The 57,671-nt window shown below is 68.2% G+C and carries 36 protein-coding genes (2 of these 36 cut by a window edge); 15 read left to right on the top strand and 21 right to left on the bottom strand.

Annotated features, from left to right (window positions below; genetic code table 11):
* The 7 genes from VGI12_19245 to VGI12_19215 form a co-directional block, all read left to right on the top strand.
* A protein-coding gene (locus tag VGI12_19245; GenBank protein ID HEY2434817.1) for a M14 family zinc carboxypeptidase crosses the window boundary here: on the top strand, positions 1-1,898 show its 3' portion. It extends 1,270 nt beyond the left edge of the window; only the last 1,898 of its 3,168 coding nucleotides appear in the window; its start codon lies off the left edge, out of view; its stop codon occupies positions 1,896-1,898.
* Positions 1,899-2,137: 239 nt separating this feature from the next.
* The gene (locus tag VGI12_19240) at positions 2,138-4,438 is read left to right on the top strand and encodes an aminotransferase class III-fold pyridoxal phosphate-dependent enzyme (GenBank protein ID HEY2434816.1); all 2,301 of its coding nucleotides are present in this window, start codon (positions 2,138-2,140) and stop codon (positions 4,436-4,438) included.
* The gene (locus VGI12_19235) at positions 4,438-5,139 is read left to right on the top strand and encodes a glycosyltransferase (protein ID HEY2434815.1); all 702 of its coding nucleotides are present in this window, start codon (positions 4,438-4,440) and stop codon (positions 5,137-5,139) included. The genes VGI12_19240 and VGI12_19235 overlap by 1 nt, the downstream gene beginning before the upstream one ends.
* Positions 5,136-6,785, top strand: coding sequence for a hypothetical protein (locus tag VGI12_19230; protein ID HEY2434814.1), 1,650 nt, complete (start codon positions 5,136-5,138; stop codon positions 6,783-6,785). Before VGI12_19235 ends, VGI12_19230 begins: the two co-directional genes overlap by 4 nt.
* The gene (locus VGI12_19225) at positions 6,782-7,975 is read left to right on the top strand and encodes a hypothetical protein (protein ID HEY2434813.1); all 1,194 of its coding nucleotides are present in this window, start codon (positions 6,782-6,784) and stop codon (positions 7,973-7,975) included. The genes VGI12_19230 and VGI12_19225 overlap by 4 nt, the downstream gene beginning before the upstream one ends.
* A 163-nt stretch (positions 7,976-8,138) precedes the next feature.
* A complete protein-coding gene (locus VGI12_19220) occupies positions 8,139-10,241 on the top strand; it encodes an NPCBM/NEW2 domain-containing protein (protein HEY2434812.1) in 2,103 nt (700 codons plus the stop codon).
* A 70-nt stretch (positions 10,242-10,311) separates the two neighbouring features.
* Positions 10,312-10,584 (top strand): hypothetical protein, encoded by a 273-nt coding sequence (locus tag VGI12_19215; protein ID HEY2434811.1) that lies wholly within the window; start codon positions 10,312-10,314, stop codon positions 10,582-10,584.
* Positions 10,585-10,595: 11 nt separating this feature from the next.
* On the opposite strand, the gene VGI12_19210 is transcribed toward VGI12_19215, so the two are convergent.
* From VGI12_19210 to VGI12_19150, 13 genes are all read right to left on the bottom strand, one after another.
* Positions 10,596-13,019 carry a beta-L-arabinofuranosidase domain-containing protein gene (locus VGI12_19210; GenBank protein ID HEY2434810.1) on the bottom strand — a complete coding sequence of 808 codons (2,424 nt, stop codon included), beginning with the start codon at positions 13,017-13,019 and terminating at the stop codon, positions 10,596-10,598.
* Positions 13,020-13,203: 184 nt separating this feature from the next.
* Positions 13,204-16,479 (bottom strand): hypothetical protein, encoded by a 3,276-nt coding sequence (locus VGI12_19205; GenBank protein ID HEY2434809.1) that lies wholly within the window; start codon positions 16,477-16,479, stop codon positions 13,204-13,206.
* A gap of 122 nt (positions 16,480-16,601) precedes the next feature.
* Positions 16,602-18,119, bottom strand: a complete 1,518-nt coding sequence (locus VGI12_19200; protein ID HEY2434808.1) for an efflux transporter outer membrane subunit — start codon at positions 18,117-18,119, stop codon at positions 16,602-16,604.
* Complete coding sequence (locus VGI12_19195) at positions 18,116-21,223, bottom strand: efflux RND transporter permease subunit (protein ID HEY2434807.1); 3,108 nt, start codon at positions 21,221-21,223, stop codon at positions 18,116-18,118. Before VGI12_19195 ends, VGI12_19200 begins: the two co-directional genes overlap by 4 nt.
* Positions 21,220-24,603: an efflux RND transporter permease subunit gene (locus tag VGI12_19190; protein ID HEY2434806.1), complete on the bottom strand. Its 3,384-nt coding sequence runs from the start codon at positions 24,601-24,603 to the stop codon at positions 21,220-21,222. Before VGI12_19190 ends, VGI12_19195 begins: the two co-directional genes overlap by 4 nt.
* Positions 24,600-25,766, bottom strand: a complete 1,167-nt coding sequence (locus VGI12_19185; GenBank protein ID HEY2434805.1) for an efflux RND transporter periplasmic adaptor subunit — start codon at positions 25,764-25,766, stop codon at positions 24,600-24,602. Before VGI12_19185 ends, VGI12_19190 begins: the two co-directional genes overlap by 4 nt.
* A 299-nt stretch (positions 25,767-26,065) precedes the next feature.
* Positions 26,066-26,479 (bottom strand): hypothetical protein, encoded by a 414-nt coding sequence (locus VGI12_19180; protein HEY2434804.1) that lies wholly within the window; start codon positions 26,477-26,479, stop codon positions 26,066-26,068.
* A gap of 36 nt (positions 26,480-26,515) precedes the next feature.
* Positions 26,516-27,148 carry a hypothetical protein gene (locus tag VGI12_19175; GenBank protein HEY2434803.1) on the bottom strand — a complete coding sequence of 211 codons (633 nt, stop codon included), beginning with the start codon at positions 27,146-27,148 and terminating at the stop codon, positions 26,516-26,518.
* A 73-nt stretch (positions 27,149-27,221) separates the two neighbouring features.
* Positions 27,222-27,707: a hypothetical protein gene (locus VGI12_19170; protein HEY2434802.1), complete on the bottom strand. Its 486-nt coding sequence runs from the start codon at positions 27,705-27,707 to the stop codon at positions 27,222-27,224.
* A gap of 105 nt (positions 27,708-27,812) precedes the next feature.
* Positions 27,813-31,298 carry a hypothetical protein gene (locus VGI12_19165; GenBank protein ID HEY2434801.1) on the bottom strand — a complete coding sequence of 1,162 codons (3,486 nt, stop codon included), beginning with the start codon at positions 31,296-31,298 and terminating at the stop codon, positions 27,813-27,815.
* 101 nt (positions 31,299-31,399) lie between these two features.
* Positions 31,400-32,947, bottom strand: a complete 1,548-nt coding sequence (locus VGI12_19160; GenBank protein ID HEY2434800.1) for an RDD family protein — start codon at positions 32,945-32,947, stop codon at positions 31,400-31,402.
* Positions 32,947-33,312, bottom strand: a complete 366-nt coding sequence (locus tag VGI12_19155) for a hypothetical protein (GenBank protein HEY2434799.1) — start codon at positions 33,310-33,312, stop codon at positions 32,947-32,949. The genes VGI12_19160 and VGI12_19155 overlap by 1 nt, the downstream gene beginning before the upstream one ends.
* A 13-nt stretch (positions 33,313-33,325) precedes the next feature.
* On the bottom strand, positions 33,326-33,862 hold the full coding sequence (locus tag VGI12_19150; GenBank protein ID HEY2434798.1) for a sigma-70 family RNA polymerase sigma factor: 537 nt from the start codon (positions 33,860-33,862) through the stop codon (positions 33,326-33,328).
* 65 nt (positions 33,863-33,927) lie between these two features.
* On the opposite strand from VGI12_19150, the gene VGI12_19145 reads away from it, so the two are divergent.
* Positions 33,928-34,338: an NIPSNAP family protein gene (locus VGI12_19145; GenBank protein ID HEY2434797.1), complete on the top strand. Its 411-nt coding sequence runs from the start codon at positions 33,928-33,930 to the stop codon at positions 34,336-34,338.
* Positions 34,339-34,379: 41 nt separating this feature from the next.
* Here the strand turns inward: VGI12_19145 and VGI12_19140 are convergent, their stop codons facing one another.
* The 6 genes from VGI12_19140 to VGI12_19115 are packed head-to-tail and all read right to left on the bottom strand — an operon-like array spanning position 34,380 to position 41,801.
* Positions 34,380-36,155, bottom strand: coding sequence for a tetratricopeptide repeat protein (locus VGI12_19140; GenBank protein ID HEY2434796.1), 1,776 nt, complete (start codon positions 36,153-36,155; stop codon positions 34,380-34,382).
* Positions 36,152-36,523: a VOC family protein gene (locus tag VGI12_19135; GenBank protein ID HEY2434795.1), complete on the bottom strand. Its 372-nt coding sequence runs from the start codon at positions 36,521-36,523 to the stop codon at positions 36,152-36,154. The genes VGI12_19140 and VGI12_19135 overlap by 4 nt, the downstream gene beginning before the upstream one ends.
* Entirely contained in the window at positions 36,523-37,821 is a 1,299-nt protein-coding gene (locus VGI12_19130) for an MFS transporter (GenBank protein ID HEY2434794.1), read from the bottom strand. The genes VGI12_19135 and VGI12_19130 overlap by 1 nt, the downstream gene beginning before the upstream one ends.
* A 14-nt stretch (positions 37,822-37,835) precedes the next feature.
* The gene (locus tag VGI12_19125) at positions 37,836-39,605 is read right to left on the bottom strand and encodes a thiamine pyrophosphate-binding protein (GenBank protein HEY2434793.1); all 1,770 of its coding nucleotides are present in this window, start codon (positions 39,603-39,605) and stop codon (positions 37,836-37,838) included.
* Between the two features lie 20 nt (positions 39,606-39,625).
* On the bottom strand, positions 39,626-41,026 hold the full coding sequence (locus VGI12_19120; protein HEY2434792.1) for an aldehyde dehydrogenase family protein: 1,401 nt from the start codon (positions 41,024-41,026) through the stop codon (positions 39,626-39,628).
* A 13-nt stretch (positions 41,027-41,039) separates the two neighbouring features.
* A complete protein-coding gene (locus tag VGI12_19115) occupies positions 41,040-41,801 on the bottom strand; it encodes a citryl-CoA lyase (protein HEY2434791.1) in 762 nt (253 codons plus the stop codon).
* Positions 41,802-41,957: 156 nt separating this feature from the next.
* Here VGI12_19115 and VGI12_19110 point away from each other — a divergent pair, with 156 nt between their 5' ends.
* The 5 genes from VGI12_19110 to VGI12_19090 are packed head-to-tail and all read left to right on the top strand — an operon-like array spanning position 41,958 to position 49,082.
* Positions 41,958-45,176: a carboxypeptidase regulatory-like domain-containing protein gene (locus VGI12_19110; protein ID HEY2434790.1), complete on the top strand. Its 3,219-nt coding sequence runs from the start codon at positions 41,958-41,960 to the stop codon at positions 45,174-45,176.
* Positions 45,177-45,183: 7 nt separating this feature from the next.
* A complete protein-coding gene (locus tag VGI12_19105) occupies positions 45,184-47,058 on the top strand; it encodes a PQQ-binding-like beta-propeller repeat protein (GenBank protein HEY2434789.1) in 1,875 nt (624 codons plus the stop codon).
* Positions 47,045-47,920: a ThuA domain-containing protein gene (locus tag VGI12_19100; protein ID HEY2434788.1), complete on the top strand. Its 876-nt coding sequence runs from the start codon at positions 47,045-47,047 to the stop codon at positions 47,918-47,920. Before VGI12_19105 ends, VGI12_19100 begins: the two co-directional genes overlap by 14 nt.
* Complete coding sequence (locus VGI12_19095; GenBank protein HEY2434787.1) at positions 47,917-48,408, top strand: helix-hairpin-helix domain-containing protein; 492 nt, start codon at positions 47,917-47,919, stop codon at positions 48,406-48,408. Before VGI12_19100 ends, VGI12_19095 begins: the two co-directional genes overlap by 4 nt.
* A 29-nt stretch (positions 48,409-48,437) precedes the next feature.
* Positions 48,438-49,082, top strand: a complete 645-nt coding sequence (locus VGI12_19090) for an adenylate kinase (protein HEY2434786.1) — start codon at positions 48,438-48,440, stop codon at positions 49,080-49,082.
* Here the strand turns inward: VGI12_19090 and VGI12_19085 are convergent.
* Both VGI12_19085 and VGI12_19080 read right to left on the bottom strand, forming a co-directional pair.
* Complete coding sequence (locus VGI12_19085) at positions 49,065-50,834, bottom strand: hypothetical protein (protein ID HEY2434785.1); 1,770 nt, start codon at positions 50,832-50,834, stop codon at positions 49,065-49,067. The two genes, VGI12_19090 and VGI12_19085, sit on opposite strands and share 18 nt — an antisense overlap.
* Positions 50,835-50,903: 69 nt before the next feature.
* Positions 50,904-53,399, bottom strand: coding sequence for an ABC transporter permease (locus VGI12_19080; protein ID HEY2434784.1), 2,496 nt, complete (start codon positions 53,397-53,399; stop codon positions 50,904-50,906).
* A gap of 250 nt (positions 53,400-53,649) precedes the next feature.
* Here VGI12_19080 and VGI12_19075 point away from each other — a divergent pair, with 250 nt between their 5' ends.
* Both VGI12_19075 and VGI12_19070 read left to right on the top strand, forming a co-directional pair.
* Positions 53,650-54,939 carry an efflux RND transporter periplasmic adaptor subunit gene (locus VGI12_19075; GenBank protein ID HEY2434783.1) on the top strand — a complete coding sequence of 430 codons (1,290 nt, stop codon included), beginning with the start codon at positions 53,650-53,652 and terminating at the stop codon, positions 54,937-54,939.
* Positions 54,936-57,671 carry the 5' portion of an efflux RND transporter permease subunit gene (locus tag VGI12_19070; GenBank protein ID HEY2434782.1) on the top strand. The gene runs 372 nt beyond the window's last position, so 2,736 of the gene's 3,108 nt are visible here — the first part of the coding sequence; its start codon is at positions 54,936-54,938; the stop codon falls past the right edge of the window. The genes VGI12_19075 and VGI12_19070 overlap by 4 nt, the downstream gene beginning before the upstream one ends.

The following is a 57,671-nucleotide window of genomic DNA, read 5'->3' as shown; positions in this document are numbered from 1 at the left end:
CGGGTGCCGGTGGTGCTGCAGGCGCGGGTGCTGCAGGCGCGGGTGCAGCGGGTGCGGGTGCTGCAGGTGCTACCGCTCCAGCGGCGGCCGACGCTGGCGGTGGACGCGGCCAGGGCCGTGGCGGACGGGGAGGCGGGGGACGCGGCGCGGCGGCTGCTGGCGAGAACGCGCCGGCGGGACGGGCCGCCGAGATTCCCGGCCAGGTGTTCAACGGTGGACGTGCCGGCGCAGCGCCGACCGGGCGCGGCGGCGGACAGCCGCGTGAGTGGTACCGCGGACTCCCGATTCCGCCGGAAGCGCTGACCAACTTCTCGCGCCGTGACAACACCAACTACATGGAAACCGGCGTCCTGTCCGGCCTCCAGCTCACCTCGATGATCCCCAACATCGTCATCGAGAACTTCTACCGGAAGACGCAGCACTCCATCGACGACGGCAAGACCAACGCGCCGTACGGGTACGTCATCCCGGCGGGGACGAAGGACATGACGCGCGCCGTGGCGCTGGTCAACGTGTTGCGCGCGCAGGCGATTGAAGTCGGGGAGGCCAAGGCGGAGATCAAGATCGGCGACGCCACGTATCCGGCCGGCTCCTACGTGATCAAGCGCGACCAGCCGTACGGCCGCCTGGCGAAGAACCTTCTCGAGCGCCAGAGCTATCCCGATCCGAACCTCACGACCTACGACGACAGCGGCTGGACGATGGGGCTGGCGATGGGCGTCGAGGTGAAGGAAATCAAGGAGAAAGCAATTCTCGACGTGGCGGTGACGCCAGTGAAGGAAGCGGCCGTGAAAGGCAGGACTGCCGGCAGCGGCACCGCCGGCATCGCGGTCGCGCACTACGGCTCCAACAACATGATCGCCTTCCGCTACAAGCTGAAGAGCGTGCCGATGAAGATCGCCGAGAAGACCTTTACGGCCGATGGCGTCGAGTTCCCGGCCGGGTCGTTCGTGATTGGGCCCGGTGCAGACGTGGCCGCTGTGAAGGCGGCGGTCGAGCAGTTCGGCCTGACGGCCGCCGCGCTGTCGCAGGCGCCGTCGGTCGCGACGCACGACGCCGACCTGCCGCGCGTGGCGATCTACTCGTCGTGGAACAACACACAGGAGATCGGCTGGTACCGGCTGACCTTCGATCGTTTCGGCGTGCCCTACGACCTGATCTTCAAGGAGCGCGTCAAGAAAGGCAACCTGCGAGCCGACTACGACGTGATCGTGATGCCGGCGCAGCAGGCGAATCGCGCCGCGGTCTTCGCGCCGCCGGCCGCGCGTCCCGTGCCGTACATGAAGACCGACAAGTACAAGTTCCTCGGGATGTACGGCGAGTCGTCCGACATCACCGGCGGCATGGGCGGCGAAGGGGTCGACGCCTTCGCCAGGTTTCTCGACGGCGGCGGCACGCTGATCTGCACCAGCCAGGCGGTCCAGTTCCCGACCGAGCTCGGCTTCGCCCGTACCGTCGACGCCTCGGGTCAGACGTCTGCGAACTTCTACGCGCCGCGTCCGCTCGTCAACGCCGAGATCGTCAGGCCCGAGCACCCGGTCTTCTACGGCTACACAGAGAAGGTCATCCCCATCAAGTATCTCGGCGGCCCGCTGATGTCGGTCGGCCAGCCGGATCAGAACGCGGTGCTGGCGCGCTACGCGGGCGGCGAGTCCAACGTGCTGAGCGGCCTGATGCGTGGCGCCGACGAGATCACCAACCGGCCGTTCGCGGTCGACGTGCCCGGCGGCTACACCGGCAAGGGGCGCGTCGTGCTGTTCTCGAACAACCCGATCTATCGCTGGCAGAACCAGGCGGAATTCAACATGGTGTTCAACGCCCTGCTGAACTGGAACGACCTTGCCGGCGCCTCCACGCCGGCGGTCCGCACGACGACGGCGTCGGGAGGCGGCCGCTAGGCGATCGCCGCCGCGAACCCTGAACCTGCACGGGCCGGTCGTCGATCCAAGATCTGTCGATCGCGTGGGCCGGCTCATTCCCGACGAACCAACGCGTCGGTTTCGAACATCCATTTCCTCGTAACCCTCCGCGCCGCGTGAGCGTCCTCGCGCAGATTACCGTCAGTTTCCGCTATCAGCGGCGCTGGCCGTCGCGCGCCGGGCCTGTTAGTCTTGCTGTCGCGACACCGAGACGTGCAGTGACGACACCCGCGCGCGACATCCTGCGCACCGCTCCCTCGTTCAGTGCCGCCGACGCGGCGGCGCTGGCGCGGCGCCTCTATGGCCTCGACGCCGAGGCCGCGCCGCTGCCGAGCGAGCGCGATCAGAACTTTCGGCTGCAGACCGCCGCCGGCGACCTGTTCGTCCTCAAGATCGCCAACGCCGCCGACGACCGCGCTCTGCTCGAGGCGCAGAATGCTGCGCTGGCGCACGTGGCGCGGCGAACGACGCTCGTTCCGTCAGTCGTGCCGGCGCTCGACGGACGTTTCCTGGCGGAGGTCGCCGGGGAGGCGACGCACCTCGTACGCCTGTTGACTTGGCTGCCTGGTGTGCCGCTGGCCGAGGCGGCGCCCCTCCCGCTCGACGCCCTCGAGGATCTCGGGGCGCGTCTCGCCGAGCTCGACGCCGCTCTGGACGGCTTCGACGACCCGGCCGTGCATCGCGACTTCTACTGGGATCTGGCCCAGGCAGGCGCGGTGATCGACCAGGGGCTGCCGCTCGTCGGCGATGACACACTTCGCGCGCTCGTCGGCGATCTCGCCGCCCGCATCCAGGCCCGCGACGGCGAACGCCACGCGCGTCTGCGCCGTGCCGTCGTCCACAACGATCCGAACGATTACAACGTACTGGTGGAGGCGCCGCCAGCCAGGACGGTCAGCGGCTTCCTCGATTTCGGCGACATCGTCTACTCCTACGCCGTCGCCGATCTCGCCATCGCGATCGCCTATGCGGTGCTCGACCGATCCGATCCGCTCGACGCCGTCGTCTCGGTGTTCCGCGGCTACGCGCGCTGGCGCGCGGTCGACGACGAGGAGATCGCGGCGCTGTTCGGGCTCGTGCTGCTGCGGCTGTGCGCGAGTGTCTGCATTGCGGCGCGGCAGCAGCGCGAGCGGCCCGGCGATCCCTACCTGGCGATCAGCCAGGCGCCAATCGCGCGGACGCTGCCGCAGCTCGCGGCGATCGCCTTCGACGAGGCGGAGGAAGTCATCCGGCAGGCGCGCGGACGGACGGCGGAGGAAACCCTTGCGGCCCGCCGGCGGGTCATCGGCGCCAACGTCTCGGTCGCCTACCGCCGGCCCGTGAAGGTGGTGCGCGGCTGGATGCAGCATCTCTACGACCACGCCGGCCGCCGCTATCTCGACGCCTACAACAACGTTCCGCACGTCGGTCACAGCCACCCGCGCGTCGTCGGCGCCGCGACCGAGCAGATGCTCGTGCTCAACACCAACACGCGCTACCTGCACGACAAGCTGGCCTCGTTCGCCGAGCGCCTCGTCGCGACGCTGCCGCCGCCGCTCGCGATCTGCTATTTCGTCAACTCCGGCAGCGAAGCCAACGAGCTGGCGCTGCGCCTGGCGCGTGCGCACACGCGCCGCCGCAACGTGCTCGTGCTCGACGCGGCGTATCACGGTCATACCTCGACGCTCGTCGACATCAGTCCCTACAAGTTCAACGGCCCCGGCGGGGAAGGGGCGCCGCCGTGGGTGCACGTGCTGCCGCTGCCCGACACCTACCGCGGCAAGTACCGCCGCGACGACCCGCGCGCAGGGGAGAAGTACGCCGAGTTCGCGCGCTACGCCCCCAATCCCGGCGCCTTCATCGCCGAGAGCGCGCCGAGCGTTGGCGGCCAGATTCTGCTTCCGGACAGCTACCTCGCGTCGGTCTACGCCATCGTCCGCGGCGCCGGCGGCGTCTGCATCGCCGACGAGGTCCAGACGGCCTACGGGCGGATGGGCACGCATTTCTATGCGTTTGAAGCGCACGGCGTCGTTCCCGACATTGTCGTACTCGGCAAGCCGATCGGCAACGGCTATCCGCTTGGCGTGGTGGTGACGAGGCCGGAGATCGCGGCGTCGTTCGACAACGGGATGGAGTTTTTCAGCACGTTCGGCGGCAGCACCGTGGCGTGCGCGGTCGGCCTCGCGGTGCTCGACGTGGTGCAGGAGGAGCGGCTGCAGGAGCACGCGCGTGCCGTGGGGGCGTCGTTGCTGTGCCGCCTGCGGGCGGCGATCGGCGATCACCCGCTCGTCGGCGACATCCGCGGCAGCGGGCTCTTCCTCGGTGTCGAGCTGGTGAACGATCACGCGACGCAGGAGCCGGCGGCGGCCGCGGCGTCCGACGTCGTCAACTTGATGCGCGAGCGCGGCATCCTCCTCGGCACCGACGGACCGTTTCACAACGTGATCAAGATCCGTCCGCCGATGCCGTTCACCGAAGCGGACGGAGCGTTCTTGACCGACGTCCTGGCCGACGTGCTCGGCCGTGCCAGGCCAGCCTGATGTCCGATTCGCCGATCGTCTCCCTGATCGTCCCCGCGCACAACGAAGAGGCCCTGCTGGGCGCGACGCTCGACGCGCTGGGCGTGGCGGCGCGCGGCCTCGACGCGGAGATCATCGTCGTCGACGACGGGTCGACCGACCGCACGGCGGCGATCGCGCGTGCCCGCGGCGCCGGCGTCGTCGAGGTGCAGATGCGGCAGATCGCGGCGGCGCGCAACGCCGGCGCACGCGTGGCGCGCGGACAGCTGCTGGTGTTCGTCGACGCCGACACGAGCGTGCCGGCAGCCGTGCTGCACGACGCGGTCGCGGCGTGGCGGGAGGGAGCGGTCGGCGGCGGTGCCGGTGCGGTGTTCGAGCCGGACGCGCCGCGCTGGGCGCACCGCAGCATCGCCTTCGCCACGTGGGTCCTGCGGAAGGCGCGGTGGGCCGCCGGCTGCTTTCTCTTCGCCGACCGCGCCGCGTTCGAGCGGGCAGGAGGCTTCGACGAGCGCTATTTCGCCAGCGAAGAGATCCATCTGAGCCGCGCGATGAAGCGGCTCGGGCGATTCGTCATTCTTCCGGGCGACGTGCTGACCTCGGCCCGCAAGGCGGATCACTATTCGCTTGGACACAGCCTGTGGCTCATCGTCCGCTTGGCGCGGCCGGGCTCGCTGCGCAGCCGCGAGGGGCTCGACTTCTGGTATACACGACACCACAAATGAGAATTCGACTGGCCACGATCGCCGCCCTGCTCGCCGTGGTGCCGCCCGCCGGCACGACCATCGAGCAGACGACTGAAGGGACCAGGCCCGCGGCGCGCCTCGTCGCGCAGTTCGACGGCCTGGGCGTCGGCTTCGAGGGGCCGCAAGGCAAGTACGAAGGGCGCAACCCGTCCGACAACAGTCTCGCCGTCGGCCCCGATCACATCGTCCAGACGGTCAACACGCGCCTCGCGATCTTCACCAAGAAGGGCAGGCGTTTCGCCGACACGGGCCGAGCGCTCTACGGTCCGGTCGAGACCAACGTCGTGTTCGCGGGTCTCGGCGGTCCGTGCGCGTCACGCAACAACGGCGACGCCGTCGTTCGCTACGACCAACTCGCGAACCGCTGGCTGGTGACGATGCCGATCTTCTCGCGGATCCCGTTGACCGATGTCGGCGAACGGCCGCCGATCGGCACGCCCGCGCCGCCGGGACAACTCGCGGCGCCCGGACAGGCGTCCTCGCCCGGCGCTGCGGCTGCGCTGCCGGCGAATCCGCCGATCCCGCCGGCCCCGGCGCAGGGACGCGGTCAGCGGGCGCAGGGGGCACCGCCGCCGCCTCCGCCGCCCGGTACGTACGCCATGTGTTACGCCATCAGCACCGGCCCGGATCCGATGGGCCCCTACTATCGCTACGCCTTCGAGCGGCCGCTGTTTCCCGACTATCCGCGGCCGGCAGTGTGGATCGACGGTTACTACGTGCCGACCAGCTCCAGCGACAATCGCATCTCGGAGACGATCGCCACGCAGAAGCATGCCTGCGTTGTCGACCGCGCGCGGATGCTGAAGGGGGAGCCGGCGAGCGAGCAGTGCCAGGTGGTGCTCAACGTCAACTTCCTCAACAATGCCGATATTGACGGCACGTCGCCGCCGCCGGCGGGCGCGCCCAACGTGATGATCGCCGCCGGCGGTACGCAGCTCGACAAGATCCTCGAGGCCGATACCATCGACACCTGGCAGTTCCACGTCGACTGGAACACCCCGGCGAACACGCGGCTCGTCGGGCCCGTGAAGATCGCCGTCGCTCCCTATCAATATCTGTGCGGCGGCCAGCTGACTAACTGCGTGCCGCAGCCCGGCACCGATCGCGGCCTCGACGCGCAGGGCGACAAGATCATGTCGCGTGTGGTTTACCGCCGCATCGGCAACCGCGAGGCGATCGTGGCCCTCCATTCCGTCAACACCGCAGCCGGCGGCGGCGGCGTCCGCTGGTACGAGCTCCTCGTCGACAAGGCGCGAACGCTGTCGCTGGCGCAGCAGGGGACCTATGCGCCCGGCGGCCTGTATCGCTGGATGGCGAGCCCGGCGATCGATCGCTTCGGCAACATCGGCATCGGCTACTCGTTTGGCGGCACCCCGCACTTCGCCGGCCAGCGGTTTGCGGGGCGGGAGAAGCGCGATCCCCCCGGCGTCCTGTCGATGAAGGAGACCGTACTCGCCGAGGGGGCCGCGTCGCAGACGACGACGCTGCGCTGGGAGGACTACACGACGACGGCGATCGACCCGTCAGACGATTGCACCGTGTGGTATGGCGGTGACTATCTCGCCAAGGACGCGACGGCGTACTCGAGCCGAATCGGCGCCTTTCGCATGCCGGGCTGCCGATGAGCGACGGACTGCTCGACGCCATCCGGAGCGACGATCCACAGGCCGTGGCGCGCGTGCTGGAGGCCGATCCGGCGCTCGCCGCGACGCTCGACGAGCCGCTGGCCGGCTACAGTTTCGGACAGACGGCGCTGATGGCGGCGGCGACCCGCGCCAACCCCGACGTGATCGACGTACTGCTGCGAGCCGGCGCCAGCATCAATCAAAAGAGCCATTGGTGGGCGGGGCCGTTTCACGTGCTCGACGGAGCGATGCGCAAGCCGTGGCTCCCGGCGTTCCTCATCAGCCGTGGCGCCGTCCCGGAGATTCATCACCTCGTCCAGTTCGGCGCCCTGGAGGAAGTGCGGCAGATGCTGGCGGCGGAGCCGGCGCTCGTACACGCGCGCGGCGGCGACGGACAATTGCCGCTGCACTTCGCGCAGACCGTCGAGATGGCCGAGTTTCTGCTCGGCCATGGCGCCGACCCTGACGCCCGTGACGTCGACCATGAGTCGACGGCGGCCCAGTACATGGTCTCCGATCGGCCGGCCGTGGCGCGATATCTGGTCGGACGCGGCGCCCGAGCCGACGTGCTGCTGCTGGCAGCGGTCGGCGATGTCGATCGCCTGCGCGAACGTCTCGACCGGGATCCGGCGGCGATCCGGACGCGTGTCTCGCCCGCCTGGTTTCCCATGCGCGACCCGAGGGCCGGCGGGACGATCTACATCTGGACGCTTGGCGGCGAAAAAGGCGCGCACGAGATCGCGCGCCAGTTCGGGCACGACGACGCGCATCGCGAGCTGATGGCGCGGACGCCGCCGTCGCTGGCCCTCGCGCTCGCCTGTCAGGCGGGCGACGAGGCGCGGATCGCCGACCTGCGCGGCCGTGTGGCGTCGATCGACCCCGAGGACTACGGGTGGCTCTTCGCGGCAGCGAGCCGCGATCGCGGCGACGTCGCGCGCCGGTTGCTCGCGGTCGGCTGGCCCGGCGACGTCGTCGAGCGAGGGGTCTCGACGCTGCACTGGGCGGCGTGGCACGGCGACGCCGCGCTCGTGAGCGCGCTGCTGCAGCGCGGCGCGCGGCGCGACCTGAAGGATCCGCAGTTCGCGGGTACGCCGCTCGACTGGGCCGAGCACGCCATCGGCAGTCGATCGGACGCGAACGGCCGCGACTATTCCGCGACGCTGGATCTGTTGCGCGGCGGGTCGCGCTAAGAAACCGCGTCACAGTCGCCGTTCTCCCGATCGTAGCGTCGGTGCCGCGAATCGTCATCGGCCTGCTCTGGTTTGTATTTGGCGTGCTGGGGACGCGACCGTTCTGATTGCGGGCGCGCGCTGCGTGTGCCGTGTTCGGTGTCGCGGGAGTAGAATGCGCCGCATGGCCCACTCCTTCGTTCGCGTGTCATTGGCCGCGGCGGCTGCCGTGTCGTTGTCGACTCCGCTGGTCGGCTTCCGTCAGGACGCCGCGGCGATTCAAGGGCCGACGCCGCCAGCCAACGGTGTGTGGATCGACGCCCTCGACCTGTCGGCTGCGGCGATCCGTCGTCCACGTCCGCCGCGCGGGCAGACGACTGCGCCGCCGCTGACCTTCACGCTTGGCGGCATCACCTACGCGCACGCGCTGCCGCTGCTCTCTGACGGCGACATCGTCATCGATCTCGGCGGCGCCGCGACGAAGCTCGTGGCGATGGTCGGCATCGACGACGGACAGCCGGCTGCCGGCGGCGCGCCCGGGGGGGCGGCGTCGCCGCCACCGCCACCGCCAGGGAGCGTGATATTCGGCGCGTGGGTCGACGGCAAGAAGGTCTTCGAATCGGACGTGATGCATCGCGGCGACACGCCCCGGGCCGTGTCGCTGGATCTCGCCGGTGCCCGACGGCTCGTGCTCGCGGTCGTGGATGCCAACGACGGCACCGCAGGTGACACGGCGGAGTGGGCAGGGGCTGCAATCGTCGCGCAGCCCGGACAGGAGGCGCACATCCAGGTAGCCGCCGCCGCGACGGAAGCCGCACCGTCGATCGCGCCGAGCCGGACCTCGGCGCCGATGATCAACTATCCGCGCATCACGGGGGCGACGCCGGGACGCCCCTTCCTCTTCCGAGTGCCTGCCTCCGGGGATGCGCCTCTGACCTTCACCGCCAGCAACCTTCCCTCCGGACTGACGCTCGATCCAACCAGCGGCGTCATCACCGGCTCGCTCCGGAAGGAAGGGCGATCCGAGGTCGCGGTCTCGGTCAAGGGCAAGGACGGCAGGACGTCGAACGCCGTCATCACGATCGTCGGCGGCAAGGACCCCCTGGCGCTGACGCCGCCGCTCGGCTGGAACTCGTGGAACGTGTGGGGCGGCAACGTGACCGCCGAGCACGTGCGCGCCGCCGCTGACGGAATGGTCGCGAGCGGCCTCGCCGCGCAGGGCTTCACCTACGTCAACATCGACGACGCGTGGGAGGCCGGCTGGCACAAGGGACCCAACGGCGGCAACGACGCCAAGGCGGGGCGCGACGCGAACGGCGAGATTTTGACCAACGAGAAGTTTCCCGACATGAAGGCGCTCGTGGACTACATCCACGGCAAGGGGCTCAAGGCCGGCATCTATTCCGGCCCCGGCACCGCGACGTGCCAGGGACTCGCGGCGAGCTACGAACACGAGGCGCAGGACGCGCGCACCTGGGCGAAATGGGGCATCGACTATCTCAAGTACGACTGGTGCGGGTACCCGGTGCGCGCAGATACGAACAGTCCGCTCGATGTGCTCCAGAAGCCCTACACGCTGATGCGCGGCGTGCTCGATTCGCTCGATCGCGACATCGTGTTCTCGCTCTGCCAGTACGGATGGGGCAGAGTGTGGGAATGGGGTGACGCGGTCGGCGGCAATCTCTGGCGGGTCACCGGCGACATCACCGATACGTGGATCTCGATGTCGGCGATCGGCTTTCAGCAGACCGGCCACGAGAAGTTCGCCGGTCCGGGACACTGGAACGATACCGACATGCTCGTGGTCGGCCGTCTCGGCTGGGGACGCATCGATCCGCCGCGGCCGACCAACCTGTCGCCGAACGAGCAGTTGACGCACATCTCCCTGTGGGCGCTGCAGGCGGCGCCGCTGCTCATCGGGGCCGACATGGCTCACCTCGACGACTGGACGATCGATCTGCTCGGCAACCGCGAGGTGCTTGCGATCAACCAGGATCCGCTGGGCAAGGCGGCCGGCCGCGTGTGGAGCGACAACTGGACGCAGATCTGGGCGCGGCCGCTGTCGGATGGCACCTACGCCGTGGGACTGTTCAACCGCGCGCCGGTCGACCTGCCGATGAACGTGAAGTTCGCCGACATCGGCGCCGCCGACGGATCGTCGGTGCGCTTCCCGTGGACCCACACCGATGCGGCCGGCCCCGTTGACGGCGCGAAACAGTTCACCGCCACCGTGCCGAGGCACGGCGTCGTGCTGGTGAAGATCGGCCGCGTGAAGAAGGCGGATTGACGTTTCCTGCTTGACTTCCTCCTGACGACGATGAGACCGTCGTCAGCAGAGGCCAGAAAGGCAGGAAGTCGTGACAAGCAGAGTACCGGCGGCCCTGGCGATGCGCCTGGGACACGACGGTGCGAGGGAGCTTTCTGAGATGCTCGACGCCGGGCAACAGACGTGGACGCAGGTGCTGACCGTCATCACCGAGCGCTTCGAGCGGCGCCTGCTCGACGAATGCGCGAAGCTGAGGGTCGAACTCGCTCGTGACCGCTTCGAGCTGATGAAGTGGATGTTCCTCTTCTGGATCGGTCAGCTTGCGGGCATGGCGGCGATTCTTAACTTCATGCTGCGGAAGTAGCTCCGCACCGCTCAGGCCTCTTTCATCCAGATGATCGACTCCGACGGTGGCGGCGCCGGTCTCGGCGCGGCCGGCTGGCCTGCCACCTGGGGCGGCGGTGGCACATATGGCGGCGCCGGCGGATTCCGGTTGTAGCGCGCGTAATTCGGAATCGCCGTGAGCGGCATGCCATCGCTGAACGCCGCGGTGATGACAGTCACGCCGTTCAGCAGGGCGGGCCGCCATTCGGTCTTCAGGGGCGCAGACGCCGGTAGAGCGCCGGTGATGTCCTGGTCGACATGTTCGATGTTGTACAGCAGCGGACCATAGCGCAGCGCGACGCGTCCCGTGTTCGCCTCGATCTTGTCGCTCGCGTGGACGCGCTGCGGGACCATCGGCAACTCGACGTCGATCCGGTCCCCCGTCTTCCACGTCCGAAGGATCGTCGCGTAGCCGTTGGCGATCTCAGGCGTCAGCTGCGTCCCGTTGACCGCGAGCGAACGGATGCCGTTGGCTGACGGCGTCGACGTGTAGAGGCTGCTGACGTCGCGATTGGGCACGCGGATGCGGATGGCGAACCGGGTCGGCGCCGCCGGCTTGACGCCGATGCTGACCGTGCCTTTCCAAGGATAGTCGGTCTTCTGCGTCAGTTCGACGTCGGTGCCCGCGACGTCCGCCACGTGCACGGTACTCCCGGCGAACAGGTTGACGTAGATGCCGTCCACGCCTTTCGAGTACATCCACGTCGGCAGCATCAATAGCGTCCGCGACATGTTGCCGACGCAGCACGGACAGACGTTCCACGGCGTGCGCTGCGCGTTGGCGGCCAGCGGATTCGGGTAGTAATAGGTCTTCCCGACGAGATCGAGCGAACCCAGCAGGCCGTTGAAGAGGGTGTTCTCGTAGAGGTCCGCGTACTGCGCGTCGTGATAGGCCAGATGCATCTTCCACTGGAAGAAGATCTCGCCGCAGCTCGCGCAAGTCTCGCAGTAGGCGTTGTTCCTCAGCGAGTAGTTCGGGCCAAAGCCCTCGGACGTCTCGCCGCTGCCGACGCCGCCCGTCACGTAGTACTTGCGATGGACGATGTTGTCCCAGAGCGATTTCACCGCGCTCTGATAGTCGGTGTCGTGGGTCTCGACCGCGACGTCCGCCATGCCAGAGTAGGTGTAGACGGCGCGGACGGCGTGGCCGACCGCCTCGTACTGCTCCACGACCGGCAGGTGACTCTGGTCGTACTCGGTTCCCCCCTTCCGGCAGTCGAGCAGGAACTTCGCGAGATGGATGTAGCGGTCGCCGTGTCCGTATCCTTCGACCTCGTTGACGAAACGGCCGAACCGGACGAGCGCCTGTTCCATCTCCTGGTGGCCGTCGAACCATTCCTGCTTCGGCGGCGGCCCGATGTGATCCGCCCAGCAGTCGGCGAGCTTCTTCGCCGCATTGTAGAGGCGCGCGTCTTTTCGTTCCGTCATCGAATAGTGGTTGATCGCCGACTCGATGAAGTAACCGCCGGTGTAGCCCTCGTGGTTGCCGCGGAAGTCGGGCGACCACGGCTGCGTCCACTTCGGCCGAGGCGTGCCGTCCGGGCGCGGCCGGCTCGGCGCCATGTCGGCGAGCGTGAAGGCCGTCTGCAGGTAGCCGTTTGGATGCTGCGCCGCGAGAATTGTCGGAATCCAATCGGCCAGCGTGGCGCGCATCTTCGCCTGCGCGGCAAGGATCTCGGCGTCCCCCTTCGCGTCGACCATCAGTGCCAGGCTCATCGCTTCGACCGTCTGGTGAACCCAGGCGTTCGAGAAGACGTAGCCCTTGTGCGCGGCGTGCGGCTCGCCGCGCAGCGCTTTCGCCGCTTCGATGAAGTTGTCGAGGCCGCCGGGCCCCTGCTGCAGATCGCTCCGATTCATCTGATCGATGCAGTACGGGATCCACGACACGATGAGCGACTTGATCCGGTGGTCCCAGAGCGGGCTGTCGATCGCGTAGCGAGTGATCCAGATAGGGGTCAGCTGCGCCGCCGGCGGCGGCAGCTCGACTTTGACGGAGAGCGTGGACGAGGCCGTCGTCGTGCCGGTGTCGGCCGTGACCTGCAGGACGTAGGTGCCTGGCGTCGAGAACGTTGCGGTCGTCATCGCGGCCTTCGCGTTCGCGAACTGCACGTCGCCCGGCCCCGACACCTTGCTCCAGGTCGTCGTCGGCGCAGGCCCTGGGTTCTCGACCGGCGCCGCGGCTGCGGCGTCCCTCGGCGCGCCCCCTCGCCCGCGGCGCGGCGGTTCGCCGTACCCAGCCCAACCGTTGAGATAGGTCTTGCCGCCCTCCATGACGACGCGATCGACGCCGGCGATGGCGCTGAGCGGCAGCGCCGCGGCCGATACACTCAACCGCTCCAGGAGCGAGCCCGTCGTCGCCGACACGACGGCCACGAGACCCGTATTCTTCATCATGTCGCGGCGAGTCATCGTCATGAGCCGATCTTGTACTCCTTCGCCGGCTCAGTGTCCATCAGCCGGGAGAGCAGGGATCAGGAGCCGGGAAGGTATCCCGACTGTTTCAGACGCAGGCAGGTTGACTCTTGAGCTCCGGACCTTCTGATCTTCTGATCTTCTATGAGGTTCTATTCACCTGCCGCGCGCGTTTTCAAGCCCCGCGTCACTTGTTCACCGGCGTCACGCCGGCTTTCTGCGCCGCTTGATTGAACGCGGCGAGATCCGCGGACAGCACTTCCTCGAGACGATCAGTCTCCGACTTCAGCTCCTTCTTCAGGTCGTCGAAGATCGGGACGATATTCGCGGTCGGCTTGCCCTCCCCGCGCAGCGTCATGCCGAGCAGCGACGCGAGGCGGTTGTTGGTTTTGATCGGGAAGTTGAGCGGATCCTGGCCACTCTGGTTCTTCACCTGGTAAAGGTCCTGCTCGATGGCGCTGAGATTGGCGGTCAGGCGATCGCCGGCCGCCTTGAGCTGCGCGTCCTGCGACTTCGTCAGCCGGTCCTTGATCTCGTCCTTCATGCGGCGGATCTGGACGACGGCGGTGTTCGCCTCGCTGACTTTGTCGCGGATCTGCAGGGCCAGTGTGAACTGCTGCTGCAGGTCGGCGTCGGAGATGTTGCGGAGCGGGTGCTTGCGGATCAGCAGCGGCTGCGTCTGCGAGGTGCCGTCGACGGTGAGGCGCACCTGATAGGCGCCCGGCAGCGCCATCGGTCCGTTCGTCGTCGCGCCCCACAGGATCATGCCGGGGAACGTCGTCGCGGCGGGATACTCGAGATTCCAGTTGGCGCGATTGAGACCCGCCGCCATCGGCGCCGTCGGCGCACCGCCGCGGCCGCGTCCGCCGCCGCCCTGATCGTCAGGCACGTCAGGGGGAGCACCCTCGGCACCTGCCGCACCTCCAGCACCCCCGCCCCTGGCACCCCCGGCGCGCCCAGCACCCCCCGCACCTCGCCCCCGCCCGCCGACGGCGCCCTGCAGCGTCTGGACGACCGCGCCTTTCGCGTCGAGGATTTCGAGGGTCAGCTTCTCGGGCGCCTTGTTCAGCACGTACGGTATCGACGCCGCCCCCGCGCCGCGGATCGCATCAGCGGGCTTGTAGAGAAAGAAGTCGCCGGCCGCCTCCTGCCCGTGCTGGCGCAGCGGCGCCAGATCGTCGAGGACGTAGAAGCTGCGCCCGTGTGTTGAGATCGCGAGGGAATTCGCCTCGACCCAGATATCCGAGACCTGCACGTCCGGCAGGTTGAGCGACAGCATCTGCCAGTGATCGCCGTCGTCGTAGGAGATGTAGAAGCCGTGCTGCGTGCCGGCGTAGAGCAGCCCTTTGCGCGTCGGATCCTCGCGCACGGAATGGACGTAGTCGTTGACCGGAATGCCGGTGACGATCTTCGTCCAGGTCCTGCCGAAGTCGTGCGTGCGGAAGATGTAAGGCGCTAGGTCCTCGAGCAGCGGCTTCTTGACCGCCGCGTAGGCAGCGCCCGGCTCGAACGACGACGCGTCGATGATGCTGACGCGGCCGAGATCCGGCATGTCCTTCGGCGTGACGTTCGTCCACGTCTTGCCGCCATCGCGGGTGACGTTGATGAGCCCGTCGTCCGATCCCGCCCACAGGATGTTGACGTCCTTCTTGCCGGGGCCGAGCGCGAACACCGTCGCGTAGATCTCGGGGCTGTTCATGTCGTGTGTGATCGGACCGCCTGACGGCCCCATCGTCTTCGGATCGTGGCGCGTGAGATCGGGACTGATCCTGTCCCAGTTCTCGCCGCCGTTACGCGTGCGCCAGACGTGCTGTGACGAGGCGAAGAGCACAGTCGGGTCGGCGGGAGAAAAGACGATGGGATAGGTCCACTGCCAGCGCTCGACGACCTCGGCCGACGTTTCGCCCGAGAACATCCGCGGGTAGGGATTGACCTCCTTCAGGTTGCCCGAGCGCCGATCGAGCCGCGTCAGGAGCGACCCGTTGTTGCCCCCGGCATAGAAGATGTCGGGATCTCGCGGGTCGGGCGCGATGTAGCCAGGTTCGGCGCCGCCGGCGTTGTAGGTCTCGGTTGAGGCGCCACGGCCGCCGCCCCCTCCACCACCGCCGCGCCCGCCGCGCCCGCTCGCGGGCTCGAGTGCGGAGTTGGCGTTGCTCGGCACGCAGATGGTGCTCGAATCCTGCTGCGCGCCGCAGAGGTGATACGGCACGTGCGCCGTTGAAATCACGTGATAGAGCTGCGCCGTCGGAAAGTCTTCGGCGGTCCAGCGCTGGCCCGCGGTAGCGGAGACGGTGCCGCCGCCGTCGTTGCCGAGCACGAGATGCTTGGGATCGTCGGGATCGACCCAGAGATCGTGATGGTCGCCGTGGGTACCGCCGCCGACGTTGGTCAGCGTCTTGCCGCCGTCGGTCGAGCGGTAGGCGCTGGTGTTGAGCAGATACACGGTGTCCTTGGCGGCCGTGTCGGCGATCACGTGCGTGTAGTAGAACGCGCGCTGCCGGATGTTACGGCTCTCGTTGACCAGCGTCCACGTGGCGCCGGCATCGTCGGACGCGAACAGGCCGCCGTGCTCGTTCTCGACGAGCGCGTAGACGCGGTTGGCGTCGGCGCCGGAAATAGCCACGCCGATTCGCCCGTCGACGCCGGAGGGCAGCCCCGGATTGCGGGTGATCTCGCTCCAGTGCTCGCCGCCGTCGGTGGACTTGAACAGTCCCGTCCCGGGTCCACCGCTCGACATCTGGTATTCGACGCGGTACGCCTCCCACATCGCCGCGTAAAGCACGTTGGGATTGCGGCGATCGAGCGCGATGTCGACAGCGCCGGTCTTGTCGTCGCGGAACAGCACTTTGCGCCAGGTCTTGCCGCCGTCGGTCGTCTTGAACACGCCCCGCTCGGCGCTGGGGCCGCCGTACTTGCCGAACACCGCCGCATAGGCGACGTCGGGGTCGGTCGGGTGGATGCGAATCTTCGAGATCGCGTCGACGGTGTCGTTGCCGAAGCCGGCGTGCGTCCACGTCTTGCCGGCATCGATTGATTTGTAGATGCCGTCGCCGCCCATGATGTCGCCGCGGATGCACGACTCGCCGGTCCCGATGTAGATGATGTCGGGATTCGATTCGGCGACGGCGACCGCGCCGACCGACGAACTGCTGATCTGCCCGTCGGTCACCGGCCGCCAGTGGTCTCCGGCGTCGACGGTCTTCCACAAGCCGCCGCCGCTCGCGCCGAAGTAGGCTTCGCTCGGACGTCCCTTGACGCCGGCGACCGCGATCGACCGGCCGCCGCGGTCCGGGCCGATGCTGCGCCATTGATAGGATTTCAGCACGACGTCGGCGGCCTGCCCGTTGGGCGGCGTCGGAGCGGCCTGCGTCGCGCGCCCCACAGACGTCTGGACGACCGGGCCAAAGAAAAGGGCGATGAGCGGCAGCAAGCCGCCCGTCAAACGGCGGACCGACGAAATCATGTGCACGAACCTCCAGCGTGAAGAAAGCAAAGTCTACTTGATTGAATGGCGGGCGAACCGTCAAACCGGCGAACGGCTTGTCGCTGCGCGAGACCGCGCAGGCGCGAGGCCGTGGCGCGAGGCTATCGACGGATCGCCCGGAGCGTGGCCGGAGCCGGCAGATCCGACACGTCCCAGCCGCCGCCCAGCGCCACGATGAGCTGAACCGCCGTCGTCATGCGGTCGGTCTGCAGCCCGACCATGGCCTCGAGACTGGTGAACACGGAATTCTGTGCGGTCAGCACGTTCAGATAGTTGTCGAGACCGTCGCGGTATCGGATCGAGGCGAGCTGTTGATAGCGCTGTGAGGCCGTGACGGCCAGCTGCTGCCGCGCCGTCTGATCCGCAAGCGTCCGGGTCGCCGCGAGGTCGTCTTCGACTTCCTTGAACGCGTTGAGCACGGTTTCGCGGTAGTTCGCGACCGAGGCGTTGTATTCCGCCTCGAACTGCCGTACGGCGGCGCGGCGCGCGCCGAAGTCCAGGACGGTTTGCGCGGCGCTTCCGCCGAGGGACCAGAAGAACATGCTCGCGCTGAGGAGCTTGACGACACTCGAGCTTTGGATGCCGGCCGACCCAATCAGCGAAACGTCCGGATAGTACGCGGCCTTGCCGACGCCGATCCGCGCGTTCGCCTCCGCCATCGCGCGCTCCGCTCCGGCGATGTCCGGACGCCGTTCGAGCAGCTGCGACGGCACGCCGGTGGGAACCTGGGGCGGCGTGGCATCGAGCGCGCGTACGGGCACCGAGAACGATCCCGCCGCATGCCCCGTCAGCAGCGCAATCGCATGCTCGAACTGCGCCCGCGCGCGCTCGACGGCCGTCGCGTTCGCCTCAGCGGTGCGGAGCGCCGTTTCCGCCTGCGCGACATCCTGTTCCGAGTCGATGCCGGTTCGATACAGGGTCTGCGTCAGCCGCAGCGATTCCTGGTAGTCCGAAACAGTTTGCGCGAAGAGCGCCTGCAGTGAATCCTGCCCGCGCAGCTCGAAGTAAGTTTCGGCGAGGGTCGCCTGCTGGCTGAGCGTTTCGTTGGCGAGCGTCGCGGCGCTCACCTGCGCGGCGTTGACGTTTGCTTCGATGGTGTTCCGCACTTTGCCGAAGAGATCCGGTTCCCAGGACGCGCTCACCGGCAGCGACACGGTATGGCGCGTGCCGCTGCTGACGACGGCGGCGGACGTGGGGGCGCCGCCGGTTCCGGTCACCGTCGTGGCGCTCGACGCGCCGTTGCTGCCCGACGCGCTGGCGTTCAGGCCAACCGAGACGGTGGGAAATTGCGTGGCGCGCGCGCTGTCGATGACGGCGAGGGCCGCCATGTAGTTCTCGAACGACTGCTTGATCGTCTGGTTGTTGACGAGCACCTGCTCTTCGAGCGCATTCAGTTCAGCGTCGCCGAAGACGTCCCACCACTTGCCGCGGATCATCGCATCCTGCGGGTTGGCCGGCCGCCAGCCGTTCGATTGCGCTTCCTGACTGCCGGGCTGGTTTTCCTTGTATTGCGATGGCGCGGGTTCGGGCAGCTGCGGCCGCTGATACGGCGGACCGACGTTGCAGCCGGCCACCACGGTTGCGGCGACGACCAGCGGGGCGACGAATCGCCGTGTCATCGCGCGTCCCCCGCGAGCCGGTAGCCGAGTGGGCGCGGCCGATCGCGCCTGATCCACAGGCGCAGGCGATCGAGCATCAGGTAGACGACCGGCGTCGTGTAGAGCGTGAGCACCTGGCTGACCAGCAGTCCGCCCAGGATCGTCAGGCCGAGCGGCCGTCGCAGCTCCGAGCCGATGCCGCCCCTGAAGGCCAGCGGAACGGCGCCGAAGAATGCCGCGGCGGTCGTCATCAGGATCGGCCGGAAGCGCAGGACACAGGCCTGCAGGATCGCGTCTGCGCTCGCCAGGCCCTGCTCGCGCTCGGCCTGCAGCGCGAAGTCGATCATCATGATCGCGTTCTTCTTCACGATGCCGATCAACAGGATGATGCCGATCAACGAGATGACATCGAGCTCCGCGTCGAACAGCACCAGCGTGATGACCGCGCCGAGCGACGCCGACGGCAGCGTCGTGAGGATCGTGATCGGATGCACGAAGCTCTCGTAGAGGACGCCGAGCACGATGTAGACGGCAAGAATGGCCGTGGCGATCAGCAGCGGTTCCGAGTCGAGCGACGCCTGAAACTGCTCGGCCGTTCCGGAGAACGCGCCGTGGACGGTGGTCGGAATGTGGAGCTGCGCCTGGAGGGCGGCGATCGCTCTGGTCGCCTCGTCGAGCGAGCCGCCTGGCGCCAGATTGAACGACACGGTCGACGACGGATAGAGGCCAGAGTGGTTGACCGAGAGCGGCCCGGTCAGCGGCCGGAACGTCGAGAGCACGGCGAGCGGCACCGCTCCCGACGCGCTCTCCACGTAGGTGCTGCGCAGGGCGTCGGGGCTCTGCGTGAACTGCGGCTGTGCTTCGAGCACGACGTGATACTGGTTGAGGGTCTTGTAGATGGTCGACGCCTGCGCCTGGGAGAAGTTGTAGTTCAGCGCGCTGTCGATATCGGACGCGGTGATGCCGAGCCGCGCCGCCGTCGGCCTGTCATACGTCACGTAGGCTTCGAGGCCGCCGGTCTGGAGGTCGGAGCTGACGTCGGCCAGCGCCGGGAGCTTCGCCATCTCGCGGGCGAGGAGCGGCACGTACTTCTTCAGATCCGCGGTCGAGTCGGCCTGCAACGTGTACTGATACTGCGAATTCGACTGCCGCCCGCCGACGCGGAGATCCTGCGCGGCCTGCAGGAAGGTCTGCGCCTCGCGGATCGCCAGGAGCTTGGGGCGCAGACGGTTGACGACGTCGGTCGCGCTGGCTTTCCGTTCCTCGAGCGGCTTCAGCGCGATGAACATGAACCCGCTGTTGGTCGCCCCCTGGCCGCCGGTGAAGCCGACCACGTTTTCGACCGCCGGGTCGGCGCGGACGATCGCCACGGCCCGTTTCAGCGCGGCGTCCATCTTCTCGAAGGACGAGTCCTGCGTCCCCTGCAGGCCGCCGGTGATCGCGCCGGTGTCCTGCTGCGGGAAAAAGCCCTTCGTGATCCGCGTCAGGTAGAGGACGTTCAATCCCATCGTCACGAACAACAGCAGCAGGACGAGCGGCGCGTGGTCGCGCAGGACCCAGGCCAGGCTCCGCTCGTAGCCGCGGCGAAGCCCGTCGAACCCCGCTTCGATCGCGAGGTACAGGCGCCCGTGCCGCTCGCCGTGCTGGCGCGGCCTCAGCAGCAGTGAACACAGCATCGGCGTCGTCGTCAGCGAGAGCATCATGGAAATCAGGATCGCGACCGACAGCGTCACCGCGAATTCCCTGAACAGGCGCCCGACGATGCCGCCCATCATCAGGATCGGAATGAACACGGCGAGCAGCGACAGCGTGATCGACAGCACCGTGAAGCCGATCTCGGCGGCGCCGGTGTAGGCGGCCGCCAGCCGTCCCATCCCCTGTTCCAGGTGGCGCGTGATGTTCTCCATCACCACGATCGCGTCGTCGATGACGAACCCGGTCGAGATCGTCAGCGCCATCAGGCTGAGATTGTCGAGCGAGTAGCCGAGCATGTACATCGCGGCGAACGTTCCGATCAACGAGACCGGGACGGCCACGCCGGGGATGATGGTCGAACGCCAGTCGCGCAGGAAGACGAAGACGACGAGGATGACCAGGAAGACCGACAGCATCAGCGTTCGCTCGACTTCGTGCAGCGACGCGCGGATCGTCGTCGTGCGATCGAGGACGAGCGTGATCTTCTGCGCGGTCGGGATCGCCGCCGACAGCGCCGGCAGCGCCGCCTTGATCCGATCGACGGTCTCGATGACGTTCGCGCCAGGCTGCTTGAAGACGTTGACGCTGACCGATTCCGCGCCGTTGACGTAGCCGCCCGAGCGGACGTTCTCGTTGGCGTCGACGACGCTGGCGACATCGTCGAGGCGGATGCCGGCGCCGTTGCGGCTGGCGATGACCAGCGGCTTGTAGTCGGCGGCCTTCGACAGCTGATCGTTGACCTTGATGTAGCTCGTCGTCTGGCCGTCGGCGATGCTCCCGGTCGGGGTATGCGCGTTCTGGCTGCGCAGGAACGTCGCGACGTCGGAGAGCCGCACGCCGTAGTGCTCGAGTTGCAGCGGATTGATCTCGACCCGGACGGCCGGCAGCGACGATCCGCCGACCGTCACCTGCCCGACGCCGGGAATCTGCGACAGCGTCTGCGCCAGGATGGTGGAGGCGGCGTCGTACATCGCGGCGCGGTCGTAGCTCTTCGACGTAATGCCGATGATGGCGATCGGCGCGTCGGCCGAGTTGACCTTCCGGTAGGCGGGATTCGACGGCAGGTTGGCTGGCAGGTAGGTGCGCGCCGCGCTGATCGCCGCCTGCACGTCGCGCGCGGCGGCGTTGATGTTGCGGTTCAGGTCGAACTGCAGCGAGATCGACGTCGAGCCGGTCGCGCTGCGCGACGTCATCTCCGAGATGCCGGCGATATGGCCGAACTGCCGTTCGAGCGGTGTCGCGACCGCCGCGGCCATGACGTCCGGACTCGCGCCGGGCAGGCTCGCGTTGACGCTGATCGTCGGCGAGTCGATCTCCGGCAGCGGCGAGACCGGCAGCACCATGAATGCGATGCCGCCGGCAATCGCCACGGCGGCGGTCAGCAGGATCGTCGCGATCGGCCGGCTGATCGCCGGCGCAGAGAGGTTCATGCCTGCTCTCCGAGCGGCAGATCGAGCTGCACGCCGGGGTCCGCCCGGTGCGGCTGCAGCCGCCGGCTGATGCGATCGAACCAGAGGTAGATCACCGGCGTCGTGTAGAGCGTCAGGATCTGGCTGAGGAGCAGCCCGCCGACCATCGCGATGCCCAGCGGCCGCCGCAGTTCGGCGCCGATGCCGCTGCCGAGCGCGAGCGGCAGTCCTCCGAACAGCGCCGCGAGCGTCGTCATCAGGATCGGCCGGAACCGGAGCAGGCTCGCCTGGTAGATCGCCTCTTCGGGCTTCTTGCCTTCCGTGCGTTCGGCCTGCAGCGCGAAGTCGACCATCATGATGCCGTTCTTCTTGACGATGCCGATGAGCAGCACGATGCCGATGATGCCGACGATGCCGAGATCCTGGCGGAACAGAAGCAGCGCGAGCAGCGCGCCGACGCCAGCCGACGGCAGCGTCGAGAGAATCGTCAGCGGGTGGATGAAGCTCTCGTAGAGCACGCCGAGAACGATGTAGACGGTGACGAGCGCGGCGAGCACCAGCAGGCCTTCGTTGGTGAGCGAGTTCTCGAAGCTGGCCGCGGTGCCCTGGAAGCGCGTCTGCAGGTTGATCGGCGTGTGGAGGCTCGCGGTCGCGGCGTTGACGGCGTCGACAGCCTGACTGAGGTGCACGCCGGGCGCGAGATTGAACGAGATCGTCACGACCGGAAACTGGGCCTGGCGGTTGATGGTGAGCGGCGTCTGCGTCTTCTTGATGGTGGCGAATGCCGCCAGCGGCACGGCGAGGCGCGTGCCGTTCGTCGTCGTCGTCGCCGCCGCTCCGCCGCCCCCGCCGCCGCCGGCGGCAGCCTGGATGACCGTGCCGGCGCCCGTCGTGGGCGCCACGGCTCGCGACTGCGCGGCGCTTCCGAGCAGGCTGCTGCTCGATGCCGTCGTCAGCGTGCCGCCACGCGCGGCGGTCGAGACGACTGGAGTGGCGCTCGGCGCCAGTTCCGACGGCGCCGCGGCCGCGCCGCCGCCACCGCGTCCGCCGGCCGCCGGCGCGCCCGCGGCCGCGGCAGCCTCCAGATAGATGTCCTCGAGCCGTTCGGGGCCCGTCTGGAAGCGCGGGTCGGCCTCCAGGATGACGTGATACTGATTCGTCTGCGTGTAGAGTGTCGTCACCTGGCGCTGCCCGAAGGCGTCGTAGAGGGTGTCGTCGATCGCCTGCGGCGTGATGCCGAGCCGCGACGCCGTCACGCGATCGATCGCCAGGGTCACGGCGTTGCCCTGCGGCTGCTCGTCGGTCGCGACGTCCTGCAGCTGCGGCAGCGCGCGCAGCGCGGCGACGATCCGCGCCGTCCACGTCCCGAGCTCGCCGCTGTCGGGATCCTCGACGGTGTACTGGAACTGGGTCCGGCTGACGCGATCCTCGACGGTGAGGTCCTGCACCGGTTGCAGATACGCCTGGATGCCGGAGACGTTCGCCAGTTTCGGGCGCAGCCGCTGAATCGCGTCGGCCGCGCTGATGCCGCGAGTGTCGAGCGGCTTCAGGTTGACCTGCATGCGGCCGCCGTTGAGCGTCGTGTTGGTGGCGTCGACGCCGATGAACGACGACAGCGAGTCGACCGCCGGATCGTCGAGGATGATGCGGGCGAGGGCCTGCTGCCGCGTGCTCATCGCGTCGAAGCTCGTCGCCTCCGGTGCCTGCGAGACCACCTGGATGATGCCGGTGTCCTGGATCGGGAAGAATCCCTTGGGGATGGAGTAGTAGAGGAGCGCCGCGGTCAGCAGCGTGACGACCGCGACCGCGAGGACGAGCGTTTGGCGTTCGAGCACCCACCGCAGCGTGCGGCCGTAGAAGGCGATCACATCCTCGAAGACACGCTCCGACCAGCGGTAGAACCGGCCTTCCTGCTCCGGCGGCGTGTGGCGCAGCAGCTTCGACGCCATCATCGGCGTCAGCGTCAGCGACACGACGGCCGAGATCAGGATCGTCACCGCGAGCGTCACCGCGAATTCCCGGAACAACCGGCCGGTGATGTCCTGCATGAAGAGCAGGGGAATCAGCACGGCGATGAGCGACACCGTCAGCGACACGATCGTGAAGCCGATCTCCTCCGATCCTTTGAGCGCCGCCTCGAGCGGCGCCATGCCGTGTTCCAGGTAGCGGCTGACGTTCTCGATCATCACGATCGCGTCGTCGACGACGAATCCCGTGGCGATTGTCAGCGCCATCAGCGTCAGGTTGTTGAGGCTGTAGCCGAGGCCGTACATCGCCGCGAACGTGCCGACCAGCGACAGCGGCACCGCGACTGACGGGATGATCGTCGCGCGCCAGGAGCGCAGGAACACGAAGATGACGGCGACGACCAGTCCGATCGTCAGCATCAGCTCGAACTCCACGTCGGCAACCGAGGCCCGGATCGTCACCGTGCGGTCGGTCAGCGTCTGCACGCTGATCGCCGCCGGCAGGCTCGCCTGGAGCTGCGGCAGGAGCGCCTTGATCGAGTCCACCACCTTGATCGTGTTGGCGTTCGACTGCCGCTGGATGTTGACGATGATCGCCGGCGTCGTGTTCATCCACGCGGCGAGCTTGGCGTTCTCGACGCCGTTGACGATGCCGGCGACGTCGCGCAGCATCACCGGCGCGCCGTTGCGGTAGGCGACGACGACCTGGCGGTACTGATCGGCCGACGTCAGCTGATCGTTCGCGTCGATCGTGTAGGCCTGCTGCGGGCCGTTGAGGGTGCCCTTGGCGCCGTTGACGCTCGTCGACGCGATCGCCGAGCGGACGTTCTCGAGCGTGAGTCCGTACGACGCGAGCGACGCCGGGTTCGCCTGGATGCGGACGGCCGGTTTCTGTCCGCCCTGGATCGTCACCAGGCCGACGCCGTTCAGCTGCGAGATCTTCGGCGCCAGCCGCGTGTCGGCGAGGTCCTGCACGGCGGTCAGCGACATCGATGTCGACGTCAACGCCAGGGTGAGGATCGGCGCGTCGGCCGGATTCGTCTTGCTGTAGGTCGGGGGAATCGGCAGGTCGGTCGGCAGGAAGCCGCTCGCCGAATTGATCGCCGCCTGTACTTCCTGCTCGGCGACGTCGATGTCGATCGCCAGATCGAACTGCAGCACGATGACCGAGGCGCCGCCCGACGAAGTCGACGTCATCTGCGACAGTCCCTGAATCTGCCCGAACTGCTTTTCGAGCGGGCCGGTGACGGTCGAACTCATGACGTCCGGGCTGGCTCCCGGGTACAGCGTCTGGACCTGGATGGTCGGGTAGTTGACTTCCGGCAGCGCCGAGATCGGCAGCTCGCGGAACGCTACGAACCCGACCAGCAGGATCGCGACCATCAGCAGAATCGTCGCGACCGGCCTCAGGATGAAAGGCCGGGAGGGGTTCATCGTCCTGGCCCCGGTGCCGGTCCGCGCCCGGGCGTTCCCTGTTTCGCCGCCGCGCCGCGCTGTCCGCGCTGGCCCCGCTGCGCGTCGGCGTCCACAATCTTGGCGCCGTCCTGCAGCCGATCAAAGTTGCTGGTGACAACGGTGTCGCCGGGATTGAGGCCGTCGATCGCGGCTTGATCGCCTTCGGTGTTGGAGACCGTGATGTTACGCAGCACGGCGGTCTGGTTCGGCTGTGCCAGATAGACGAACGCCTGCGGCCCGTTGTACTGGACCGCGACGGTCGGAATCAGCTTCGTGTTGCGCAGGGTGTCGACCTGCAGGCGCGCGCTGACGAACTGGTTCGCGAAGAGCGCGCCCTGCGGATTGGCGAACAGGGCGCGCAGCTTCACCGTGCCGGTCGTGGTGTCGACCTGGTTGTCGAGGCTGAGCAGCTTGCCCGAAGCGAGTTTCGTCGACTGGGCGCGATCGTAGAGGTCCACCGTCAAGGTACGCCCGGTGCGCAGCTGCTTCTGGACCTCCGGCAGATGGTCTTCGGCGACGGAGAAGACGACGGTGATCGGATCGACCTGCGTGATCGTCGCGATTGTGGTACCGCTGCCCGCGAAGACGGTGTTGCCGGCGTCGATCAGGCGGAGGCCGATGCGTCCGGCGATCGGCGCGACGATGTGGGTGTAACTGAGCTGCACCTCGTCGTACTGCACGGCCGCCTGGTCGTTGGCGATCGTTCCCTCGTCCTGTGCGACGACGGCGCGCTGGTCGGACACGGTTTGTTCCGGGATGGCGTGATCCTCGAGCGCGTTCTCGTAGCGCTGCAGATCGGTTTGCGCCTGCTGGATCGCCGCCTGATCGCGGTGGAGCGTCGCCTGTGCCTGTTGCAGCTGCGCCTCGGTCGGCCGCGGATCGATCTCGACGAGCAGCTGCCCCTGCTTGACCAGCTCGCCTTCCTTGTAATTGACCGACAGCACCCGGCCGCTGACCTGGCTGTAGACGTTGACGGTCGTCTGCGGCGTCACCGTGCCCATGGCGTCGAGGTAGATCGGCATCTCTCCGGCCCGCGCCTGCGCGAGGTTCACCGGGGTTGCGTCGCCGCTGAAGCTGACACCGCGGCCGCCGCGGCCGCCGCCCGCCCCCGCCTCAGCCGCAGCGGGACGTTTGTGAAGCAACGGCAACAAAAGTACGGCCGTCACGGCCAGGACAAGGAGCCACGCGAGCCAATGCCGTGTCTTGTGCGGATGACGCAGAGTGGACGCGGTAGGCGACGGGCGAAGCGGCTCGTGCATTGAAGTCCAACGCGGGCAGTTCGGCGCGCGCGTCCGTGGCCCGGCTGTGCAGAACGCGAGCCAATCGCGAGCCGCGTCCCCCCTGGACGAGAGAACTCATAGAATTTTCACTGCACGAGCTCCGCGCTCGCCGTGCCCGGGCTGCCGCCGCCTGCCGTCGTGGCGTTCTTATTTCGCTCGACTCAGTCGCCGCTGGCGGCGAAGACGATCGCCAGGATCGCAAAGAACACGCCCGCGCCGGACGCGATGCCGATCGCGACCGCCTTGGCGGTGCTCGCGCCGCTCGTTTCAGTGGTGACGCGCGCCAGCTGCGCGATCGGGAGGTCGATCGGCGGCTCGGGAATGCGCGTGTTCCGCTGCACGACGATCTTCTCGCCGCTCGCGGCCATCAGCGTGCCGTGCAGCACGTGGCCGTCGGTGCGCTCGACCCGTACCTTGCTGCCGGCCGGCAGTCGCTGCGCGTAGTCCGCCATCGTGCGCGTGTCGGCGATCGACGCCTGCGGCGTGGCCGTGACCGGCGTTCGCCCCGCGGATGCGCAGCCAGCCGCCGGTGTGATGAGTGCCAGACAGATCAGCATCGAAACCAGTCGTCTCATATGACCTCGTCATCCCGCGTGAAAGCGGCCACCGCGTTAGAAATCGATCCCCAACCCCGCGCGGAACAACACTTCGTCGACGCCGCCGCGGAACATCACCCGCATGTCGCCCGTGAAGAAGGCGCGCCGCGTCATGTAGGCCTTGAACCCGCCTTCGGCGAAACCCCGCGTCAGGAACCGGTGCTCCGGCCCGTCGCTCGCTGCCGGCATCACGAACGTCGACGTGCGTGTCACGCTGTCGAAGACGTAGATCGGCTGGAAGTCTTCGGTCACCGTTTCGCGCGCCAGCTCTACGCCGGCGCCGAGATGCGGGTGGAACCACTGATTCCGGAAGAACTGGTACTGCTGGCCGATAGAGACGTTGGTCTCGCGAATCGCGGCGCGCGACGAGGTGTAGGCCGTCTGACCGTCGACGACGAACGCGTGCGTCTGGAATTGGTGATCGCGCGTCCCGGCACCGAAATCAATCTGGGTCTTGAGATGTTCCGTCCAGTACCACCCGGCGCCGGCGCCCCCATAGAGAATCGAGTTCAGCCAGTTGTCGTAGTACACGTAGGCCTGTTCCTTGCGCAGGTTCTGCCAGCCGGCGGAGACGTGCAGGTCGGCGCGCGGCAGCTGGATTGCGGGTAGGGCCTGGGAGAGGAGCGAAACGAGAAGCAGAGCCTTCATGACCGGGAAGGCGCGGCGGAGGCGGAAAGTGGCTCAGTGCGGCGCGTCGCCGCACCGAGCCGTCAGGCGTCCGTCAGTGACTGGAACAGGTGTCGGCGAGGTGCTTGATCGCGACGACGCGAAGTTGCGGTGTGGCCCCTTTGGCCACCTTCGTCTCGGTCTGTTCTTCCGACCCCGGCAGCTTCGTCTTCATCTTGATCTTCGCGTCTCCCTCTCCGGCCGGGATGGCGACGCCGGTGACCTCGACCTTATGGCCGACGTGCTCCTGCAGCTCGATCTTCTCGGAGGGCACCAGGTCGTACTTCGTCACACTCATCACCTCGCCGCTGGTGCCGACCACCTCGGTGGTCTTGACCGGCTCGACCTTGTCGAGGGTGTAAGTTTTGGCTTCAGTGCCGGTCTGTAGACACCCCGTGAAGGTGACTTCCTTGGCGTGTTCGGCCGTGATCTTCGTCTGAGCGCCGGTCGTCGTCGCGGGATCCTGCTGGGCGTACGCCTGCATGCCCAAGAGCGTTGCGACGGCCGCCGCGCCCGCTGTCATCGTGAACAACCGCTTCATGCTGACCTCCTTGCTCAAAGGTTCGGCGAAGGGTCCTGCACATGGCGGGCCGTCGCGGGACGGCGATCCAGCTGAGCCGATCGCCGTCCCGTGCCTGAGGTGGCGTTACTGCTGGGTGGCCTTCTTTTTCGGGGACGTTCCGACGTCCACCGGCTTTGGCGCGTCGAGCTTGAGGTTGAACGCGGCGAGCGACGCGCTGACCGCCGCCGACTTCGCGAAGAGCGCGTTGGCGTCCGCCAGCACTTTCGGGGCGTCCGTCTTCGAGTCGGCGTAGGCCTTCATCGTCACCGACGTCGGCCACATTCCGCCCATCATGCCGTTTTTCGCCTGGCCGATCTTGCCGGTCAGACTCGGATCGTTGCCGCGGCCGCCGCCACCGCCGCCGCGCCCGAACCCGGCGGCGCCGGGCGGCAGCTTCGTGAGCATCGCCGCCGTGTCGGTCTTCAGCGAGTCGAACGCGCTCTTCACGTCGGCCGGGATGTCACTCTTCGCCGCGACGTCGCCGGCCAGCTGCGCGATCTGGCGGTTCAGCGACGCGACGCCCGCCGCCGCCTGGCTGGCGCGCTTCTGCAGATCGTGCATGTCCATCGCCATGTCGAAGAGCTGCTTGCGCTGCGCCTCCGTCAACACGACCTCAGGATCGCCGACGACCTTCAGCGGCTTGCTGTCGATCGTCTTGCCGTCGACGGCGAGCGCCACGGTGTAGCTGCCGCCGAGGACCATCGGTCCCGGCGTGGCGCCGCCTCCGCCGCCGCGCCCACCACCACCGCCTCCGCCGCCCCCGCCGCTGTCGCAGCCGTAGCCGAACAGATCCGCCGCCGGCGTGGGGGCCGCACCTTCGCCTTGCGCGCCCCGCGCTCCTCGCCCACCGGGTGCCCCCTGCGGCGCCGGAATCGGCTGGACGCGCAGATCCCAGCACGCCGAGTTGATGCCCGCCTTCACCGCATTCGAGGGGATGGCAATCTCGCGAAGCTCGCGTCCCGCCGTGTCGCTGATCTTCAGCTTCACGTCAGTCGGCTTGCTCTTGACGAAATACGACACCACCGCCGACTGCGGCGGGTTCTCGCCGTAGAAGACCTGGTTGCCCCAGAACTCATAGTTGCGGTCGCGGGCCGGGCGCCGGTACATCGACGCCGGCGGCGGCGTGAACAGCTTCGCATCGGTGTTCTTCGCCGCCGCGTATTCCTGGATCGGCTCGGCGTGATCGAGCACCCAGATGGCGCGCCCGTGCGTCGCCAGCACGATCGCGTTGTCGCGCGGATGTTGCACGACCTCGTCGACGCGCACCGTCGGCAGGTTCCACTTCGGGCGGCTCCACGACGCGCCGCGGTCCGTGGACACGAAGAGACCCGTCTCGGCGCCCGCATACAGCACGTCGGGGTTCCTCTGATCCTCGGTGATGCACTTGATCACGTCCCCCTTCAGCCCGCCGTTGAGCGATGCCCACGTCTGGCCGAAGTCCTTGGTCGCGTAGATGTAGGTGTCGTAATCGTTGAGACGATGGTTGTCGATCGTCACGTAGGCGGTACCCGACTCGTAGCGCGACGGCGCCACGCGCGAGACGTAGCCCCCCTTCGGCGCTCCCGGCAGCTTCTGGTAGACGTCGTTCCAGTTCTTGCCGCCGTCTCTGGTCACCTGCAACCGGCCGTCGTCGGTACCGGCGTAGAGAACGCCCGCCGTCTTCGGCGACTCGGCCAGCGCCACGATCGTGCCGTAGGCGACGATGCCGTCGTTCTTGGCGATCGTGATGTCGCTGCCCTTGAGGCCCATCGTCACGATCTGCTCGCGGTCCGAGTCTTCGCCGGTCGTCAGATCCGGGCTGATCTCGCTGAACGTCAGGCCGCGATCCGGCGCCTTCAGCACTTTCTGTGCGCCGAGGTAGACCGTCGCCGGATCGTGCGGCGAGATGACGATCGGCGTGTCCCACTGGAAGCGGTAGGGAGGCTGGCCGGCCGGCGGCTGCGGCCGGATCGAGATCGTCTCGCCGGTGACGCGGTCGACGCGGATGACGTTGCCGTCCTGCGACTCGCTGTAGATGACGCGGTTGTCCTTCGGATCCTGCAGGACGACGAAGCCGTCGCCCCCCTGGATGGTCTCCCACTCGAAGTTGGCGATGCCGGCGGCGCCGCGCACCTGGCTGGGGCCGCACCAGTCGTAGTTGTCCTGCATCCCGCCGCAGATGTTGAACGGCGTCGAGCTGTCGAGGCTGACGTGGTAGAAGAGCCCGACCGGCAGGTTGGGGAAGAACGTCCAGGTCTTCGCTTGATCGAAGGTCTGGGCGAGACCGCCGTCGTTGCCGATCAGCATGTGGCTCGAGTTGTGCGGATCGATCCAGATGGCGTGATGATCGGAATGGATGGCCGAGGCGGCCGCCGTGTTGATCGACTTGCCGCCGTCGGTGGACAGCTGCAGATCGACGCCGCCCATGACGATCACGTCGTCGTCATTGGGGTCGATGCGGACCTGGCTGAAATACATCGGGCGGACGTTGTTGTTGTTCACCTTCCGCCAGGTGGTACCGCTGTCGTCGGAGCGATAGAGTCCCGTCGCGCTCGCGTCGACCGACGTCGCGAGGCCGCGGCCGCCGCCGAATTGCTGCGGCGCTTCATCTGGATTGCCGGCTGGCGCAGCTTCGGCGCCCGCCGCCCCGCGCCCCGCGCCGCGGCCGCCCGCCGCGCCAGCGCCGCCCGCGGCGGCCGCGCCGCCCGCCCCGGCGGCCGCGGCACCGCCGCCGCGTCCGGCCGCTGGCCCTTCGATGAGCGCGTAGAGGACGTTCGGGTGCCGGCGGTAGACGTCGAGCGCGATCCGTCCCAGCGATCCATCCGGCAGCCCGGTCTTCAGCCGCGTCCAGACCTCGCCGCCGTCGGTGGACTTCCAGATGCCGCTGCCCGGTCCGCCGCCGTTCATGCAACAGGCCGTGCGCCGGCGCTGATAGCTCGACGCATACAGGATCTGGTCGTTGGCCGGGTCAATCGCGAGGTCGTTGGCGCCCGTGTCGTCGTCGACCTTCAGCGTCTGTTTCCATGTCTTGCCGCCGTCGGTCGTCTTGAACACGCCGCGCTCGCCGCCGGGCCCGAACAGCGGCCCCGCTGCGGCGACCCAGACGACGTCGTTGTTACGGGGATCGATGATGATGCGACTGATGTGCTTCGAGGCCTTGAGGCCGACATTCGCATAGGTCTTGCCGCCGTCGACCGACTTGTAGACGCCGTCGCCCCAGGACGTGCTCTGGCGGTTGTTCGATTCGCCCGTGCCGACGTACAAGAGATCGGGATTGCTCTGCGAGACCGCGATGTCGCCGATCGACATCAGCCCATGGTCCTGGAACTGCGCCTCGAAGGTCGTGCCGTTGTTGGTCGTCCTCCAGACGCCGCCGTGCGCCGAGCCGACGTACCAGATGTTGGGATTGGCCTCGTAGACGGCGATGTCAGAGATGCGCCCCGACATCGAAGCCGGGCCGATCGGCCGCCAGTGGAGGCTGTCGAACGGACCGGCCGGTGCCGCGCCCGTCTGCGCGCGTCCGACGAGCGACGGCGAGGCGAACGCCAGCGCCGCCGCCAGGCCGGCCGCGATCACGCGATAGGTTTTCATGAACGATTCTCCGGAATGTGGACCCACTACCGGCGAGAGTATATTCCGGGGAGTGCGCCCGCAGGCGAGCGGCCGTGACGCGACGCAGACGCCGCGCCAGGCTAGGCCGGGACAGATCGCGGGACTTTCACCACATACGTGCCTGCGACGCGATCGTGCCAGGTCTGGCCGTCGGGATCCCAGAGCATCCAGAGAAAGCCGAGCCCCGCGACGATCAGCGAGAAGATGCCGGTCAGGCCCCGCACCAGCGATTCGGCGAATTCGAGCGGCCGGCCGTCGATGCGGACCACGCGCAGCTGGCAGATCATGCCGCCCGGCGTTGTCCCCTTCCACGTCCAGAAGCCGACATGGTAGATGAGCGCGAAGAACACCATCAGCCGATCGCCGAAGTCGCCGTGGCGATCGAGGCTGAGCAGCTGGACGATGACGGCAATCGCCACCGCGTCGAGCGCCAGCGCCGCCAGCCGTTCGCCGAACGCGGCCTTTTGAAACGCCGTGACGCTCGTCCCGTTTCCCGGCACGCTGCCGGCATCCGCCGTGAGCCGGCTGGCGTCTTCAGGCGGGAGGCTCGCGAACGGCGGGACCGCCGGTTGCGGCGCGTCGACGTCTCCAGCGTGAAGGCTGGCGCCGCCCAATGCGTCGAGCGGCGCCGGTGCCGCCGGGGTCGGAGGGAGCACGACCCGCGCCGGCTTCGGCGGCTTCGGGTTCTCGCGACGGTACGAGCCGTAGAACGCCAGCGTGGCGGAGCCGAGCCCGAACACGCCGGCCAGGATCCACGTCAGCATGCCGATGACGGGAATCATGTAGGCGACGGTCATCAGCGCCGAACCGATCACGAACGATCGCAGCGACTCGCCGCGATCCGCCGGATCGTCCTGCGGCATGGCGCTCATGCCGATCCAGCGCGCGAAACCGATGCGGCCGAGGACGGCTGCGGCGACGACCGCGCAGAGCACGAACGGAATGACCACGAGGCCGATGACCGACGCGGCGAGCAGGACGCACACAGGGCCGACCAGCAGCAGCACCAGCAGTCCGGCGAAAAAGGCGCTGAACGGCGTCGACCGCAGCGTCGTCGCGCAGGTGCGGACGGGCGCGTCGAAGAGGACACTCAGGCAGAGATTCAGGAAGAAGAACACCGCCGCCACCAGCCACACCCAGCCGAGCGACGGCACGATCGGGCGGCCGAGCAACAGGCCTTTCGTGAGCCAGGGCACCAGATTGCGCAGGCCCTCGCCGAGTCCCGCCGTGCCGACGACGACCTGCGTGCCTCCCGGCGAAAAGCTCGTCGGCGTGTCAGCGCCCCCGACGACGACGAAGTCCCCGGCCACCTTGGCCCCCTCGGCGATCTGCGCCGTGCCGGCCACCACCACCAGCTGGCCGTCGATCACCGCGGTGCTGGCGAGATCGACCTTGCCGAGGACGACGACGACGTCCTCGCTGACGTGGCCTTCGATGCGGGCGTCGCCGCCGATGACCACGATCTGGCGCACCGTGTCGTCGTGGCGCAGCGTGAAGTTCTGGAGGATGCGCAGCGTCGGCCGGTCGATGTCGTCGAACGACACGTTGACGCGCTGGGCCGAGGCGGCCGCAGGCGCCGCGAGCAGCAGCACGAGCGCAAGTCCGGCGAGCCGGCGGTATCGGAGCATCATCGTGATGCCGTCCTTTCGAGAAACAGGTAATTGAGGGCCGCGCCAAACAGCGCGCAGGCCAGTCCCATCAGCACGACGAGTCCGACGATGTAGCCCAGGAGCGGCTGGATGAGCGCACGCCAGATCACGCCGCCGGCGTTGCTGGTTGCGACGATCGACGCCGGCAGCGGCGGCGCCGCCCACGTCGCGTAGACCGCCAGCGCGACCAGCGTCATCGACACCGCCTGCCACGCGAGCGGCCACGTGAACCAGGCGCGCGCATACCACGGCCGGCCGGCCCAGGCGTCGACCGCCTCGAGCAGGCGCGGCAGCAGCGTCGACGGCGCGGTCGGCATGGGGAGCCGCGCCAGCTCGTCGCGCATGCGCCGCTCGAGATCATCGAACGACAGCGGTCCCCCCTAGCAAGCGGCGCAGCGTCTCGCGTCCGCGGTGGATGTCGGTCTTGACCTTGGGCAACGAGACGCCGAGTGTGTCGGCGATCTCCCGGTAGCTGGCGCCGTCGAAGTGGAACAGCACCAGCGGCACGCGCTGGTGATCCGGCAGGCCGCGCACGGCCTGTTCGAGCGCCGCACCCAGATCCGCCCGTTCGAGCTGCTCGACGATCGGCAGCACGTCGGCGGCAATCCCGTCGGCGTAGCCGGCGCGCCCCTCGTCGCTCAGCTCGCTGAAGAACCGCCAGCGGGAGCGGTAGCGCGCCAGGTGGTTCAGGCACACGTTCCGCGTCGTGGTCTTCAGCCAGCCGGCGGCGGCCGGGCTCCTGACGACCTCGTCGTAGCGCTGGAACGCGCGGAGGAATACGGTCTGGGCCGCATCCTCCGCGTCGGCGGGGCTGCCGAGGAGCCGCACCGCCGTGGCGAATACCATGTCCTGGTACCTCCGCACGAACGCCTCGAACTCGTGAGGGGCGTTCACTGGAGGGGAAAACCCGGCAGGCGCGGGAAAGTTGCAGCCACCTCTGTGCGATAGACTATGCCGCCATGAGGAACAAAATCATCGTCGGCGTCGTTCTGATCTTGAGCGGGTTTGCGGTCGGCCGGGCCAGCCAGCCCGCGCCGTCACACATCTACGAGCTGCGCACCTACACGGCCGCGGAGGGCAAGCTCGACGCGGTCAACGCGCGCTTCCGCGACAACACCCGCCGCATCTTCGACCGCCACGGCATGAAGAGCGTCGGCTACTGGCTCCCGACCGAGGGAGACAAGGCCGGCACCACCCTCATCTACATCCTCGAGCACCCGAGCCGCGAAGACGCCCGGAAGCACTGGGCGGAGTTCAACGCCGATCCAGAGTGGCAGAAGGTCAAGGCGGAGTCCGAGAAGGACGGCAAGATCGTGATCAAAGCCGAGTCGGTGTTCATGTCGCCGACCGATTACTCGCCGATCAAGTAAACGCCACCAATCGAGCGGGGCGCCATCGGCGAGGGTACGCCTCACGGCAGGCCGATCGCCTGCTCGATCGCCTGCAGACGCGGGTCGTCCTTGAGCGCCTCGAAGCGCGGGTCGACCTTGAGCGCGATCACGTCGAAGGCCCGGTCCTCGCAGGCTCGCGCCAGCCAGCGGAATCCCTGCTCGGGCTGTCCGAGCCCGAAGCGGACGGCGGCGAACTCGAACGGGGACACGTAACGCTGCTTCGCCATCGCCTCGAGCTTGCGCAGCGCCGCGAGCGCCGCCGGCTTGCGGCCGGCGAGCGCCAGCGCCCGCGCGAGCGCGGCATGCACGCGCGGCGTGTGCGGCGACAGATCGATGGCGCGTTGAAAGGCCGCGATCGCCTCGTCGAGATCGCGGCGCTGCTCCTGAATCATGCCGAGCGCCCAGTAGGCCGGCGAGAAGTGCGGGTTCAGCTCGATCGTGTGGTCGCACTGCTCGAGCGCCGTCTCGTAGTCGCGCCGGTAGGCGAGGACGATGGCCAGATCGCGCGCCACGATCGACGACACCGGGTCGAGCGATTGCGCGACACGCATCTCCTCGAGCGCCTCGTCGAGGCGCGACATCGGCACCAGGCAGGACATCGCGTACCAGTGATGGGCCGTCGCGTAGCGCGGGTCCAGGCGGATCGCCGCCTGGAACTCCGCTTCGGCGCCGTACCAGTCCCAGTCCTGAGTGGCCGTGACGTGCGCGAGCGACGTGTGTGCTTCGGCCGCGTTGCCGTCGAGCAGCACCGCCGTCGCGGCGCTCGAGGCGGCGCGCGCCCACGCCAGCGACGGCTGGCGGACGCCGTAGTGCGCGAGCAGGCTGTGTGCGTCGGCGAGACCGCTGTGCGCGAGCGAAAATTGCGCGTCCTCGACAATCGCCTTCTCGAAGAAATCGAGCGCCTTGTGCAGCCCTTCGTCGGTGCGCTGGTTGAGGTGATAGCGTCCCTGCAGATACAGGTTGCGCGCCGCGAGATTCTCGGCCGGGCGCCGCCAGCCGCGCCGGCGCCCGACGTCGGCGAGCCGCGGCTCGATGTTTCGCAGTACGGCGGCCGCGACCAGTTCCTGCGCCGACAGCGTTTCGTCGGTGGAGGCGTCGATCGACTCCGACCACAGATAGGACGCGCTGGCGTTGTCGACGAGGTGGACGGTGATGCGCAGTCGAATGCCCGATCGGCGCACGCCACCGGCGACGAGCAGCGCCGCCGCCGCCGGATCGCCGGCGACGACCCGCAGCGCCTCGACGCCCGCCAGCCGGTGCACCAGCTCCTGCCGGAGGCCGCTGCAGAAGTACTCGAGCTCCTGCGTCTGGCTGTGATCGGCGATCGCCGCCACCGCGATCGTGTTCTGGCCGGCGAGCGTCGCCTCGACCGAATGGCGCCCCGGCGCTGCCGCAGCCCGCGTCTTGATGACCGGCGCATAGCCGCCCTTCGGCAGCTCGATGGCGATCGGATCGCCGCCGCCTTCCTCGCGGTAGTAGCGCACCAGCCGCGCCGGCAGCCGCCGCGCCTGCACGCGCACGATCGGATCGGCTCGCGGGTCGAACGACGCGTCCTTGTCGAACACCTGCACGCCGATGACGTATTCCTTCAGCTGATCGCCGCGGCCGGCGAGTGCTTCCTCGACGATGAAGCGGAGAAAGCGCTTGAGCCGGTCGACCTGGCGGAAGGCGACGCTGCCGAGCATGCGATCGAGCTGCTGCCGGCCCGCGGATTCCAGATCGCGATCCGCGGCGGCGCTGTCCGGCCTGGCGCCGCTGGCGCCGACCTTGCCCGCCCTAGGACGGATCGGCTTCATGCCGGGAAATTCAGCTCGATGGTGAGGCCGTCGGGATCCTTGACGAAGATCTGCCGCGTCCCGTCGCGCGGCACGACCGCTTCTCGAAACGGGAGGCCGCGCTCGACCAGCCGGGCTCGCATCCCTTCGTAGTTCGACCCGAGGAATGCGACGTGATCCAGGTTGCCGGTGCCATCGTGATGCCGGTCGCCTGGCGCCCGCTGGACCAGATGCAGCACGGCCTGTCCGCCGAGATAGAGCCAGTAGCCCTTGAATGTAAACGGCGGCCGATCGCCTGCGCGCAGGCCGATGACGTCGACGTAGAAGGCCTTGGTCCGTTCCACGTCCGCCGATCGCGTGTTGACGTGCTGGAATGCCTCGATGCCCATCACTCCCCCGTGTCCACCTGGAGCCGGCGGATGTCGCCGAGAATCACGATATAAGAAAACGCGCCGACGAGCGCCACGAGGCCGATGTAGACGAGCGGCCCGACGAAGGATCCGGTCATCTGGTAGGTGAAGCCGATCACCAGCGGCGTGACGATGCCGGCGACATTCGTGGTGAAGTTGAAGATACCGCTGGTCAGGCCGATGAGCGGCTTGGGTGCGATGTCGGACACGACCGTCCAGCCCAGGTTGGTCATCCCCTGGCCGAAAAACGCCGCCGACATGATCAGCATGACGGTCGTGTTGCCGTCCGCCGGCACGTAGTTGGCCGCGACGATGACCGACGCCAGGCACAGGCCCGCGACGACCGGCAGCTTGCGCGCGAGATTGGCCGAGCCCGTGCGGCTCAGGAGCGCGTCCGATAGCACGCCGCCGACGACGACGCCGGCCGAAGCGGCGACGTAGGGGAGCGAGGCCATGAACCCCGCTTTGATGTAGTCCATGTGACGGGCGGTGACCAGGTAGGTGGGGAACCAGGTCAGGAAGAAGACCTGCGTCGAGTTGCCGCCGAACTGTCCGATCGACGCGCCGACGACCTGGCGTTGCCGCAGCAACGCGCGGATCTGGCTCCAGCGGAAAGCCGGCGTGCGCTCGCGCGCTTCGCCGCCGCCGCCCGCCTCGATGTACGCACGCTCGGCGGCGTTGGCGCGCTGGTCGTGGCCGATGTCGCGATAGAGACGCCAGAACGCCGCGGCGAACAGGATGCCGGCGCCGCCGACGATCAGGAACAACACCCGCCACCCGTAGTGCCGCGTCACCCAGAACAGCGGCGCGCTGAGGAAGCCGAGGCCGACGTACTGGCCGAAAGAGTAGACCGCGTTGCCGCGCGCTCGTTCCCGCTGTGGGAACCAGGTCGCCATGATGCGGCTGTTGGCCGGAAAGCATGGCGCTTCGAAGACGCCGACGCCGATGCGGGTAAGGAGCAGCGACGGCAGGCTGCGCACGAGCCCCATGCAGCCCGTGAAGAACGACCACCCGCCCAGCGCCAGCGCGTACGTGGTTCGCGTCCCGAGGCGATCGAGGACGATGCCGCCTGGGATCTGGAGGATCGCGTAGCTCCAGGAGAACGCCGAGAAGACCAGGCCCATGCGCGCCGCGTCGAGCGCGAGATCGTGCGACAGGAGCGGCGCGGCGATGCCGAGGACCGTGCGATCCAGGTAGTTGATCATCGTGCCGGTCGCCACCAGCGCCAGGATCGGCACCCAGCGCACGTGCGTGCGCGCCGCCGGTGGTTCGGACACGGCCACCGGGCGCGCTACGAGCCCTTCCGGTAGATGCAGTTGATGTCCCAGTGGCCGGGCGTCGGCGTCGGAGCGTTTTCCATCGGCGCCTGGATCACGGTCGGCCGGCCGGAGGCGAGCGCGGCGCGCAGCGCAGGACCGAGCTCCGAGGCGTCGCGGATGAACACGCCGTCTGCACCATAGCCCTTCGCCATCTGCGCAAAGTCGGTGCGATAGCGCGCGCCGTCGGCTTCGAACACGCAGCCGAATTCCCAGCCGTAGTGCATGTTGGTCAGTCCGGCGATCGTGCCGAACGCCGCGTTGTCCATGACCAGCCACACCACGCCAAGCCCCGCTTCCATCGCCGTGGCGACGACCGACGGGTTACTGCCGAACGCCCCGTCTCCGACCAGCGCGACCACCGCGCGCTGCGGCTGCGCGAGCTTGACGCCCAGCGCCGCCGCCGGCCCGAACCCCATCGTCGCGAGGCCGCTCGGGGTGATGAACGTGCCAGGCACCGTAATCGGGAACTGCTGCCCGACGCCGTTCTTGTTCCAGCCGACGTCGGTGACGATGAACCCGTCCTCGGGAACCGCCTGCCGCAGCTCGCTCAGGATGCGCTCGGGGCGCATCGGGTATTGGTTCGAGCTGTAGTGATCCGCCCAGTTGGCGGAGAAGGCGCGGCGCCCCTGGGCGATCTCGAGCCGCAGCGATCCGCGGCTGCGCGGCTTGACGCCGCGCGCCGCCTCGGCGAGCGCCGCCAGGGCATGCTTTGCGTCGGCGACGACCCCGAGCTCGGTCGCGAAATTCCGGCCGATCTCCGCTTCGTCGACGTCGATGTGAATCAGCCGGGTCGGTGGAATGTCAAAGGTGAAGCGCGGATCCCACGAGCTCGAGTTCGCCTCCGCGAAGCGCGTGCCGACCGCCAGGATCACGTCGGCCGTCCGGCACTTCTCGTTGGCGATCGGCGTGCCCCAAAAACCGGTCATGCCAAGCAGCAGCGGATGATCTTCGCGGACAACGCCTTTGCCCATCAGCGAGTGGGCGATCGGCAGCTCGAGCGCCTCGGAGAGCGCCGCCAGCTCGGCGGCCGCGCGTGCCGAAAGCACGCCGCCGCCGGCGTAGATCACCGGCCGCTCCGCCGCCGCCAGCAGCGCCACGATCCTGGCCGCGGTCGCATCGTCGAGCGATGGCCGGGCGATCTCCGGCGGCAGCTTCGCGAAGGCATCGACCGGTAGGCTCGACGAGAACAGATCCATCGCCACGTCGACGAGGACGGGCCCCGGCCGGCCCGACTGGGCGAGATGGAAGGCCCGCTCCATGACCCGAGGCAAATCGCGCGCGTGCTCGACGCGGTAGATCCGCTTGCAGAACGGCCGGTAGATCTGGCACTGATCCGCGTCCTGGTGGAGGTTGATTTCCTGATGCGGGTGGCGACCGTGGAAGTACGACTGCACGTCGCCGGCGATCACCACCATCGGCATCGAATCGAGCGCGGCGTTGGCGACGCCGGTCGCGGCGTTGGTCAGGCCCGGGCCCAGGTGGGTCAGCAGGACGCCCGGTTTGCCGGTGGCGCGGGCGTAGCCGTCGGCGGCGTGCGCCGCCACCTGTTCGTGGCGTGTGCTGACGTAGCGGATGCGGCTGCGGCCCAGCGCGTCGATCATGCCGATGATCGTGTGGCCCGTCAGCCCGAAGACCACCTCGACGCCGAGGCGTTCGAGATAGTCGGCCAGGAGGTATGCCGCGAAGCGCGTCTCGCTCGTCGTCGGTAGCGGCTCCGGGATGACGTGGATGGCTCGGCTCATGCTATGGCCCCGCGATCGGATCAGAAGATCTCCGAGTTGTAGAAGTCGCCGAACAGCGCCTGTTCGGAGGGGCGATCCTCCGGGATCGGCCGGCTCACCCAGGTGACGTTCATGTAATGCGTGAGCGCGATGTTCTGGTTGGTGATGTTGCCGCCCCAGACGCCGCAGCCCATGCTCGAGGTCATCGGCATACCGTTGGTGAACGTGCCGGCGTTCGACGAGGACTGCACCTGGCGGACCATGATGCGGCTGACCGGCGCGACGAGCGCGAGCTGGTGGATGTGGTCGTCGTCGAACGAGTAGATGCCGCACGAGTGACCGCGGCCGCCGGTCTCGAAGATCTGGCGCACCATGTCGAGCGCCATCTCCCAGCCGTGGTACTTGAAAATCGACAGGACGACGCCGAGCTTCTCGGTGGAGAAGGGATGGTCCTTGCCGATCAGGCGCTCGGGGACGATGAAGAACGTCTTGCCGCCGGGCAGCGTGATGCCGGCCTTGGTGGCCACGACACTCGCGTCGCGGGCAATCGTGTCGGCGGTGCGCCGCCCTTCGGCGTCCCAGTAGATCGCGCGCAACTTCTCTTTCTCGTCGTCGGTGACGAGATAGCCCCCCTCGACCTGCAGCTGCGCCAGCAACGCGTCATAGACGCGCGCCTCGACGATGAGATTGCCGTCGGCCGAGCAGCCGGAGCCGTTGTCGTTGGTCTTGCTGATGCGGGTGTTGCGCGCCGCCTCCTCGATCTCGGCGGTTTCGTCGATGACCATGGTCGCGTTGCCGGCGCCGACGCCGTAGGCCGGCTTGCCGGAGCCATAGGCGGCTTTCACCATCGCCGGACCGCCGGTGGCGATCGTCAGGTCGCACGCCGACATCAGGGCGTTGGCCAGCGGGATGCTGGGCCGCTCGACGACCTGCAGCACGTCCGCGGGAACGCCCAGCTTCTCGAGCGCGGCGCGCATCACCCGGACCGTTTCGATCGTCGTGTGGCGGCTCGACGGGTGCGGCGATAAAATCACCACGTCCTTGCACTTGAGCGCGTAGATGGCGATGCCGACGGGCGTGACATAGGGGCTCGTCACCGGGATGAGTGCGGCGATGACGCCGGCCGGCTTCGCGTACTTGACGAGGCCGCGCGCCGCGTCCTCCTCGATCACGCCCATGCTCTTCTGACGGAGCGCGTCGCGCAGGATGCCCTGGACCTTGGCGCGGCGGGTCGGCTCGCGGCGGCCCATGCCGCTCTCGTCGACGCTCATGTTGGCCAGGCGAGTCGCGGTCTCGAGATTGCCGCCGGCCCAGCCGATCGCCTGGCAGATCCGATCCACCGCCGCCTGGTCGAAGCCGGCGATCGCCCCCATCGCAGCGCGGGCCCGGGCGACGAGCGCGGTGACGACGTCTGTCTCTTCAGCGGTGATGGTTCTGGCCATGGGGAGGTCCTGGCTACGACGTCGGCGGCGGTCCGTCGTAATCGACGTCGAACTTGACGCGCATCGGTTTTTCGCGCGCGTATTCCTCCGCCACTTCGGCGGCGAGGCCGGCGACGCGGCCGATGATGAAGACGAGGCGCGCCGCGAACGGCGGGAAGCCGATGTCGTGCAGGATCGCCGCGAGCGCGCCGTCGATGTTGAGTGGCAGCGGCTTGATCTTCGTCCGCGCCGCCGCTTCAATCGCTTCCATGAATGCGACGCCGTCACCGGCGACCCCCTCGGCGCGTGCCATCGCGAAGAGTGTCTCGACGCGCGGGTCGGTGGAGTGTACGCGGTGGCCGAGTCCGGGCAGCCGGCGCCTGGCAGCCGCGGCTGCGTCGACGGCGCGCGCCGCCGCCTCGGCGAGGCCGATGCCGTCGCGTGATGCGGCGGCGACCCCGCCGGCGATGAGCTCCATGCAGGGGGTGCCGGCGCCGCCGTGATCGTCGCCGATGGTCGCCACGCCGGCGGCGATCGCCGCCGCCACCGACTGCCGGTTGGCGGAGGCCGCCAGCCGCGCCGCCGCGCACGACGGCGCGCCGGCGCCGTGATCGCAGACGCCGATCAGGAGCGCGTCGAGCAGCCGGCGCTCGCCCGCGGTGGGCAGGCGGCTCAGGAGCAACAGGACGATGGTGTCGGTGAAGGTCGCCTCGCGCATGAGCGGCGCGATCGCGTGGCCGCGGATCCAGATGTTGGTTGCGTCCGAGTTGACGATCGCCGTGCGCCACGCAGGCATGCGCGCCGATTATACCGGGCGCCTCTCCACCGCGGCGTTGTTACGGTACTGCCACCGTAACGTCGTAGGCCGCTCCGGCGCGATGGTGCTACCGTCCGCCCGCACGCATGCCAGCCATGTGGCCATCGCATGCGCGCGCCTGAGGGGGGTACGAACGTGAGCATCTGGCGGACCATTCTCGTTGCGACGCTCGTCTGGCTCGCCGCCGCTGGGACCGGACGCGCGCAGGCCGTCGCCGGGTCGCAGGTATCCGGCGTCGTCAAGGACTCGAGCGGCGCGGTGCTGCCCGGCGTCGAGGTGACGATCACCAAGACCGATACCGGCACCACGCGCACGGTTGTCACCGGCGCCGACGGCGCCTACGTCATTCCCAACCTGCCGGTCGGTCCCTATCGTCTGAAAATTGCCCTGCAGGGGTTCAACACTTACGTCCGCGAGGGCATCGTCCTCGAAGTCAACACCAACCCGACGTTCGACGCCGCCCTGTCGGTCGGCAACATCGGCGAGGAAGTGACCGTGCAGGCGTCGAGCGCGATGGTCGAGACGCGATCGACCGGCGTCGGCCAGGTCATCAATCACGAACAGGTGACGGAGATTCCGCTCAACGGCCGCCAGGCAACCGAGCTGATCTTTCTTTCGGGGCTCGCGACCGCTGCGCCGGCCGGCGATCTCAATACCAACAAGAACTTCCCGACCGTGACGATCTCGGTGGCCGGCGGCCAGGCCAACGGCATCACCTACATCATGGATGGCGGCACGCACAACGACCCGTTCAACAACCTCAACCTGCCAACGCCGTTCCCCGACGCGCTGCAGGAGTTCAAGGTCGAGACGAGCTCGCTGCCGGCGCGCTACGGCCATCACGCCGCGTCAGCGGTGAACCTGGTCACCAAGTCCGGCACCAACCAGTTCCACGGCGACGCGTTCGACTTCGTCCGCAACTATCATTTCAACGCCCGCAATTTCTTCTCGCCGACCCGCGACAGCCTTCGCCGCAATCAGTTTGGCGGCACCATCGGTGGCCCGATCACCAAAGACCGCCTGTTCTTCTTCGACGGCTACCAGGGTACCGTCGAGAAGAGCAATCCGGCGACGACGACCAGCTTCGTGCCAACGGCGGCGATGCTGGCTGGGGACTTTACGCAGATCGCCTCGCCCGCCTGCAGCGGCCGGCAAATCACACTCGCCTCGTCGGCTGGTTTCGTCAACAACACGATCAGCCCGGCGCTCTTCAACCCGGTGGCGATGAGCATCCTCCAGCACGTGCCGGTCTCGACCGATCCCTGCGGGCGGCTTCAGTACGGCATCCCGAACAACAGCACGCAGCGCCAGAACCTGGCCCGCGCCGACTACACGATCGATCGCAACCAGAGCCTCTTCGTGCGCTACCTCTACGCGTTCTACGACAATCCGGCGACCTACGACGGCAGCAATGCGCTGACGCTGAGCCGCACCGGCCAGAACAACCAGGTGCACTCGATCGTCGCCGGCCACAACTGGATCCTGTCGGCGAGCATGGTCAACGCCCTGCACGTGACGTGGAACAAGACGCTCAACGATCGGCCGATGCCGACCTATTTCTCGCCGGTCGATGTCGGCTCGACCGTCTATGGCTTCGTGCCGGGATTCATGGGGCTCACCGTCACCAACGGCTTCAATTTCGGCACCGGCGGGACCAATCCCGGCTACTTCAACTCGAACGGCGTCCAGATCGCCGACGATCTCGACTGGCTGCGGGGCAAGCACCAGGTGTCGATCGGCGGCAACTGGATTCACACGCGCATCGAGACCGTGAACAACCGTCCCAGCAACGGCCAGTTCACCTTCAACGGCCAGGCGACGGGGCTCGGGCTCGCCGACTTCATGGTGGGCAAACTGAGCAGCTTCGTGCAGGGCAACCCCGTCCACGACAACGATCACAACGACTACCTCGCCGCCTACGCGCAGGACGAGTGGAAGGTGCGCGCCAACCTGACGATCAACGCCGGGGTGCGCTGGGAGCCGTATCTGCCAATCAAGAACACGCTGAATTACGTCAGCAACTTCGATCTGACGCGCTTCGATGCAGGGACTCGCAGCACCGTCTATCCGCAGGCGCCTCCAGGCCTGTACTTCCCAGGCGATCCGGGCTTTCCGGGATCGGCGGCGATGAACCACGATTGGGCCCAGTTCGCGCCACGCACCGGCATCGTCTGGCAGCCGACCGACAAGACAGCGGTGCGCGGCGGGTGGGGCGTCTTCTACGACACGCCGCAGCTGTTCTTCAACACCCGGTTCGCGAACAATCCGCCGTGGGGCGCGCAGATTACGCTGACCAGCCCGTCGGGCGGCCTGACCGATCCCTGGGTCGGCTACCCCGGCGGCAATCCCTTCCCGGCGCTCGGCACAGGCTGGGCGACGCAGGCGTTTCCGACCGCTGGCGTCTACGTCAACGCGCCGATCGACACGAAGCCAACGATGCTGCAGCAGTGGAACGTCGGTCTGCAGCACCAGCTCGGTGAGTGGCTGCTGACCGCCAGCTACCTGGGCAATCATTCCTCGCACCTATGGCGCGCGACCGAGTTGAACTATGCCGTCTACTCGCCCGGCGCGACGACGGCCACGACGAATGCCAGGCGGTTCCTCGTTCTCCGCAATCCGGACTACGGTCCGTTCTACGGCACGATCGGCCAGCTCGACGACACCGGCCGCGCCAACTACAACGGTGTGCTCGTCTCGGCGCAGAAGCGGCTCAAGGGCGGGCTGAGTGCCCTCCTCAACTACACCCTCTCCAAGTGCCTGAGCGATCCCGCCACCAGCGAGTTGACCGGGCCGACGATCGTCAATCCGAACGATCCGAACATGGATTACTCCGCGTGCGATTCGGATCGCCGCCACGTCGTGAACCTCTCGGGCGTCTGGCACATACCGGAATTCTCGGGGGGCGCAGTCAGGGCGATCCTCAGCGGCTGGCAGATCGCGCCGCTGGTTCGCTGGCAGAGCGGCAGCCCGTTCACGGTCACGACCGGCGTCGACAATGCGCTGTCGGGCACCGGCGGCCAGCGCGCCGTACAGCTGACCGACACCGTCTTCGGCGACAAGACCGTGAACAACTATCTCAATGCGGCGGCCTTCGGATCGCCGTCGGCAGGTACTTACAGCACGCTGCCGCCCAACGCCTTCTACGGCCCGTCGCGCCTGCAGAACGACCTGGCCGTAACGCGTACGTTTCCGATCGGTCCGCACGCGTTCCAGTTCCGCTGGGAAGTGTTCAACGTGCTGAACACGCCAAGCTTCAACAACCCGACGTCGGCGCTGAACAGCACGAACTTCGGGCGGATCCTGAGCGCCGGCGATCCGCGTATCATGCAGTTCGCGTTCAAGTATCAGTTCTGAGCCACCTATGCCCAGACGACCGCTCGCGCTCGCCGTCCTCGCCGTCACGCTGTGCTCGGCCTCGCTCGCCGGGCAGAACAATTGGGTCTATTACGGCCAGGACCAGGGGGCGACGCGGTTCTCGACGCTCACCCAGATCACCGCCGACAACGTCGCGAAGCTGAGCCGCGCCTGGACGTTCCACACCGGCGACAAGTCCGGCTTCTTCGAGAGCACCCCGCTCGTCGTCGACAGCGTGATGTTCTTTGCCGCCGGCAACGGCTTCTATGCGCTTGATGCCGTCAGCGGCCAGCAGATCTGGAAGGTGGCGGCGGCGCGGACGACTCGCCGCGGCGTCTCTTACTGGCCCGGCGACCAGCGGACAGCGCCGCGCGTCATCGCCTCGGCCGGCACCGAGCTCTTCGCGCTCGATGCCAAGACCGGTAAACCCGCCGACGGGTTCGGCGACGACGGCACGGTGGAGCTCGAAGACTCGATGAACTCACCTGCCGCCATCTACAAGGACCTCGCGCTGGTGCAGGGGAACAAGCCGTGGATTCGCGCGTTCAGCGTGCGCACCGGCAAGCTCGTCTGGACGTTCAACCTCATTCCACAGCCGGGCGAAGTCGGCCATGAGACGTGGACCGACGATGGCTGGAAAACGTCGGGCGGCACCAACGTGTGGGGGTTGATGTCGCTGGACGTGGCGCGCGGACTTGTATTCCTGCCCAACTCGATGCCGGGCGAGAACGACTACTACGGCGGCGATCACCACGGCGACAATCTGTTCGGCACTTCCGTCGTCGCGCTCGACGCCGCTACCGGCACGCTGAAGTGGTACCGGCAGATCGTCCACCACGACATCTGGGACTACGACCTCGGTGCCGCGCCGACGCTCGTCGACGTCGTGAGGAACGGCAAGACGGTCCCGGCCGTCGCCCAGATCACGAAGATGGGGCTGCTGTGGGTGCTGGATCGCACCAACGGCGAACCGATCTGGGGCGCCGAGGAACGCACGGTGCCGCAGTCGACGGCGCCCGGCGAGCAGACGTCGCCGACGCAGCCGTTTCCGCTGAAGCCGGCGCCGCTCGCGCGCAACGCGATGAAAAAGGAGGACCTGGCGAAGGGAATCACGCCCGCACACGATGCCTACTGTCAGGGGCTCTGGGAGAAATACTCGATCGCCGATTCCGGGCCCTTCCAACCGTGGAATGACAAGCAGGACATCGTGCTGTTCCCGGGCGCGGTCGGCGGCGGCAACTGGAACGGCGTGACCTACGACAGGCCGCTTGGCCTGATGATCACCAACGTCATGAACGCCGGGCAGTGGGGACACCTCGAGCAGGCGACCGGCGGTCGCGGCAGCAGGGGTGGCCGCGGCGCTCCTCCCGGAGGCGGCCCGCCGCCGTCCGCCGCGGCGGTGTCCGCGCAGCGCGGCGCGAGCGACGAGAACGCCGGCGCGGCGCCGACCTGGCGCAAGGTGACGCCCGAGGGCCGCCGCTTCTGGGACCCGAAGACGATGTATTCCTGCCAGGCGCCGCCGTGGGGCGAGCTGGTGGCGGTCAGCACAAAGACCGGCGACATCGTCTGGCACGTGCCGCTCGGATCGTTCCCCGAGCTCGAGGCGAAGGGGCTGAAGACCGGCACGCCCAGTCTCGGCGGCGCCATCTCGACCGCCGGCAATCTCGTGTTCATCGCCGCGACCGTCGACAGCAAATTCCGGGCTTTTGACGCGCGGACAGGCAAGGAGTTGTGGAGCGATACCCTCGAGGCGCCGGGCCACGCGATTCCGTCCACGTATCTGGGGCGCGACGGCAAGCAGTACGTCGTCATTGCCGCCGGCGGCGGCGGCTTCCTCCAGAGTCCGACGTCCGATACGGTGGTCGCCTATGCGATCAAGTAAGCGTGCCACCATCTGGCTGGCGATCGCCGGCTGCGTGCTCATCGCCGCCGCGCCGTCGGGCCAGGGCCGCGGCGGCCGCGGCGGCCCGCGTCCGCGCAAGACGGTGCTCATCTGGGCCGACACGCGCAATGGCATTGCGCAGCACGAATCGGTTTCGCACGCGATGTCGGTCATCGAGCGGCTCGGCTACGAGTCGGGTGCCTACGACAGCTTTATCCGCACCGACTCCAACATCATCTCGAAGACGCCGCAGATGACCAGCGGCCAGCCGGCCAGCGGCGGCCCCAGCCTGGCGAGCGTCGACGCGATCTTTTTTCTCGGCCATCGCGACGTCCCGATCGACGACAAACAGAAAGCAGAGCTGCTCGCCTTCGTGAGAGACGACGGCAAGGGCTTCGTCGCCGCGCACACCGCGACGACGGCGTTTCTCGACTGGCCGGAATTCGGCGAGATGATCGGCGGCCGCTACGATGGCCATCCGTGGGGGAGTGCCGCCGGCACGGTGATCAATGAAGACCCGGCGTTCCCGGCGACGAAGCATTTCGGCGCCGCGCCGTTCCCGTTCACCGACGAGTTCTACCAGGCGAAGGACTACTCGCGCGAGAAGATCCACGTGCTCCTGCGCCTCGACGTCTCGAAGATGGCGCCCAACCAAGACGTGCACCGCACCGACGGCGACTTTCCGCTCGTCTGGGCGAAGACCTACGGCAAGGGTCGAGTGTTCTACTCGGCCCTCGGCCACGCCGCGTCCACCTGGGACAACCGCGACGTCCAGGTGATGTATCTCGAGGCGTTGAAGTGGGCGCTGGGGATGACCGAAGGCGACGCCACGCCGCGGGCCTTCCCCGGTTCGGCGAAATGACGGCGCTCTTTCTGGCCGTCGTGCTGGCGCAGGTGCCGGCGGCGCCGGTGCCGGCGCACGACGTCCGTCCGCTCACCCCCGAGGAATCGGCGGCGCTGCCGGCCGGCGACGGCCGCGACGCCGTCGCGACGCTGTGTGTTCCTTGCCACGGCATCCTTCATGCGATCGCGCTGCCCAAGACGACCGCGGGCTGGGCCGCGACCGTCGACGACATGCGCAACAACCGTGGCGCGCCGGCGACTGATGAGCAGGCGGACGTCGTCAAGGCGTACCTGTCGAAGTTCTTTCCCGCCGTCGACGTGAACAAGGCAACCGCCAGTGAGATCGCCGCGGTCACCGGTCTCACCGCCGACGAGGCCGCAGCGATCGTCGCTTCGCGCGAGGCGGGCACTACGTTCAGGTCGTTCGCCGACGTCAAGAAGGTGCCGGGGCTCGATCCCAAGCGGCTCGCCGACGCCAAGTCGCGCATCGTCTACGCCCCGAAGTAAACTGACGGCGGGAGGAGACCTTAAATATCGTGCTTCTCGGGCCCCCGGGCTCCGGCAAGGGGACCCAGGCTGCCCGTCTCGCCAGTCAGCTCTCGGTTCCCCACATTTCCACGGGCGACATCCTGCGCGCTGCCGTGAAGGCGGGGACGCCTCTCGGCAAGCAAGTCGCGGGCGTCATGGCCTCCGGCGGCCTGGTCGGCGATCAGCTGATGGCGGATCTCGTCCGCGATCGCCTCGCTGTCTCCGACACCGCCGGCGGATTCATCCTCGACGGCTTTCCGCGCACCGCGACGCAGGCGCGGTCGCTCGACGCGCTGCGTCAGCCCGAGTCGTTCGTCGTCATGCTGATCGACGTGCCGCAGGACGCGATCGTCAGGCGCATGTCGAGCCGCCGCGTCTGCGACAACTGCGGTCTGACCCAGTCGGTGGCCCATGACGCCACCGGGGCCGAGCACTGTCCGTACTGTGGCGGCGAGCTGATCCGGCGCCCCGACGACCATCCCGAGACCGTGCGGCGGCGCCTCGAGACCTACGCCGAGGCGGCTACGCCCGTCATCGACTACTACCGCGGGCGCGACGGCTACGGCGAGGTCAACGGGCTGCAGCACGCCGACCGCGTCACCGCCGCGCTGCACGCGCATCTCCAGCGCGTCATGTCACCCCGCCTTCCGTAGCGCTCTCACGACCTTGCCGACCGGCTTGCCGTCGAGCGTGACGACCGCGCGCATCAGATAGTCGCCGGCCGGGAGATGCTCGATGGCAAACCCGCCGATCGCGGTGCGTGCGTCCTCCGAACCGCCGCGGCCGATCGTGGTCTCGGCCGCAGCGAGCGCCGGACCTTCGGGCGTCGACGCGACGTCGAGGCTGACGGCGACCGTCACCCCGGCCGGCACGTTGTAGAGTTCGACCAGCCCGATCGCGACCGTCTCGCTCGTGAACTCGAGTCTCGGCGCGAAGCCGCCGCCCGCCGGCCGCGTGCCGATGACGAGCGCGCTCAATGTCAGAGGATCGGCGCGCACCGGTGCCGCGGTCACGTCGTCGTCGGTGGTGCCCGACCGTCCGCTCGTGTCGAGCGCTGCCACGCGGACGCGATACATGCCGGGCGGCACCTGCAGGTCGGCGCGCATCGGGCGCCGCGCCAGATCGTCTTTCTGCGCCGTCCATTGCGCTTTCAGCGTGCCCTTGCCGTCGAACAGGCCGACGCTCGCCGCCGCGATCGTCGCGTCGCGCTCGATCGGCTCGAACAGGGCGACAACGCGGACGTCGTTGCCGCCCGGCATGCGCGACGCGTACGCCGTGGAGCGTAGCGGCAGGTCGCGGTACTCAGAGGCGACCCGCAGCAGATCGCGCGGCGCCACGCTCTTCGCGGCAAGCTCTCGGGGGATCAGGATGGCGGGGCGCGTCCGCAGCTTGACCTTGTCGCGGGTCGTCGTCAGCTCGAGACGCTGCGGCTGGCCGGTGCGCTCGCCGGGTTCGGGATCGAATGTCGCGACGTAGTAGGCGGCGGTTTCGCGCAGCAGCGTCGAGACGGCGGTCTGTGGCTCTTTCGGCAGCTCGATGTAGCGGGCGCCGGTGGCGCCGGCAAGACTCTCGAAGCCGGCGTCCTGGGCCGGCGAGCGGCTGGGCAGCGCGTCGGACATGTGCAGCAGGTAGAAGTCGAGATTGGCAACCGAGGCGAGCGACCCGATGTTCTGCAGATCTTCCGGGCGGACGGGGCACATGTCGGTCAGTGCGCTCGCCGGCGCCGACGATCCGCCGCCGATGGTCCGATCGCGGCGCCCGACGTCGACGATGCGCGTGCTCGGCGGCGACACGCCGCCCGAGAAGATCGCAATCGTCGTGGGTGCGTCCCCGGCGAGCGCGATCATCGTGCCGAGCGCCCTGAACACGTGCGTCGTGCGGCACTGCGCGTCCTGATCGGTTTCGACCGTCGCGGCTCGGCCGGTCAGGCCGTTCACCGCCAGCCGCACTTTCGTCAGGTCGGTGGTCGGCGGGATGTTGAGCGTGCCCTGCGGCGTCAGGACGCCAAGCCGGTCGGTTGGCGCGAGCTCGGCGGACAGGATGCGGATCGCATCGCGGACCTGCGACTCGCGTCCCGGCGCGATCGAGTCGTCGTCGATGAGCACGTGGATGATGCGGCCGCCCTGGCCGGCGGTGTTCGTCGAGTACGGTGGAGGCAACGGCGAGGCCGGGGCGGTGGTCGTCGCGGCGAAGACCGTCAGCGACCGAATCGCGTGCGGCTTGCCGTTCACCTTCAGCGCCAGATCCGGCGCCTTCAGGTCGGTGACGATCTGTCCCTCGTCGCCAATCGCGCGGAACTCGACCCTCGCCGGCAGGCTGCCTTTGCCCGATTGCGCCGCCACCGTGCGCGGCCCGAACATCGAAAGCGCCAGCGCGGCGGTCGTCAAGCGCCCGGCGGTCCTCATCGCGAGCCTCCCAGGCCCGCATTGTAGGCGAAGGCGTCAGCGGTCACACCGCGGCGGCGGTGAGGCCCGTTATTCTGCGCGGAGCGCGGTAAGCGGTGTGACGCGCGTGGCGCGGCGCGCGGGCAGCCAGGTCGCGGCGAGCGACGCCAGCGCCAGGACCAGCGGCGCCGAGACGAAGACGATCGGATCGAGCGGCTTGACGTCGTACAAGAAGCTGCTCAGCCCGACCCCGAGGAGCGCCGCCAGCGGCAGCCCGAGCGCGACGCCGATCCCGGCCAGCACCGCCCCCTCCTTGAGCACCAGTCCCATCACGTCGCGAGGCTTGGCGCCCAGGGCCATGCGGACGCCGATCTCGCGAGTACGCTGCGACACCACGTACGACTTCACGCCGTAGAGCCCGACCACGGCCAGGAGCAAGGCCAGCAGTCCGAACGTCAGGAACAGGCGCCCGCCGGATCGGACGGCCCACAGTTCCAGGCTGCGGTCATGGAACGCGTGCATCGTCGTCGCCGTGACGATCGGCAGACGCGGATCGAGATCGCGAAGCGCCTGCCGGACCGAAGCAAGCACGTCCGCCTCTGTTCCCGCCCGCGCGGCGCGCACGTGCACGCTGGTGTTGGCGCGATAGATGCGGCCAGAGGGCACGTAGATCGCCGGGCCGGCTTCGCGATCGAACAGCTCGTCGCGGATTGGCGCCGCGACCCCGACGATCTCGAGCGGCTGGCGATCGAGGTTGTCAGACGACCCCGGCGTGTTCTGGAAGCGCACCAGCTGACCGATGGGATCGTCGGCGCCGAACAACCTGCGCGCGAAGCGCTCGTCGACGATCGCCACGCGCGGCGCGGTGGCGGAATCCTCCTCGACGCGAGTGAACTCGCGACCGCGCACCATCGGCAGGGCCAGCGTCCGGAAGTAGTCGGCGCCGACGATCCGGAAGACGGCCGACACGCGCGCCGCCTGGTCGGCCCGCGACGGTCCGCCGAGGCGCTCGACCTGCTGCTCCTCGTGAAACTCGCCGAGCGGCACCGACGACGCCAGGCTCGCCGCCTCGACGCCGGGCAGGCGGCGGAGCCGCTCGAGCGCGGCGCGGCGGCTCTCGCGGCCGCGCGCTTCGTCGTACTGCACCAGGCTCGGATCGATGCCGACGAGCAACTGACGGTCGTAGCTGAAGCCGGGGTTCGCCGCCGCCGCCTTCAGCGCGCCGCGCGCGAACAGCCCACCCGCCGACAGCAGCATCAGCGACAGCGCGATCTGTCCCACGACGAGCACGTTGCGCGCGGAGAAGCGACGGCGCGGCGATCCGGCGCCAGATGCCAGCGCTTTCAGGTCATCGACGAGATTGATCTTCGACGTCTTCAACGCCGGTCCGAGACCCGCCAGCACCGTGGCGAGCACGGCGAACGCGGACGTCGCCGCGAGCACCCGCAGATCCGGCGCCGGGCGGAACTCGATGCCAAGCGGCATCACCGCTGCGAGCGACGCGGCGAGCGCGCCCGTCGACCACCAGGCGAGCACCAGGCCGCCGGCGGCGCCGCCGGCCGCCAGCAGCAGCCCCTCCGTCATCAGCTGCCGGACGATGCGGGCGCGATTGCCGCCGATGGCGAGGCGGATCGCGATCTCACGGCGCCGCGCCGATCCGCGCGCCAGCAGCATGTTCGCGATGTTGAGGCAGGCGATGAGCAGCACGACACCCGCCAGCCCCATCAGCAGCGCTGCGGCGCCGGCGACGCCGCCGTCGGATCCCGGCGACGTGCTCGTCCCCAGACGCGGCAGCGGATTGATAGTGAGCAGTTGATCGTGATTGACGGCGGGGTAGGCCTGCGCCAGCTGGCGCGACAGCACGTCGAGGTGTGCCCCTGCCGCGGCGATCGTGACGCCCGGCTTGAGCCGACCCGCGACGACCAGCGAGTCGGCCGTCCGATCGCCGAGCCCCGTGCCTTTCTGCTTGAAGATGTCGTTGACGACGACGTCGAACATGCCGAGCGGCAGCCATAGCTCCGGGGAAATCAGCGCCATCGTGCCGGTGAAGCCGGCCGGCGCGACGCCGACGACGGTGAAGTCGATCGTGTTGACCTTGATCGTGTGTCCGAGCAGATCGGCGCGGTCGTGCCGGACGACGGCGACCGGCAGACGCGCACCAGGACGTTCCTCGTCGGCGGTGAACGCGCGTCCGGCGGCGAGCGGCGCGCCGAGGGCGTCGAAGTAGTTCGACGAGACCACTTCGACGAACGTCTGCCGCATCCCGTCGCCGGCCGGCAGGCCGACCATCGAGAAGGTGTGCGCCATGAGGCTCTCGAACACGTCGTTGCGATCGCGGATGTCGGCGTAGTTGGGGTACGAAAAGGCGCGGAAGGACTCGACTTTCGTGCGGTCGTGGCTGTAAAGGCCGACGAGAGTGTCGGCGCGGCCGGCGAGCGGCTTGAGCAGCAGCGTGTTGACGACGGTGAACATCGCCGTGTTGGCGCCGATGCCGAGGGCCAGCACGGCGACGGCGACCATGGTGAAGCCAGGGGTCTTGGCGAGCGTCCGGGCCCCGAACCGCAAGTCCTGTAACGTCTTAGTCATAGCTGGTAAACGTTTTTGGCTGTACAGTCGTTCAGATCTGACAACTATCCTTCTGCCTTCTCGAATGTCACGTTACATATACGTTGCTGCGTTCGCTTCGGTTATCGCTCTGTCGGTCGTGTCCTGTTCCAGGTCAGGCGCGGACGGCGCCAATCCGGCTGCGGCCAGGGGGGATGCCTCCAGCGCTGCAGGAGGAGCCGGTGGATCGGGCGGTGGAGGAGGCCGCGGCGGACGGGGAACGGGCGGTCCGGTGCCCGTCGTCACCGCCTTCGTCACCAAGCAGGCGATTCCGGTCACCATTCCTGCGGTCGGCACGGCCGAAGCGCTGCAAACGGTCCAGGTGCGCGCGCAGGTCACCGGCCAGCTCAGCGACGTGCGCTTCACGGAAGGGCAGGAGGTCAAGAAGGGCCAGGAGCTCTTCACCCTCGACCCGCGTCCGTTCGAGGCGGCGCTCGCCCAGGCGCAGGCGGTGCTGACGCGCGACACCGCCACGGCCAACAACGCCGAGCGTCAGCGCGCCAACTACGAGGACCTCTACAAGCGCCAGCTCATCTCGCGCGATCAGTATGAAACGCAGATCGCGCAGGCGGACTCCGCCAAGGCGACGATCGAAGCGGACAAAGCGGCCGTCGAGACGGCGCGCCTCAACCTGCAGTACACGCACATCACCGCGCCGATTGGTGGCCGGACGGGCTCGCTCGGCGTCCATCAGGGGGACTTGATTCGCGCCAACGACACCAGCCCGATGGTGGTGATCAATCAGCTGGCGCCGATCTACGTCACTTTCGCGGTGCCCGGGCGGTATCTCACCGACATCCGCCGGTATCAGGCGCAGAAAGCGCTGACGGTGCGCGCGCAGGGACAGGTGGCGCTGCCGCCCGGCGCGCAGCCGCCTCCGCCGCCGGTGCTCGGCAGTCTGGAGGCGCAGCCGCCACAGGGCCAGCCCCCATCACCGACCGGAACGGACCAGCAGCCGGGAGCTGCCTCCGGTGGACGGCGCGGCGACGCGCAGGCCGCGGCGGCGGACGCGTCCGCCGGCATTTCGGCGGCCCCGGCCGAAGCGGGCCACGTCACCTTCATCGACAACGCCGTCGACAACACGACGGGGACCATCAAGCTGAAGGCGACGTTCGAGAACGCCGATCACGGGCTCTGGCCTGGACAGTTCCTGACGGTCACGCTGGATCTCACGACCGAGAACGACGCGATCGTCGTACCGGCGGCGGCGGTGCAGCCGTCGCAGGCGGGTCAATACGTCTACGTCGTCAAGCCGGATAAATCCGTCGAGGCGCGCAACGTCGTCATCGTCCGCCAGCAGGGGGAGCAGATCGTCATCGCGCAGGGATTGACGCCGGGCGAGCAGGTCGTGACCGAAGGCCAGCTCCGGCTGATTCCCGGCTCGCACGTCACGACGGGCGCGTCCAGTGGCCCGACCGAAGGACAGGGTGGAGGCAACGGCCGCAAGGGCGGCGACGGAACTGGCGGAGGTCGCGAGGGCGGCAAAGGCAAGCGTGGCGGTGGAAATGGAAAGCCATCATGAACGTAGCTGCAGTCTTCATCAAACGCCCCGTCGCGACGACGCTGCTCGTCCTGAGCATTCTCATCTTCGGCGTGATGGGGTATCAGCTGCTGCCGGTCGCCGATCTGCCGACGATCGACTACCCGACGATCCAGGTGAACGCCGGCCTGCCGGGCGCCAATCCCGACACCATTGCTTCGGCCGTGGCGACGCCGCTCGAGAAGCAGTTCTCGACGATTGCCGGCATCACCTCGATCAGCTCGAGCAGCCGTCAGGGCAGCACCAGCATCACGCTGACGTTCGATCTGGACCGCAACATCGACGCCGCCGCGCAAGACGTGCAGACGATGATCGCGCGCAGCGCCCGCAGCCTGCCGCCGGGCATGCCGTCGCCGCCGTCCTACAACAAGAGCAATCCGTCCGACTCGCCGGTGCTGTTCCTCACCTTGAGCTCGGCGACGCTGCCGCTGGCGCAGGTCGATCGCTATGCGGAGAACACGCTGGCGCAGCGCCTGTCGATGGTCACCGGTGTGGCCCAGGTCTCCGTGTACGGGGCGCAGAAGTATGCCGTGCGCATCGACATCGATCCGACGCAGCTGGCGGCGCGGCACATCGGCATCGACCAGGTGGCCAACGCGATCAGCGGCGCCAACGTGAATCGGCCGACCGGCACGCTCTTCGGGCCGAACCGCAACTTCGTCGTGCAGTCGAGCGGCCAGCTCGTGTCGGCCGAGCAGTACCGGCCGATCGTGATCGCCTACAGCAACGGCAACCCGGTCCGCCTCGAGGAAGTCGCCAACGTCTACGACGGCGTCGAGAATCCGCGCAACGGCAGCTGGTACAACGGCAACCTGACGGTCTACCTCGGCGTCCAGCGCCAGCCCGGCACCAATACGGTCGAAGTCGTCGACCGCGTCAAGGCGCTCATCCCCGAGCTGCAGGCGATGCTGCCGCCGTCGGTGCAGCTCGGCATCCGCAGCGATCGATCCGTGCCGATCCGCGAGTCGGTCGACGACGTCAAGTTCACGCTGGTGCTGACCGTCGTGCTCGTCGTGCTGGTCATCTTCCTCTTCTTGCGCAACTTCTCGGCGACGGTGATCCCCAGCCTGGCGCTGCCGTTCTCGATTGTCGGCACGTTCGCGGTGATGTGGGCGCTGAACTACAGCCTCGACAACCTCTCTCTGATGGCGCTCACGCTCTCGGTCGGCTTCGTCGTCGACGACGCCATCGTCATGCTCGAGAACATCGTCAGGCACATGGAGATGGGCAAGCCGCGCATGCAGGCGGCGTTCGACGGCTCGAAGGAGATCTCCTTCACCATCGTCTCGATGACGATCTCGCTCGCCGCGGTGTTCATCCCCATCCTCTTCATGGGCGGCATCGTCGGCCGGCTGATGCACGAGTTCGCGGTGACGATCGCCGCATCGATCCTGGTATCGGGCGTCGTCTCGCTGTCGCTGACCCCGATGCTCTGCAGCCGGTTCCTCAAGCCGCTGCATTCGATGCACCACGGCCGGATGTACAACGCCGTCGAGAAGACCTTCGACGCGTGGCTGCACGGCTATGCCTGGACGCTGCGTCAGACGATCCGCTTCAAGGGCACGACGATGGTGGTCTCCGGGGCGCTGCTCGCCGGCACGGTCTACCTCTTCATGGTGATCCCGAAAGGGTTCATCCCCAACGTCGACACCGGCCAGATCAGCGGCTCGGTCGAAATGGCGCAGGGGATCGGCTACGACATCCAGGTGCAGCACATGCAGGATCTGATGCGGATCCTGCAGCAGGATTCGAACATCATGGCGTTCACCGCCGACGCCGGCGGCGGCCGCCTGAACATGGATCTCAAGCCGCGCGACCAGCGCTCGCTGTCCGCCGATCAGGTGATCGAGGAGCTGCGTCCCAAGCTGAACCGCGTGCCCGGCACGCGAGTCACCCTCCAGAATCCGCCGGCCATCCGCATCGGCGGCGGTCCGGGCCGCGGCGCCGGCGGCTACCAGATCGCCCTCCAGGATCCTGACACCGACGAGCTGTACCGCGTCGCTCCGGATTTCGAGCAGCGTCTGCGGGACATGCCGCAGCTGCAGGACGTCACCTCCGACCTGCAGTTGAAGACGCCGCAGCTCAACGTCGATCTCGATCGCGAGCAGATCGCCGCGCTCGGCCTCACCGTCGATCAGGTGCAGTCGGCGCTCTCGTCGTCGTACAGCGCCCTGCAGATCTCCCAGATCTACGCGCCTGACGACGAGTACCAGGTCATCATGCAGGTGGCCCCCCAATACCAGCGCAACCCGGCCGCGCTGTCGATGCTGTACGTGCAGAGCTCGCTGACTCAGAAGCTGATCCCGTTGTCGGCGGTGGTGACGACGCGCCAGACCGTCGGGCCGCAGCAGATCAATCACATCGGCCAGCTGCCGTCGGTGACGATCACCTTCAACACGCGCCCGGGCGTGGCGCTCGGCGACGCGCTGGCGGCCGTCCAGGAGATGTCGCGTCAGACGCTGCCGGCCTCGGTGCAGGCGACGCCGCAAGGGACCGCGCAGGCCTTCCAGGACTCGATGCGCGGCCTCGGCTGGATTCTCGCGCTGGCGATCTTCGTCATCTACGTCGTCCTCGGCATCCTCTACGAGAGCTTCATCCACCCGCTGACGATTCTCTCGGGTCTGCCGTCAGCCGGCTTCGGCGCGCTGCTGACGCTGCTCATCTTCAAGGCCGACCTCGACATCTACGCCTTCGTCGGCATCATCATGCTGGTC

It is taken from the genome of Vicinamibacterales bacterium, assembly GCA_036496585.1.
Classification (GTDB): Bacteria; Acidobacteriota; Vicinamibacteria; order Vicinamibacterales; family 2-12-FULL-66-21; genus JAICSD01.
The sequence above is the reverse complement of the archived record's forward strand: the minus strand, read 5'-3'. Positions and strand labels throughout refer to the sequence as shown.

What these genes read in the sequence shown, in the direction of transcription:
- VGI12_19235 (HEY2434815.1), top strand. Translation starts at nt 4,438, where the DNA reads ATGTCCGATTCGCCGATCGTCTCCCTGATCGTCCCCGCGCACAACGAA.
- VGI12_19230 (HEY2434814.1), top strand. Translation starts at nt 5,136, where the DNA reads ATGAGAATTCGACTGGCCACGATCGCCGCCCTGCTCGCCGTGGTGCCG.
- VGI12_19225 (HEY2434813.1), top strand. Translation starts at nt 6,782, where the DNA reads ATGAGCGACGGACTGCTCGACGCCATCCGGAGCGACGATCCACAGGCC.
- VGI12_19220 (HEY2434812.1), top strand. Translation starts at nt 8,139, where the DNA reads ATGGCCCACTCCTTCGTTCGCGTGTCATTGGCCGCGGCGGCTGCCGTG.
- VGI12_19210 (HEY2434810.1), bottom strand. Translation starts at nt 13,019, where the DNA reads ATGACGATGACTCGCCGCGACATGATGAAGAATACGGGTCTCGTGGCC.
- VGI12_19205 (HEY2434809.1), bottom strand. Translation starts at nt 16,479, where the DNA reads ATGATTTCGTCGGTCCGCCGTTTGACGGGCGGCTTGCTGCCGCTCATC.
- VGI12_19200 (HEY2434808.1), bottom strand. Translation starts at nt 18,119, where the DNA reads ATGACACGGCGATTCGTCGCCCCGCTGGTCGTCGCCGCAACCGTGGTG.
- VGI12_19195 (HEY2434807.1), bottom strand. Translation starts at nt 21,223, where the DNA reads ATGAACCTCTCTGCGCCGGCGATCAGCCGGCCGATCGCGACGATCCTG.
- VGI12_19190 (HEY2434806.1), bottom strand. Translation starts at nt 24,603, where the DNA reads ATGAACCCCTCCCGGCCTTTCATCCTGAGGCCGGTCGCGACGATTCTG.
- VGI12_19180 (HEY2434804.1), bottom strand. Translation starts at nt 26,479, where the DNA reads ATGAGACGACTGGTTTCGATGCTGATCTGTCTGGCACTCATCACACCG.
- VGI12_19175 (HEY2434803.1), bottom strand. Translation starts at nt 27,148, where the DNA reads ATGAAGGCTCTGCTTCTCGTTTCGCTCCTCTCCCAGGCCCTACCCGCA.
- VGI12_19170 (HEY2434802.1), bottom strand. Translation starts at nt 27,707, where the DNA reads ATGAAGCGGTTGTTCACGATGACAGCGGGCGCGGCGGCCGTCGCAACG.
- VGI12_19165 (HEY2434801.1), bottom strand. Translation starts at nt 31,298, where the DNA reads ATGAAAACCTATCGCGTGATCGCGGCCGGCCTGGCGGCGGCGCTGGCG.
- VGI12_19160 (HEY2434800.1), bottom strand. Translation starts at nt 32,947, where the DNA reads ATGCTCCGATACCGCCGGCTCGCCGGACTTGCGCTCGTGCTGCTGCTC.
- VGI12_19155 (HEY2434799.1), bottom strand. Translation starts at nt 33,312, where the DNA reads ATGCGCGACGAGCTGGCGCGGCTCCCCATGCCGACCGCGCCGTCGACG.
- VGI12_19145 (HEY2434797.1), top strand. Translation starts at nt 33,928, where the DNA reads ATGAGGAACAAAATCATCGTCGGCGTCGTTCTGATCTTGAGCGGGTTT.
- VGI12_19140 (HEY2434796.1), bottom strand. Translation starts at nt 36,155, where the DNA reads ATGAAGCCGATCCGTCCTAGGGCGGGCAAGGTCGGCGCCAGCGGCGCC.
- VGI12_19135 (HEY2434795.1), bottom strand. Translation starts at nt 36,523, where the DNA reads ATGGGCATCGAGGCATTCCAGCACGTCAACACGCGATCGGCGGACGTG.
- VGI12_19125 (HEY2434793.1), bottom strand. Translation starts at nt 39,605, where the DNA reads ATGAGCCGAGCCATCCACGTCATCCCGGAGCCGCTACCGACGACGAGC.
- VGI12_19120 (HEY2434792.1), bottom strand. Translation starts at nt 41,026, where the DNA reads ATGGCCAGAACCATCACCGCTGAAGAGACAGACGTCGTCACCGCGCTC.
- VGI12_19115 (HEY2434791.1), bottom strand. Translation starts at nt 41,801, where the DNA reads ATGCCTGCGTGGCGCACGGCGATCGTCAACTCGGACGCAACCAACATC.
- VGI12_19105 (HEY2434789.1), top strand. Translation starts at nt 45,184, where the DNA reads ATGCCCAGACGACCGCTCGCGCTCGCCGTCCTCGCCGTCACGCTGTGC.
- VGI12_19100 (HEY2434788.1), top strand. Translation starts at nt 47,045, where the DNA reads ATGCGATCAAGTAAGCGTGCCACCATCTGGCTGGCGATCGCCGGCTGC.
- VGI12_19095 (HEY2434787.1), top strand. Translation starts at nt 47,917, where the DNA reads ATGACGGCGCTCTTTCTGGCCGTCGTGCTGGCGCAGGTGCCGGCGGCG.
- VGI12_19085 (HEY2434785.1), bottom strand. Translation starts at nt 50,834, where the DNA reads ATGAGGACCGCCGGGCGCTTGACGACCGCCGCGCTGGCGCTTTCGATG.
- VGI12_19080 (HEY2434784.1), bottom strand. Translation starts at nt 53,399, where the DNA reads ATGACTAAGACGTTACAGGACTTGCGGTTCGGGGCCCGGACGCTCGCC.